The sequence below is a fragment of the Aquabacterium sp. genome, from assembly GCF_049274795.1.
In the GTDB taxonomy this organism is placed as follows: Bacteria; Pseudomonadota; Gammaproteobacteria; order Burkholderiales; family Burkholderiaceae_C; genus Aquabacterium.
The window spans coordinates 113,716-169,940 of the sequence record NZ_JBASTH010000026.1 but is presented as its reverse complement, the minus strand read 5'-3'; the positions used below and the strand labels follow the sequence as shown (position 1 = coordinate 169,940).

At 63.3% G+C, this 56,225-nt stretch carries 55 protein-coding genes and 3 pseudogenes (2 of these 58 only partly in view); 23 read left to right on the top strand and 35 right to left on the bottom strand.

The window, feature by feature from the left end; all coding sequences use genetic code 11:
- Positions 1-363 carry the final stretch of a signal recognition particle-docking protein FtsY gene (gene ftsY, locus WAQ08_RS03905; protein ID WP_422189321.1) on the top strand. 840 nt of this gene lie to the left of the window's left edge, so 363 of the gene's 1,203 nt are visible here — the last part of the coding sequence; the start codon falls outside the window, past its left edge; the stop codon is at positions 361-363.
- 20 nt (positions 364-383) lie between these two features.
- On the opposite strand, the gene WAQ08_RS03900 is transcribed toward ftsY, so the two are convergent.
- On the bottom strand, positions 384-1,133 hold the full coding sequence (locus WAQ08_RS03900) for a DUF2726 domain-containing protein (RefSeq protein WP_422189320.1): 750 nt from the start codon (positions 1,131-1,133) through the stop codon (positions 384-386).
- Between the two features lie 59 nt (positions 1,134-1,192).
- Positions 1,193-2,554 carry a signal recognition particle protein gene (gene ffh, locus WAQ08_RS03895; RefSeq protein WP_422189319.1) on the bottom strand — a complete coding sequence of 454 codons (1,362 nt, stop codon included), beginning with the start codon at positions 2,552-2,554 and terminating at the stop codon, positions 1,193-1,195.
- A gap of 66 nt (positions 2,555-2,620) precedes the next feature.
- On the opposite strand from ffh, the gene WAQ08_RS03890 reads away from it, so the two are divergent.
- The 10 genes and pseudogenes from WAQ08_RS03890 to alkB all read left to right on the top strand — a co-directional run bounded on the left by WAQ08_RS03890 (position 2,621) and on the right by alkB (position 14,226).
- Positions 2,621-3,469, top strand: coding sequence for a cytochrome C assembly family protein (locus WAQ08_RS03890; RefSeq protein ID WP_422189318.1), 849 nt, complete (start codon positions 2,621-2,623; stop codon positions 3,467-3,469).
- 27 nt (positions 3,470-3,496) lie between these two features.
- Entirely contained in the window at positions 3,497-3,793 is a 297-nt protein-coding gene (locus WAQ08_RS03885; protein ID WP_422189317.1) for a PP0621 family protein, read from the top strand.
- Positions 3,794-3,805: 12 nt separating this feature from the next.
- The gene (locus WAQ08_RS03880; RefSeq protein ID WP_422189316.1) at positions 3,806-5,668 is read left to right on the top strand and encodes a sensor histidine kinase; all 1,863 of its coding nucleotides are present in this window, start codon (positions 3,806-3,808) and stop codon (positions 5,666-5,668) included.
- On the top strand, positions 5,665-7,284 hold the full coding sequence (locus WAQ08_RS03875; protein WP_422189315.1) for a sigma-54-dependent transcriptional regulator: 1,620 nt from the start codon (positions 5,665-5,667) through the stop codon (positions 7,282-7,284). The genes WAQ08_RS03880 and WAQ08_RS03875 overlap by 4 nt, the downstream gene beginning before the upstream one ends.
- Complete coding sequence (gene ampD, locus WAQ08_RS03870) at positions 7,281-7,877, top strand: 1,6-anhydro-N-acetylmuramyl-L-alanine amidase AmpD (RefSeq protein WP_422189314.1); 597 nt, start codon at positions 7,281-7,283, stop codon at positions 7,875-7,877. The genes WAQ08_RS03875 and ampD overlap by 4 nt, the downstream gene beginning before the upstream one ends.
- A 220-nt stretch (positions 7,878-8,097) precedes the next feature.
- The gene (locus tag WAQ08_RS03865) at positions 8,098-11,004 is read left to right on the top strand and encodes a ribonucleoside-diphosphate reductase subunit alpha (RefSeq protein ID WP_422189313.1); all 2,907 of its coding nucleotides are present in this window, start codon (positions 8,098-8,100) and stop codon (positions 11,002-11,004) included.
- A gap of 249 nt (positions 11,005-11,253) precedes the next feature.
- A complete protein-coding gene (locus WAQ08_RS03860) occupies positions 11,254-12,492 on the top strand; it encodes a ribonucleotide-diphosphate reductase subunit beta (RefSeq protein ID WP_422189312.1) in 1,239 nt (412 codons plus the stop codon).
- A gap of 158 nt (positions 12,493-12,650) precedes the next feature.
- Positions 12,651-13,166, top strand: coding sequence for a histone (locus tag WAQ08_RS03855; protein WP_422189311.1), 516 nt, complete (start codon positions 12,651-12,653; stop codon positions 13,164-13,166).
- A gap of 71 nt (positions 13,167-13,237) precedes the next feature.
- A pseudogene (locus tag WAQ08_RS03850) lies at positions 13,238-13,519 on the top strand (2OG-Fe(II) oxygenase); the annotation flags it as partial.
- Positions 13,516-14,226, top strand: coding sequence for a DNA oxidative demethylase AlkB (alkB, locus tag WAQ08_RS03845; protein WP_422189310.1), 711 nt, complete (start codon positions 13,516-13,518; stop codon positions 14,224-14,226). The pseudogene WAQ08_RS03850 and the gene alkB, both read left to right, overlap by 4 nt.
- Here the strand turns inward: alkB and WAQ08_RS03840 are convergent.
- The 4 genes from WAQ08_RS03840 to WAQ08_RS03825 form a co-directional block, all read right to left on the bottom strand.
- Positions 14,180-15,040, bottom strand: coding sequence for a class I SAM-dependent methyltransferase (locus WAQ08_RS03840; protein WP_422189309.1), 861 nt, complete (start codon positions 15,038-15,040; stop codon positions 14,180-14,182). The two genes, alkB and WAQ08_RS03840, sit on opposite strands and share 47 nt — an antisense overlap.
- 82 nt (positions 15,041-15,122) lie before the next feature.
- Positions 15,123-17,147: an ATP-binding protein gene (locus tag WAQ08_RS03835; RefSeq protein ID WP_422189308.1), complete on the bottom strand. Its 2,025-nt coding sequence runs from the start codon at positions 17,145-17,147 to the stop codon at positions 15,123-15,125.
- Between the two features lie 206 nt (positions 17,148-17,353).
- Positions 17,354-18,007: a peroxiredoxin gene (locus WAQ08_RS03830; RefSeq protein WP_422189307.1), complete on the bottom strand. Its 654-nt coding sequence runs from the start codon at positions 18,005-18,007 to the stop codon at positions 17,354-17,356.
- 68 nt (positions 18,008-18,075) lie between these two features.
- Complete coding sequence (locus tag WAQ08_RS03825; RefSeq protein WP_422189345.1) at positions 18,076-19,158, bottom strand: MBL fold metallo-hydrolase; 1,083 nt, start codon at positions 19,156-19,158, stop codon at positions 18,076-18,078.
- 155 nt (positions 19,159-19,313) lie between these two features.
- Here WAQ08_RS03825 and azu point away from each other — a divergent pair, with 155 nt between their 5' ends.
- Positions 19,314-19,766, top strand: coding sequence for an azurin (azu, locus tag WAQ08_RS03820; protein WP_422189306.1), 453 nt, complete (start codon positions 19,314-19,316; stop codon positions 19,764-19,766).
- A gap of 59 nt (positions 19,767-19,825) precedes the next feature.
- Here azu and dld read toward each other — a convergent pair whose 3' ends face one another.
- The 4 genes from dld to lldP are packed head-to-tail and all read right to left on the bottom strand — an operon-like array spanning position 19,826 to position 25,222.
- On the bottom strand, positions 19,826-21,595 hold the full coding sequence (dld, locus tag WAQ08_RS03815) for a D-lactate dehydrogenase (RefSeq protein ID WP_422189305.1): 1,770 nt from the start codon (positions 21,593-21,595) through the stop codon (positions 19,826-19,828).
- Positions 21,592-22,731 carry an FMN-dependent L-lactate dehydrogenase LldD gene (lldD, locus tag WAQ08_RS03810; protein ID WP_422189304.1) on the bottom strand — a complete coding sequence of 380 codons (1,140 nt, stop codon included), beginning with the start codon at positions 22,729-22,731 and terminating at the stop codon, positions 21,592-21,594. Before lldD ends, dld begins: the two co-directional genes overlap by 4 nt.
- The gene (gene lldR, locus WAQ08_RS03805) at positions 22,728-23,522 is read right to left on the bottom strand and encodes a transcriptional regulator LldR (protein ID WP_422189303.1); all 795 of its coding nucleotides are present in this window, start codon (positions 23,520-23,522) and stop codon (positions 22,728-22,730) included. The genes lldD and lldR overlap by 4 nt, the downstream gene beginning before the upstream one ends.
- A gap of 23 nt (positions 23,523-23,545) precedes the next feature.
- Positions 23,546-25,222 carry an L-lactate permease gene (lldP, locus tag WAQ08_RS03800; protein ID WP_422189302.1) on the bottom strand — a complete coding sequence of 559 codons (1,677 nt, stop codon included), beginning with the start codon at positions 25,220-25,222 and terminating at the stop codon, positions 23,546-23,548.
- A gap of 314 nt (positions 25,223-25,536) precedes the next feature.
- Between lldP and WAQ08_RS03795 the strand changes: the two genes are divergently transcribed.
- The 4 genes and pseudogenes from WAQ08_RS03795 to WAQ08_RS03780 form a co-directional block, all read left to right on the top strand.
- Positions 25,537-26,436 (top strand): 1-acyl-sn-glycerol-3-phosphate acyltransferase, encoded by a 900-nt coding sequence (locus WAQ08_RS03795; RefSeq protein WP_422189301.1) that lies wholly within the window; start codon positions 25,537-25,539, stop codon positions 26,434-26,436.
- A gap of 47 nt (positions 26,437-26,483) precedes the next feature.
- Positions 26,484-27,249: pseudogene (gene tam, locus WAQ08_RS03790) on the top strand (trans-aconitate 2-methyltransferase).
- Between the two features lie 76 nt (positions 27,250-27,325).
- Complete coding sequence (locus tag WAQ08_RS03785; RefSeq protein WP_422189300.1) at positions 27,326-27,610, top strand: type IV toxin-antitoxin system AbiEi family antitoxin domain-containing protein; 285 nt, start codon at positions 27,326-27,328, stop codon at positions 27,608-27,610.
- A pseudogene (locus WAQ08_RS03780) lies at positions 27,607-27,729 on the top strand (nucleotidyl transferase AbiEii/AbiGii toxin family protein); the annotation flags it as partial. The gene WAQ08_RS03785 and the pseudogene WAQ08_RS03780, both read left to right, overlap by 4 nt.
- 373 nt (positions 27,730-28,102) lie before the next feature.
- Here the strand turns inward: WAQ08_RS03780 and WAQ08_RS03775 are convergent.
- The 8 genes from WAQ08_RS03775 to WAQ08_RS03740 all read right to left on the bottom strand — a co-directional run bounded on the left by WAQ08_RS03775 (position 28,103) and on the right by WAQ08_RS03740 (position 38,928).
- Entirely contained in the window at positions 28,103-29,374 is a 1,272-nt protein-coding gene (locus tag WAQ08_RS03775) for a Wadjet anti-phage system protein JetD domain-containing protein (protein WP_422189299.1), read from the bottom strand.
- Positions 29,371-32,772: an ATP-binding protein gene (locus WAQ08_RS03770; RefSeq protein WP_422189298.1), complete on the bottom strand. Its 3,402-nt coding sequence runs from the start codon at positions 32,770-32,772 to the stop codon at positions 29,371-29,373. Before WAQ08_RS03770 ends, WAQ08_RS03775 begins: the two co-directional genes overlap by 4 nt.
- Positions 32,769-33,440 (bottom strand): DUF4194 domain-containing protein, encoded by a 672-nt coding sequence (locus WAQ08_RS03765; RefSeq protein WP_422189344.1) that lies wholly within the window; start codon positions 33,438-33,440, stop codon positions 32,769-32,771. The genes WAQ08_RS03770 and WAQ08_RS03765 overlap by 4 nt, the downstream gene beginning before the upstream one ends.
- 95 nt (positions 33,441-33,535) lie before the next feature.
- Positions 33,536-34,984, bottom strand: a complete 1,449-nt coding sequence (locus WAQ08_RS03760) for a DUF3375 domain-containing protein (RefSeq protein ID WP_422189343.1) — start codon at positions 34,982-34,984, stop codon at positions 33,536-33,538.
- Positions 34,984-36,849 carry a DEAD/DEAH box helicase gene (locus tag WAQ08_RS03755; RefSeq protein WP_422189342.1) on the bottom strand — a complete coding sequence of 622 codons (1,866 nt, stop codon included), beginning with the start codon at positions 36,847-36,849 and terminating at the stop codon, positions 34,984-34,986. The genes WAQ08_RS03760 and WAQ08_RS03755 overlap by 1 nt, the downstream gene beginning before the upstream one ends.
- Before the next feature lie 1,121 nt (positions 36,850-37,970).
- A complete protein-coding gene (locus WAQ08_RS03750) occupies positions 37,971-38,123 on the bottom strand; it encodes a hypothetical protein (protein WP_422189297.1) in 153 nt (50 codons plus the stop codon).
- Positions 38,124-38,306: 183 nt separating this feature from the next.
- Positions 38,307-38,630 carry a helix-turn-helix domain-containing protein gene (locus WAQ08_RS03745; protein ID WP_422189296.1) on the bottom strand — a complete coding sequence of 108 codons (324 nt, stop codon included), beginning with the start codon at positions 38,628-38,630 and terminating at the stop codon, positions 38,307-38,309.
- Position 38,631: 1 nt separating this feature from the next.
- Positions 38,632-38,928 (bottom strand): DNA-binding protein, encoded by a 297-nt coding sequence (locus tag WAQ08_RS03740; protein WP_422189295.1) that lies wholly within the window; start codon positions 38,926-38,928, stop codon positions 38,632-38,634.
- Between the two features lie 169 nt (positions 38,929-39,097).
- Here WAQ08_RS03740 and WAQ08_RS03735 point away from each other — a divergent pair, with 169 nt between their 5' ends.
- Both WAQ08_RS03735 and WAQ08_RS03730 read left to right on the top strand, forming a co-directional pair.
- The gene (locus tag WAQ08_RS03735; protein WP_422189294.1) at positions 39,098-40,060 is read left to right on the top strand and encodes a FitA-like ribbon-helix-helix domain-containing protein; all 963 of its coding nucleotides are present in this window, start codon (positions 39,098-39,100) and stop codon (positions 40,058-40,060) included.
- A gap of 70 nt (positions 40,061-40,130) precedes the next feature.
- Positions 40,131-40,637 (top strand): hypothetical protein, encoded by a 507-nt coding sequence (locus tag WAQ08_RS03730; protein WP_422189293.1) that lies wholly within the window; start codon positions 40,131-40,133, stop codon positions 40,635-40,637.
- A gap of 30 nt (positions 40,638-40,667) precedes the next feature.
- Here WAQ08_RS03730 and WAQ08_RS03725 read toward each other — a convergent pair whose 3' ends face one another.
- From WAQ08_RS03725 to WAQ08_RS03705, 5 genes are all read right to left on the bottom strand, one after another.
- A complete protein-coding gene (locus WAQ08_RS03725) occupies positions 40,668-40,973 on the bottom strand; it encodes a hypothetical protein (RefSeq protein ID WP_422189292.1) in 306 nt (101 codons plus the stop codon).
- A 61-nt stretch (positions 40,974-41,034) separates the two neighbouring features.
- Positions 41,035-41,364 carry a hypothetical protein gene (locus WAQ08_RS03720; RefSeq protein ID WP_422189291.1) on the bottom strand — a complete coding sequence of 110 codons (330 nt, stop codon included), beginning with the start codon at positions 41,362-41,364 and terminating at the stop codon, positions 41,035-41,037.
- Between the two features lies 1 nt (position 41,365).
- A complete protein-coding gene (locus WAQ08_RS03715; RefSeq protein WP_422189290.1) occupies positions 41,366-41,983 on the bottom strand; it encodes a hypothetical protein in 618 nt (205 codons plus the stop codon).
- A 375-nt stretch (positions 41,984-42,358) separates the two neighbouring features.
- Entirely contained in the window at positions 42,359-42,733 is a 375-nt protein-coding gene (locus tag WAQ08_RS03710; protein ID WP_422189289.1) for a hypothetical protein, read from the bottom strand.
- A gap of 3 nt (positions 42,734-42,736) precedes the next feature.
- Positions 42,737-43,825 carry a hypothetical protein gene (locus WAQ08_RS03705; protein WP_422189288.1) on the bottom strand — a complete coding sequence of 363 codons (1,089 nt, stop codon included), beginning with the start codon at positions 43,823-43,825 and terminating at the stop codon, positions 42,737-42,739.
- Positions 43,826-44,318: 493 nt separating this feature from the next.
- Here WAQ08_RS03705 and WAQ08_RS03700 point away from each other — a divergent pair, with 493 nt between their 5' ends.
- The 4 genes from WAQ08_RS03700 to WAQ08_RS03685 are packed head-to-tail and all read left to right on the top strand — an operon-like array spanning position 44,319 to position 46,006.
- Positions 44,319-44,567 (top strand): DUF4160 domain-containing protein, encoded by a 249-nt coding sequence (locus tag WAQ08_RS03700; protein ID WP_422189287.1) that lies wholly within the window; start codon positions 44,319-44,321, stop codon positions 44,565-44,567.
- Positions 44,554-44,979, top strand: coding sequence for a DUF2442 domain-containing protein (locus tag WAQ08_RS03695; protein WP_422189286.1), 426 nt, complete (start codon positions 44,554-44,556; stop codon positions 44,977-44,979). The genes WAQ08_RS03700 and WAQ08_RS03695 overlap by 14 nt, the downstream gene beginning before the upstream one ends.
- Before the next feature lie 20 nt (positions 44,980-44,999).
- Positions 45,000-45,572 (top strand): hypothetical protein, encoded by a 573-nt coding sequence (locus tag WAQ08_RS03690; protein WP_422189285.1) that lies wholly within the window; start codon positions 45,000-45,002, stop codon positions 45,570-45,572.
- The gene (locus WAQ08_RS03685) at positions 45,569-46,006 is read left to right on the top strand and encodes a hypothetical protein (protein WP_422189284.1); all 438 of its coding nucleotides are present in this window, start codon (positions 45,569-45,571) and stop codon (positions 46,004-46,006) included. Before WAQ08_RS03690 ends, WAQ08_RS03685 begins: the two co-directional genes overlap by 4 nt.
- A gap of 74 nt (positions 46,007-46,080) precedes the next feature.
- On the opposite strand, the gene WAQ08_RS03680 is transcribed toward WAQ08_RS03685, so the two are convergent.
- The 10 genes from WAQ08_RS03680 to WAQ08_RS03635 form a co-directional block, all read right to left on the bottom strand.
- Entirely contained in the window at positions 46,081-46,314 is a 234-nt protein-coding gene (locus tag WAQ08_RS03680) for a hypothetical protein (protein ID WP_422189283.1), read from the bottom strand.
- Positions 46,315-46,326: 12 nt separating this feature from the next.
- On the bottom strand, positions 46,327-46,890 hold the full coding sequence (locus WAQ08_RS03675; RefSeq protein WP_422189282.1) for a KorB domain-containing protein: 564 nt from the start codon (positions 46,888-46,890) through the stop codon (positions 46,327-46,329).
- The gene (gene trbL / locus WAQ08_RS03670; RefSeq protein WP_422189281.1) at positions 46,887-48,515 is read right to left on the bottom strand and encodes a P-type conjugative transfer protein TrbL; all 1,629 of its coding nucleotides are present in this window, start codon (positions 48,513-48,515) and stop codon (positions 46,887-46,889) included. The genes WAQ08_RS03675 and trbL overlap by 4 nt, the downstream gene beginning before the upstream one ends.
- A complete protein-coding gene (locus WAQ08_RS03665; RefSeq protein ID WP_422189280.1) occupies positions 48,512-48,718 on the bottom strand; it encodes a hypothetical protein in 207 nt (68 codons plus the stop codon). Before WAQ08_RS03665 ends, trbL begins: the two co-directional genes overlap by 4 nt.
- Positions 48,719-48,733: 15 nt before the next feature.
- Entirely contained in the window at positions 48,734-49,501 is a 768-nt protein-coding gene (trbJ, locus tag WAQ08_RS03660) for a P-type conjugative transfer protein TrbJ (protein ID WP_422189279.1), read from the bottom strand.
- Positions 49,502-49,984: 483 nt separating this feature from the next.
- The gene (locus WAQ08_RS03655; protein ID WP_422189278.1) at positions 49,985-50,239 is read right to left on the bottom strand and encodes a TraK family protein; all 255 of its coding nucleotides are present in this window, start codon (positions 50,237-50,239) and stop codon (positions 49,985-49,987) included.
- Positions 50,240-50,255: 16 nt separating this feature from the next.
- Complete coding sequence (locus WAQ08_RS03650) at positions 50,256-50,510, bottom strand: helix-turn-helix transcriptional regulator (protein ID WP_422189277.1); 255 nt, start codon at positions 50,508-50,510, stop codon at positions 50,256-50,258.
- Between the two features lie 827 nt (positions 50,511-51,337).
- Positions 51,338-52,225 carry a replication protein C, IncQ-type gene (gene repC, locus WAQ08_RS03645; RefSeq protein WP_422189276.1) on the bottom strand — a complete coding sequence of 296 codons (888 nt, stop codon included), beginning with the start codon at positions 52,223-52,225 and terminating at the stop codon, positions 51,338-51,340.
- Positions 52,197-53,075 carry a helicase RepA family protein gene (locus tag WAQ08_RS03640; RefSeq protein ID WP_422189275.1) on the bottom strand — a complete coding sequence of 293 codons (879 nt, stop codon included), beginning with the start codon at positions 53,073-53,075 and terminating at the stop codon, positions 52,197-52,199. Before WAQ08_RS03640 ends, repC begins: the two co-directional genes overlap by 29 nt.
- On the bottom strand, positions 53,065-53,280 hold the full coding sequence (locus WAQ08_RS03635) for a DNA-binding protein (protein WP_422189274.1): 216 nt from the start codon (positions 53,278-53,280) through the stop codon (positions 53,065-53,067). Before WAQ08_RS03635 ends, WAQ08_RS03640 begins: the two co-directional genes overlap by 11 nt.
- A gap of 111 nt (positions 53,281-53,391) precedes the next feature.
- Between WAQ08_RS03635 and WAQ08_RS03630 the strand changes: the two genes are divergently transcribed.
- Complete coding sequence (locus WAQ08_RS03630; RefSeq protein WP_422189273.1) at positions 53,392-54,387, top strand: LuxR family transcriptional regulator; 996 nt, start codon at positions 53,392-53,394, stop codon at positions 54,385-54,387.
- A gap of 75 nt (positions 54,388-54,462) precedes the next feature.
- Here the strand turns inward: WAQ08_RS03630 and WAQ08_RS03625 are convergent, their stop codons facing one another.
- Both WAQ08_RS03625 and guaA read right to left on the bottom strand, forming a co-directional pair.
- Positions 54,463-55,674 carry a tyrosine-type recombinase/integrase gene (locus tag WAQ08_RS03625; RefSeq protein ID WP_422189272.1) on the bottom strand — a complete coding sequence of 404 codons (1,212 nt, stop codon included), beginning with the start codon at positions 55,672-55,674 and terminating at the stop codon, positions 54,463-54,465.
- Positions 55,675-55,981: 307 nt separating this feature from the next.
- A protein-coding gene (gene guaA, locus WAQ08_RS03620; RefSeq protein WP_422189271.1) for a glutamine-hydrolyzing GMP synthase crosses the window boundary here: on the bottom strand, positions 55,982-56,225 show its 3' end. 1,361 nt of this gene lie beyond the right edge of the window; only the last 244 of its 1,605 coding nucleotides appear in the window; its start codon lies beyond the right edge, outside the window — the gene reads right to left on this strand; it ends in the stop codon at positions 55,982-55,984.

Below are 56,225 nucleotides of genomic sequence, written 5' to 3'. Positions count from 1 at the left end.
ATCGCCGACACCGCAGGTCGCCTGGCCACGCAATTGCACCTGATGGAAGAGCTCAAGAAAATCCATCGCGTCATCAGCAAGGCCATGGACGGCGCGCCGCACGAAGTGCTGCTGGTGGTGGATGGCAACACGGGGCAGAACGCTTTGGCTCAGGTCAAAGCCTTCGATGAGACCCTGGGCCTCACCGGGCTGATCGTGACCAAGCTGGACGGCACGGCCAAGGGCGGCGTGCTGGCCGCCATCGCCTTGTGGTCACGGCAGCGTGGCACACCGGTGCCGGTCTACTTCATCGGGGTGGGCGAAAGCCTGGAAGATCTGCAGACCTTCAGCGCCCGCGAGTTCGCACGCGCGTTGCTGGAGTAACGCAACGATCAGTACAACGCTCAGCGCGGCCCCAAGGGCGCCGCGCCAGAGTGACCTGATTCGAACCAGGTAGACACCGGCCTGGGGCCTTCGCTGTCAGCCCCCAGATCGACATCCACCTCCACCCCTTCATGGACGGCCATGCCTTCCAAAGAGGCACCAGAGCCCGGTGGCGGCACCTTGGCACGTACAGCGGTATCCACCAGGGTGGCGCCGGATTTGGTCATGAAGACCATCGGGCCGCCCAGCACGGTTTCGCGCGCCACGGCCGGCCCAGGCAAGGCGCCTTCCAGCCAGACGTGAACGGGAATGCCCGCGGCCTCGAGCACGCGGTCCATGCGGGCCTGGCGGCGCTGCGCACGCTCCTTGTCACGGGCGATCGGGTTGCGCACCTCGACCACGGCGACCACCTGCGAAGTGGCGTCGCACACCACGATGTCGGCACACAGGCCACCCACACGGCGCATCCACTCCGCGTAGGAGTTGCGCGTAGGCACCTTGATGAAGCGGGCCAGGGGCACCTGGGCCAGCACGATGTGCTCGGGCAAGGCCCGGCGCAGGGTCTGGTAGGCCTCGCGCTCCGGGCCGGTCAGCATCCTGGTGGCCGTAGGCTCCCAGGATGCCACGGTGTCCAGCTCTTCAGCCTGCGCTTGCCGTCCGCCACGCCCTGCCCCACCAGCGCCACCTTGGCGGCGACGCCAGATCAGCAGCCCCCCGGCCACCAGCACGAGGAGCACCACCAACAGAACAAGGGCCAGGGTCGGGTTCACGGTCAACGAGGTTCAGCAAGCGAAAAAAGCAGCCTAACAGCACGTCGCCATGCTGGCAATCAACGCATCCCCGGTAGGCCTTTCATGCCGCCCATGCGCTTCATCATCTTCATCAGGCCGCCACCCTTCATTTTTTTCATCATGGTCTGCATCTGCTCGAACTGGTTGAGCAGACGGTTGACCTCCTGCACCTGCACACCGGCACCAGCGGCGATGCGGCGCTTGCGGCTGGCCTTGATCAGTTCGGGCTTGCGACGCTCCAACTGCGTCATCGAATTGATGATGCCTTCCATGCGGCGCACGTCGCGCTCGGCCTTGTCCATGTCGGCCTGACCAGCCTTGGCCGCCATCTCGGCAGGCAGCTTGTCCATCAGCGACGACAAGCCCCCCATCTTCTTCATCTGGGAGATCTGCGACAGGAAGTCGTTGAGGTCGAAGCTGGCGCCGGACTTTACTTTTTCGGCCAGCTTCTGCGCGGCCTCCATGTCGACGCCCTTCTGCACCTCCTCGACCAGCGCGACGATGTCGCCCATGCCCAGCACGCGGCCGGCATGGCGTTCCGCATCGAAGACCTCCAGACCGTCGATCTTCTCGGAAACACCGGCGAACTTGATCGGGGCGCCCGCCACCTGGCGCACGGACAGGGCCGCACCACCGCGCGAATCACCATCCGTCTTGGTCAGCACGACACCGGTCAGCGGCAGGGCCTCCTTGAAGGCACGCGCCGTGTTCACGGCATCCTGGCCCTGCATGGCATCGACCACGAACAGGGTTTCGACCGGGTTGATCACGGCGTGCAGGTCCTTGATCTCGGCCATCAAGGCTTCGTCGATGGCCAGGCGACCGGCGGTGTCCACCAGCAGCACATCGAAGTAATGGCGGCGGGCGTGATCCAGCGCGGCCAGGGCGATGTCGCGCGGCTTCTGGTCGGGGCTGGAGGGGAACCACTCGGCACCGGCCTGCTTGGTCACTGTCTTGAGCTGCTCGATGGCGGCCGGGCGGTAGACGTCGGCGGAGACCGTGAGCACCTTCTTCTTGCGCTTTTCGATCAGGTGCTTGGCCAGCTTGGCGGTGGTGGTGGTCTTGCCCGAGCCCTGCAGGCCGGACATCAGGATCACCGCAGGGGGCTGAACGGCCAGGTTCAGGTCGGCCACGCCCTCGCCCATGGTGGCGGCCAGCTCCTTGTGAACGATGCTGACCAGCACCTGGCCCGGGGTCAGCGAGGCCACGACCTCCTGGCCCAGGGCCTTGTCTTTCACGCGGGCGATGAAGTCGCGCACCACTGGCAGGGCCACGTCGGCCTCCAGCAGCGCCATGCGCACTTCTCGCAGCATGTCCTGCACATTGGATTCGCTGATGCGGGCCTGCCCGCGCATGGTCTTGACCAGGCGACTGAGACGATCGGTAAGGGTGGATGCCATGGCGTGTTGTCAAACTTGGGGCCCGGCGCCGCGAACTTCGCGCGCCAACGACCGTACACTCTGAGGATGATTTTATCGCCCAGCCTGCTGCCCCTTGCATCCACCGTGCTGGCGGCAGGCGCTTATGGCCTGGCCGCAGCGTGGCCGGCACGCCCGGCACCAGAATCCGAGGCCAGTGACAAGCACCGCCCGGACCAGGCCTGGTGGCTGCTGGCCTTCGGCTGGCTGGCGCATGCCGTGGCCATCATTTCAGAGGCATTTGACTGGAGCGCGCCCGTGCTGGTGGCCCGCTTCGGGTTCGCACCAGCATTGTCGGTGACTCTGTGGCTGGTGCTGGCCATTTACGCCTGGGAACGCCTGCAACTCGATTCACCGACGATCCGCCGCAGCCTGGCCGTGCTGGCGGCCATTGCCGTGACGCTGGCGTTTCTCTACCCGGGGCAGGAGCACCCTTCCATCGAACATGGGCTGGCGCCGCTGCACTGGGTGCTGGGCATCGCCTCGTACGGGCTGTTCGGCGCCGCGCTGCTCCACGCCATGATGTGGCGCCTGGCCGAACGCCGCCTGAGAGACAAGACCCTCGGTACGGTGCGCAAGGCCCCGGGCATCCCCTTGCTCAAGCTCGAATCACTCACGCTGCGCTTCGTGCTGGCCGGTTTCGTGGTGCTCACGTTGACGCTGATCCTGGGTTCGCTCTTCGCCAACCCCTGGCGCTGGGATCACAAGACACTGTTCTCCATCATGTCGTGGTCGGTGTTCGCCGTGCTGCTGGCGGGCAGGCACTGGCTGGGCTGGCGCGGCAAGACCGCCATCGGCTGGCTGTATGCCGGCTCAGCCTTGCTGCTGCTGGCCTATGTGGGCTCCCGTTTCGTGCTGGAAGTGTTGCTGCACCGCCAGCCGCCCACCGGCCTCTGACACCCCGGCCGCTGCTGTATTGCCAAGATGACCAAGTTCCTGCTGCTCGCGCTGTTGATCTTCGCGGTGCTCTGGGGCCCGCTGTCGCGGCTGCGAGGTTCAAAGAACAAGGCGCCCGAGGCGAAGCCGCCCACGCCGTCGCAGACACCCCGCCCTGCGGCCCAACAGGATGACGCGCAGGCTCAGGACATCGTCCCCTGTGCCCACTGCGGCGTGCACCTGCCTCGCAACGACGCCCTGGCCGGGCCGGAACATGGGCGCGGCCAGCTTTTCTGCAGCGCCGAACATCGGCGCCTGGGGCCCCGCTCCGATGCGGCCCGATAGCCACGCCAAGCCATGAGCAGCCGCCCCGCCCCCGCGCCGGACGACGCCGCCACAACACAGGCCGCGGACGGCGCCGCATCGTGGTTCAGCGAACTTGGGGAAACCGCTGCCCCATCCGGCGAGCCCCGAGCCACCTCGGCACGCTGGTGGAAGAGCCCCGCCGAACCCACGCCCGAGCCTGCACGCGGCCTTCGGCTGGAAGGCTCGCCCTATGCCCGCATGTACCGCGCCTTCCTCGCGGCCCGCGCGGCCCTGGGGGTGCTGCTCATCATCGGCGTGATCACCTCAGCCTTGTTCGGCCGTAGCCTCAACCCGCAGATCCTCACCGTGGCCATCGGCTACGCGGCCCTGGCGCTGCTGTGGTGGTGGTGGCCCTCCCAGCGCATCGACAAGCTGGGCGCCGAAATGCGCCTGTCGACCAGGCAAGCCCTGTTCACGATTGGCGTGGATCTGGGCAGCTTTGCCATCCTCAGCTTTCTCGACAGCGGATTCAACATCAACACTGCCGCGCTGATGGCGCTGCCCGTGCTAATGAGCGCCGTGCTCATGCCGCGTTTCATGGCGCTGGCCGCGGCAGCCGCCGCCACCCTGATCCTCCTGACCGGCGCCATCATCGAAGGCGCCCTGCGCGATGACATCACCTCGCTCACGCCCGCCGGCTTGACCGGGTTCGGCCTGTTCGCCGTGGCCTTGCTGGTCAGTGAGCTCTCGTCCCGCCTGGCGCGCGAGCAACGCAGTGCACGGGGCAGCATGGAGCTGGCCCGCCAGCAGGCCCAACTCAACCGCCTGGTCATCGAAGAGATGCCCGAGGGCGTGCTGGCGGTGGACCGCCATGGCCGCGTGCGCACGGCCAACCCCTCCGCACGCAAGCTGCTGTCGGCCCACGGGCTCACCCCACCAGCGCCCTTCCAACTGCGCGGCGTGCCCGCCTGGGAGCCACTGGTCAAGGCCATCGAACAGGCCTTCACCCAGCCCCGCCGCCTGGACGATGCCCGCGAACTGCAGATCACCTTCGATGACCACACCCGGCGCGTGCTGCGCATGCGCCTGAAGTTCACTCGCGGGCGCGACACGCCCAACCAGGATGATGTCTGCGTGGTGTTCCTGGAAGACGTGCGCACCGTGCAGGCCCGCGTGCGCCAGGACAAGCTGGCCGCAATGGGCCGCATGTCCGCCGGCATCGCGCACGAGATCCGCAACCCGCTGGCCGCCATCGCCCAGGCCAACGCCCTGCTCGCCGAAGACGCCATCAACGCCCCGCAGCAACGGCTAACCACCATGGTGGCCGACAACGTCGAGCGCCTCAAGCGCATCGTCGACGACATCCTGGCGGTGGCACCCGGCGCCCGGGCGCAAGCCCCCGCCATCGATCTGGAGCGCCTGCTGCGCGCCGTGGTCGACGAATGGCTCAAGCTGCACCCCGTGCCCGCCAACGCCTCGCTGCTTGCCCTGAACATCAGCGGCCTGCCACCGCGCGAACTCGGCACCCCGGCTCGGGTGTATTTCGAGCCAGAGCACTTTCGCCGCGTGCTGGTCAACCTGATGGACAACGCCCTGCGCCATGGCAGCAGCCAACCTGGTGCCATCCGTGTCGAAGCGCAGTTGATGATCCTGCAGGACCACCCGCCGCAGGCGCTGGTGTCCGTCTTCAGCGATGGCCTGGTCATCGAAGGGCAGATCGAGCGCTCGCTGTTCGAGCCCTTCTTCTCCACGCGCAGCCGTGGCACCGGCCTGGGCCTGTACATTTGCCGTGAGCTGTGCGAGCGCTATGGCGCGTCCATCGACTTCCGCGCCCACCCGCCCACGCAGCGCCACCGCAACGAGTTCTACATCGTCATGCCCCTGGCCGATTTCGCCGGTACCGCCCCACCATGAGCGCATCCACCTCCCCCAGCCGCCTGCTGGTCGTGGACGACGAGCCCGACCTGCGCACCCTGTACGAACTCACACTGCTGCGTGAGGGCTACGACGTCGAGACCGCCGCCAGCGTGGACGACGCCCGCCTCGCCCTGCAGGACCACGCCTTCGACGCCATCATCACGGACATGCGCCTGCCCGATGGCACCGGCATCGACCTGCTGCGCCACCTCGAATCGATCGGTCGGCGCGAAAAGGCCATCGTCATCACCGCCTACGGCTCGGCCGAGAACGCAGTCGAAGCCCTCAAGGCCGGCGCCTTCGACTACCTGACCAAGCCGGTGGACCTCAAGCAGTTCCGCGCTGTCGTGGCCGCTGCGCTGTCGTCCAAGGACACGGTTGCGCCGGCACTTCGGGAGCTCAGCCAGGCCGCCCCCAGCGCGCCAGCGCGCAAGGCTCAACCCGGCGCAACGCCTCCTTTGGGCAACACGGAGCCTGCCGCACCGCCGGCGCTGCCCGTGGCCAACGCCGCGCTTGCACGCCTGACCGGGCGCTCACGCGCCATCGAGCACGTGCGTCAACTGATCGAGAAAGTCTCGCGGTCCATGGCCCCGGTGCTGCTGTGGGGTGAATCCGGCACGGGCAAGGAACTGGTCGCGCGGGCCGTCCACGATGTCGGCACACGACATGGCCAACCCTTCGTCGCCGTCAACTGCGGCGCCATCCCGGAGCAACTGCTGGAGGCCGAGTTCTTCGGCTACCGCAAAGGCGCCTTCACCGGCGCGCAGGAAGACCGCGAAGGCTTCTTCCAGGCCGCCCGCGGAGGCACCCTTTTCCTCGATGAGATCGGCGACCTGCCCCTGCCGATGCAATCCAAGCTGCTGCGCGCCATCCAGGAGCGCGCCGTGCGCCCCGTCGGCGCGATCTCCGAGATCCCGGTGGACGTGCGCATCCTCAGCGCCACCCACAAGGATCTGGCGCGCGAAGTGCAGGCCGGCCGCTTCCGGCAAGATTTGTTCTACCGCCTCAACGTCATCCAGATCCCGCTGCCGGCCTTGCGTGATCGCCTGGAGGACCTGGCCCTGATCTGCGACCAGGTGCTGCGCCGCATCACCGACGAGACCGGCCAGGCCACCGTGCCACAACTGGCGCCCTCGGCCGAAGAGGCGCTGCGGCGCTACAGCTTCCCGGGCAATGTGCGCGAGCTGGAGAACATCCTTCACCGCGCCGTAGCCCTGAGCACCGGCCACCAGATCGGCGCGGACGACCTCGGCCTGCACGGCTACCTGCCCCCCGCGCCCGAGCCTTACATGGCCACACCGTCGTTGGCCCCGGCCACGCCACAGGCACCGTTGCCTGCGGCCCCCATCCTCGCAGCGCGCAACGCAGAAGGCACGGAGCCCGAACTGCCCAGCGACCTGGCCGCCCACCTGGATCAGATCGAGCGCGACATCCTCGTGCGCGCGCTCGAGAAGTGCCGGCTCAACCGCACGGCCGCTGGCGCCAGCCTCGGCCTGTCGCTGCGCCAGATGCGCTACCGCATGGCCCGCCTGGGCGTTCATGTCACGCCTCAAGGGGTCGAGCTGGGCGAACGCTTCGACCCCGGCGACACCGAGCACGATCCGCTGACATGAGCCAGGCCGCCCCCGCACCATGGCACAAGGGCTGGTACGCGGCCGCCCGGCACGTGCCCTCCCCCAACCATGGCCCGCGGCCCACAGGCACACCGATCGACCTGGCCGTGCTGCACTCCATCAGCCTGCCCCCCGGCCAGTACGGCGGCCCCGAGATCGAACAGCTTTTCACCAACCAGCTCGACTGGCAGGCCCATCCCTATTTCCAGCAGATCCAGGGCCTGGAGGTGTCTGCCCATTTCCTGATCCGCCGTGATGGTGAACTGGTTCAGTTCGTGTCCGCGGACGATCGCGCGTGGCATGCTGGCCGCTCATCCTGGCGTGGACGCGACAACTGCAACGACTACGCCGTGGGCATCGAACTCGAAGGCCTTGAACACCACCCGTTCGAGCCCGCGCAGTACGACACCCTCGCATCGCTGCTCCAGGCCATGGCCGATCACTACCCCGACCTGCGGCACGTGGCTGGACATGAACATGTGGCCCCCGGCCGCAAGGAAGATCCCGGCCGCGCCTTCGACTGGATCGGGCTGCGACAACAACTTGCATGGCCCGATGCGGCCTTTCCGGACGGCATCACACACCCCCAGTGACGACCGCGCAACATGGGTGATTTCCCCCTTGTGATCCCGTAAACGCGGGGGCGATCAAAAAAGGCGTTATAGTCCCCTCCGGACACTACAGGTAGTGCTTGAACAGAGCACAGAACACCATATATAGTGTCTGCAGACACCGCGCCATCAGGCGCTCCGTTGTGCCTCACAGCCCCCGTCGTTCATCCACCACCGGGGCTGTTTTCTCGAAGGGATTCCCATGCAAACGTCCACGCCCAGCGCCACGTCCACACCATCTTCCGTTCTGATCGGCGGCACCGCCGAAGCCGGGGACTCCCCCCGACAGTCGGCCTATTCGGCCTACCAGATCATCCGACGCAATGGCGCGGTCGTGTCCTTCGAGCCCAGCAAGATCGCCGTGGCGCTGATGAAAGCCTTCCTGGCCGTTCATGGCACGCAAGGCGCCGCCTCCGCCTCCGTGCGCGAAACCGTGGACCAACTGACCGAAGCCGTGGTGCGTGGCCTGATGCGCTCGCGCCCTGCTGGCGGCACCTTCCACATTGAAGATGTGCAGGACCAGGTCGAACTGGGCCTGATGCGCGGCGGCCACCACGAAATCGCCCGCGCCTACGTGCTGTACCGCGAGCGCCGTTCGCAAGAGCGCGCCAAGCACGTCGAAGCGCAGCAAGAACAAGCCCTGCCCACGCTGACCGTGATCGACCGCGGCCAACGCGTGCCGCTGGACCTGGCCGGCCTGAAGGCCCTGATCGAATCCTCGTGCGAAGGTCTGGGCGAAGACGTCAAGGCCGCGCCCATCCTGGCCGAAACACAGCGCAACTTGTACGACGGCGTCTCGATCGACGAGGTCTACAAGGCTGCCATCCTGGCCTCGCGTACCCGCATCGAGCACGACCCAGCCTACACCCGCGCCACCGCCCGCCTGCTGATGCACACCATCCGCCGCGAGATCCTCGGCGAAGAAGTGACGCACGCCGCCATGGCCACGCGTTACGCGGATTACTTCCCCACCTTCATCAAGCGCGGCATCGAAGCCGAGTTGCTCGATGAAAAGCTCGGCCAGTACGATCTGGCCCGCCTGGGCGCCGCACTCAAGCACGAGCGCGACCTGAACTTCGACTACCTCGGCCTGCAGACCCTGTACGACCGCTACTTCCTGCACGTCGACGGCGAGCGCATCGAGTTGCCCCAAGCCTTCTTCATGCGCGTGGCCATGGGCCTGGCCTTGAACGAAATCGACCGCGAAACCCGCGCCATCGAGTTCTATGAAGTTCTGTCGTCCTTCGACTTCATGTCGTCGACCCCCACGCTGTTCAACTCGGGCACGCGCCGCTCGCAGTTGTCCAGCTGCTACCTGACCACCGTGCCTGATGACCTCGACGGCATCTACGAAGCCATCAAGGAAAACGCGCTGCTGAGCAAGTTCGCCGGCGGCCTGGGCAACGACTGGACGCCCGTGCGCGCCCTCGGCTCCCACATCAAGGGCACCAACGGCAAGTCGCAAGGCGTTGTCCCCTTCCTCAAGGTGGTCAACGACACGGCCGTGGCCGTGAACCAGGGCGGCAAGCGCAAGGGCGCCGTCTGCGCCTACCTGGAATCGTGGCACCTGGACGTCGAAGAGTTCCTGGAGCTGCGCAAGAACACCGGTGATGACCGCCGTCGTACCCACGACATGAACACGGCCAACTGGATCCCCGACCTGTTCATGCGCCGCGTGATGGAAGGTGGCGACTGGACCCTGTTCTCGCCTTCTTCTTGCCCTGACCTGCACGACAAGTTCGGCAAGTCCTTCGAAGAGGCCTACACCGCCTACGAAGCCCGCGCCGACCGCGGCGAGGTCAAGCCCTTCAAGCGCGTCAAGGCCACCGACCTGTGGCGCAAGATGCTCTCGATGCTGTTCGAGACCGGCCACCCCTGGATCACCTTCAAGGACGCCTGCAACGTGCGCTCGCCGCAGCAGCACGTGGGTGTAGTGCACTCGTCCAACCTGTGCACCGAGATCACGCTGAACACCAACGGCGGCGAGATCGCGGTGTGCAACCTGGGCTCGGTCAACCTGGCGCAGCATATTAAAGATGGTGGCATCGACCACGACAAGCTCAAGAAGACCGTGACCACGGCCATGCGGATGCTCGACAACGTGATCGACATCAACTACTACGCTGTGAAAAAAGCGCGTGACTCCAACCTGCGCCACCGCCCCGTGGGCATGGGCATCATGGCCTTCCAGGATGCGCTGTACCAACTGCGCGTGCCCTACGCCAGCCAGGCCGCCGTGGAGTTCGCCGACCAGTCGATGGAAGCCGTCTGCTACCACGCCTACTGGGCCTCGACAGCGTTGGCACAAGAGCGCGGCCGCTACTCCAGCTACCGTGGTTCGCTGTGGGACCGCGGCATCCTGCCGATCGACTCGCTGCAACTGCTGGCTGAGCAACGCGGTGGCTACGTCGAGGTCGACACCTCGGCCACGCTGGACTGGGACGCCCTGCGTGCCCGCATCGCCCAGCACGGCATGCGCAACTCCAACTGCGTGGCCATCGCCCCCACCGCCACGATCTCCAACATCGTTGGCGTGGATGCATCGATCGAGCCCTGCTTCGGCAACCTGTCCGTCAAGTCCAACCTGTCGGGCGAGTTCACCGTCATCAACGAGTACCTGGTGCGCGACCTGAAGAAGCTCGGCCTGTGGGACGACGTGATGGTGATGGACCTCAAGCACTTCGACGGTTCTCTGCGCCGCATCGACCGCGTGCCTGAAGACCTCAAGCAGTTGTACGCCACGGCCTTCGAAGTCGAGCCTGTGTGGCTGGTTGAAGCCGCTTCGCGTCGCCAGAAGTGGATCGATCAGGCCCAGTCGCTGAACATCTACATGGCCGGCGCATCGGGCAAGAAGCTCGATGAAACCTACAAGCTCGCCTGGTTGCGTGGACTCAAGACCACCTACTACCTCCGCACCATCGGCGCCACGCATGCAGAGAAGTCCACGGTGTCGCGTGGCCAGCTCAATGCAGTGTCTTCCGGTGCATCGAGCGGCATCGCTGCAGCGCCCGTGAACACGGCACCTGCGGCCGAGCCATCGTTGGGTGAACCCGCCACCGACATCAAGTTCTGCTCGATCGACAACCCCGACTGCGAGGCTTGTCAGTAAGCATCGAAGCAAGGCCTCAGTGATGAGGCCTTGCTGCTTGTTCTTTGGTTGCTCGCTGCTTCGTTCGTTGCTGCGCTTCATCGTCATGCGCATCAGCACATGCGGACAAAGCATCGAACAACGCACGCAATAGAAGCCTTCTTTGATTTTTCGATGCAAGCCCGCAACAAACAGGGCTTGCAAATGTCAAGAAGTGCTTGGTGTTTTTAACAACACCCTCCCATAATCCGAACCCATAGGATGCTCACCATGTTGGTCTGGGAAGACAACACGCCTACACCTTCTAACGCGCCTTCGAATGCGCCCGCCGGTTCTGTGCCCTCCTTCGATGGACAAGCACGGAACACCCAACCGTCGCCCATGATCGGGCTGCAGTCGGGGCTTCAATCGGTGGCCAGCGCACAAGCCGTTGCTCAGCAGCACGCGCAGCAACTGGTTCGCAACGCGCCGCAAGGTCAAGCCGCCACGCAACGCCGCGTCAACGCAGCGGACAAGCGCATCATCAATGGTCAGACCGACGTCAACCAACTGGTGCCCTTCAAGTACAAGTGGGCCTGGGAAAAGTACCTCGCCACCTGCGCCAACCACTGGATGCCGCAAGAGGTCAACATGTCGCGAGACATCGCGCTGTGGAAAGACCCGAACGGTTTGTCCGAAGATGAGCGCCGCATCATCAAGCGCAACCTCGGCTTCTTCGTGACCGCCGATTCGCTGGCCGCCAACAACATCGTGCTGGGCACCTACCGCCACATCACAGCGCCCGAGTGCCGCCAGTTCCTGCTGCGCCAGGCTTTCGAAGAAGCGATCCACACCCACGCGTATCAATACATCGTTGAATCGCTGGGCCTGGACGAGTCCGAGATCTTCAACGCCTACAACGAAGTCGCCTCCATCCGCGAGAAGGATGAGTTCCTGATCCCCTTCATCGAGGCGATCATGGACCCGAACTTCCACACCGGCACGCCGCAGAACGACCAGACGCTGCTGAAGTCGCTGATCGTGTTCGCGTGCCTGATGGAAGGCCTATTCTTCTACGTGGGCTTCACGCAGATCCTCGCGCTGGGCCGCCAGAACAAGATGACGGGCGCTGCCGAGCAGTACCAGTACATCCTGCGCGACGAGTCGATGCACTGCAACTTCGGCATCGACCTGATCAACCAGCTCAAGCTCGAGAACCCCCACCTGTGGACAGCCGAGTTCAAGGCCGAGATCAAGGTCCTGTTCCTCAAGGCCGTCGAACTTGAATACCGCTACGCCGAGGACACGATGCCCCGCGGCGTGCTAGGTCTGAACGCCTCCATGTTCAAGGGCTACCTGCGCTACATCGCCAACCGGCGTGCCACGCAGATCGGCCTGGAAGAACTCTTCCCGAATGAAGAGAACCCCTTCCCCTGGATGAGCGAAATGATCGACCTGAAGAAGGAACGCAATTTCTTCGAAACCCGAGTCATCGAATACCAGTCGGGCGGCGCCCTGTCCTGGGATTGAGTCATGCAGCGCACTGCACGGCCGGCCAACCAGAACATGAGCACCCGACCTACCCCATTCATCACACCGCGTCCAGATCCTAGGGGGCGACGGGTGGTGGATCTCTGTACCGCATTCTGCGGTGCAGTGCGCTTTGCAACTTGATCAAGGAGATACGTATGGCAACTGCGAAAAAACCGGCCGCCAAGAAGGCCGCCGCTCCCAAGAAGGCTGCACCCGTCAAGAAGGCAGCAGCTCCGGCCAAGAAGGCCGCTGTGAAGAAGGCCGCGCCCGCCAAGAAGGCCGCCGTGAAGAAGGCAGCACCGGCCAAGAAGGCCGCTGTGAAGAAGGCAGCACCGGCCAAGAAGGCTGTGGTCAAGAAGGCCGCACCCGCCAAGAAGGCCGCCGTGAAGAAGGCAGCACCAGCCAAGAAGGCTGCAGCACCCAAGAAGGCCGCTGCTCCCAAGAAGGTCGCAGCACCCAAGAGGGCCGCTGTCAAGAAGGCTGCTGCGCCCAAGAAGGCTGCAGCCAAGCCGGCCGCCAAGCCTGCTGCTAAGAAGGCTGCGGCCAAGAAGCCTGCCTCCAAGCCTGCCCCTGCGAAGAAGGCTGCGGCCGCTCCTGCTTCTGCCCCCGCTGCGAAGACCACGCTCAGCCCCCAGGCCGCGTGGCCCTTCCCGACCGGCAACAAGCCCTGATCCCTCAGGACTTGATTGAAGCTTGAAGGGGCCGGACGAAAGTCCGGCCCCTTTTCCATTCATGCCGCCAGTATGGCGAGCATGTGTTTCCCATCCAGGTGGTCGTGCTGCTGTCGGCGCCGGGCCGGAACTTCACCGGCGGTGAGTACGTGATGACCGAGCAGCGCCCGCACATGCAGTCCCGCGTCGAGGTCGTGCCGCTTCAACAAGGCGATGCGGTGGCTTTTGCGGTGCACCACCGGCCCGTGCAAGGCAGCCGTGGCAGCTACCGTGTGCAGTCGCGCCACGGTGTCAGCCGGGTGCGATCCGGGCATCGGCACACGCTGGGCATCATCTTTCACGACGCCACATGACCTTGCCACTGTTCGATGAGGATGGCGGTCTTGCACCGAGGAGCGAGATCGAATGGCTCAGCTCGCAAGCCTGCGTGCTGCGCGGCCTCGCCTTGGCCCGCGCTGACGCGGTGCTTGCCGCCCTCAGCATCGTGAGCACACAGGCCCCCTTTCGGCACATGCTCACCCCAGGCGGCGCCACCATGTCCGTGGCCATGAGCAACTGCGGCCACCTGGGTTGGGTGTCTGACCGGCGTGGCTACCACTACAGCCCCATGGATCCGATGTCCGGCCAGCCCTGGCCAGCCATGCCTGATGCGCTACGGGCTCTGGCTGACGAGGCTGCGCGTCAGGCCGGGTTCGATGCCTTCGAGCCCGATGCCTGCCTGATCAACCGCTATGAGCCAGGCACCCGCCTGTCCCTGCACCAGGACCGTGATGAGCAAGACTTCAGCCAGCCCATCGTCTCGGTGTCACTGGGCATGCCGGCCACTTTCCTGTTCGGCGGGCTCACACGCTCAGAGCGACCTGCCCGCGTGGCCCTGTGGCATGGCGACGTGGTGGTCTGGGGTGGTGTGGACCGCCTGCGCTTTCATGGTGTCGCGCCGATCAAGGGCGATGCACATCCGTTGCTGGGCCTCGTGCGGATCAATCTGACCTTCCGGCGTGCGGGCCCTGCGCTCACACCACCTGCAGCACATACACCGCGTAGAACGGCACCCCCGTGACAAAGCGGAAGGCACTGCCGGCAAAGGAATGGCCTGTGCTGAAGCCGTCCATCACCTCGTGCGCCGCCGCCAATCGCACACGGGGATGCGCTTCACGCAGTTCCGCCAGGCCGCGTGGCCCCCAGGTGAACTCGGCCGTCGTATGCCGGACCAGGGGGTGCACCTGCGCCTGCCCTACCGTGAGCCAGCACAAGGCATCGAAAGCGAACACGGAACCTGCTGGCGCGCGTTCACCCAGCGTGTGGATCAAAGCTTGCACCTGCACGGGCTTCAGGTACATCAGCACGCCTTCGCTGAGCAGACAGACCGGCGTGCCATCGCGGTCAGGCAGCGCCAGGGAGGCCCACCAGTCGTCACTCCGCAGATCCAGCACCTGTTGCGTGTGGCGTGCTGTGGCGGGCGGCAGCAACAGATCCCGCATGGCCAACACCTCTGGCAGGTCCGCATCGATCATGCGGGCACGGCCGTTGTCCAGCCACTGGAAGTAGTGCGACAAGCCGCAGCCCAGGTTGACCACCTGGCCTGCCGGCTGTGTCTGCAGATAGTCTTGCGCCACGTCGCGAAAGCGGCGGGTGCGTGCCAGCACGCCATAGACGCAGGCTGGATCCTCCAGCCAGGTCTGTCCGTCATCATCCAACTCGGCCATCATGCGGACGGCATGGGCATCGCCCACGGCCACCTCGGGGAACATCGCATCCCCGAACGCCCGTGCGGTCAACGGGATGCGCAAGGTCGATGGCACGGCGGCCAAGGCGTCGTAGTGCAGACGCGGATCAGCCTGGCTCGCCTGGGCCCGGCTTGTGACAGACGACATGCGATGGTCTCCTCGTTGTGAGGCCATCATGGGCGAGGACGCCGCTCAACGCAAGGCAAAGCCCCGCGCTCGGGGCCCCGACTCAGCGGCCCAGCATGTCCTGGATGCGCCGGGTGAGCACCTCCAGCGGGAAGGGTTTGGTCAGCACCCGCATGCCCGTGGGCAGTTCGCCATTGCCGATCACCGCGTTCTCCGCGTAGCCGGTGATGAAGAGGATCTGCAACTGCGGGCGGCTCAGGCGTGCCGCATCGGCCAGTTGGCGGCCGTTCATGCCGCCGGGCAGCCCCACGTCGGTGACGAGCACATCGATGCGCGCGTCGGACTGCAGGATCTTCAGGCCTTCGTGCCCATCGCCGGCCTCAATGACATGGAAGCCGTCTTCACGCAGGGACTCGAACACCAGCATGCGCACGGTGGGCTCGTCGTCGACCACCAGAATGGTTTCACCCAGGCCAGGGCTAGCGGTGAGCGGGATCGCCACGGTCTCTTCGGCCTCCTGGCCATCGCGGTAGTTGCGCGGCAGGTAGATGCACATGGTGGTGCCCTGCCCCACTTCCGAATAGACACGGATCTGCCCGCCGGACTGGCGCACGAAGCCGTACACCATCGACAGGCCCAGGCCTGTGCCCTCGCCAATGGGCTTGGTGGTGAAGAAGGGATCGAACACCCGGTCGATGATCTCTGGCGCGATGCCGCAGCCGGTGTCCGTCACGCACAGCGAGAGGTACTGGCCCGGTGCGATGTCACGCTGGCGGGCGGCCGTCTCGTCCAGCCACTTGTTGGAGGTCTCGACGGTGATCCGGCCGCCGCCCGGCATGGCATCACGCGCGTTGATGCACAGGTTCAGCAAGGCGTTCTCGAGCTGCGGGCCGTCGATCAGCGTGGTCCACAGGCGCGGCGCGGTCACCACCTCGACATGGATGTGCGGCCCCACCGTGCGGCTGATCAACTCCTCCATGTTCATCACGAGGCGGTTGACGTCGGTGGGCTTGGGGTCCAGCGTCTGGCGGCGCGAGAAGGCCAGCAGGCGGTGCGTGAGCGAGGCCGCCCGGCGGGCCGCCCCTTGAGCGGCCGTGACATAACGTTCGCAGTCGCTCAGGCGCCCTTGATGCAGGCGCGTCTGGAGCAACTCCAGCGATCCGGAAATGCCCGTGAGCAGGTTGTTGAAATCATGTGCGATGCCGCCGGTGAGCTGGCCTACGGCCTCCATCTTCTGCGAGTGGCGCAGAGCCTCTTCCGCTTCGCGCAGACGCTCCTGCTCCTGCAGGCGCTCGGCCACGGCCTGCTTGACGCGGGCTTCCAGCGTCTCGTTGAGCGCCTGCACCGCCTCGTCGGCACGCTTGCGCGCGGTGATGTCCTGGAACAGCACCGCCACCTGGCGACGGCTGGCCGGCCCCACGCGAAAGGCCGCCAGTTCCAGGTGGCGCCCCGTGGCCACCAGTTCACGCTCGAAGCGGATGGGCACCCCGGTGCGCAGCACGCCGCCATACAGCTCGACCCAGCCACTGGCCTCGGCCGGCACCATCTCACGCACTTTCTGGCCGACCACGTTGGGGATACCCGCGTGCTGTGCGTAGGCCGGATTGGCCTCGACGTGGATGTAGTCGCTCAAGGGGCCATGCGGGCCATCGAAGAACTCGATGATGCAAAAGCCCTCGTCGATCGAATTGAACAGGGTGCGGTAGCGCTCCTCGCGGGCCAGGACATTGGCCTCGGCCTGACGCTGGGCGGTCATGTCGGTGACCACGCCCACCACGCGCACGGGCTGGCCGGCCGCGTCATGGCGAACACGGCCGCGCGATCGGATCCAGTGCGTGCTGCCATCCGGCGCCTGCACACGAACTTCGAACTCGATGTACCCCTTGGCCAGCACCTGGGCAAAAGCCTGCTGCAGGATGAGCTTGTCTTCATCCAGCACATGGTGGGCCGCCACGCTCGCATCCCAGTGGGACTGTTCATTGGCATAGCCGAACATCTCATCATGGCCAGGCGAGCGCACAAAGGCACCGCTGGCCAGATCCCACTCCCACATGCCCAGATCGGCACTCTCCAGTGCCAGGGCCAGCCATTCTTCATCGCGCGATGCCGGTACCTGTGCCGCCGTCATCGAACGCTCCGAGCGCCATGGCCTGGCCAAACAAATCCGGACATGGTGATCAGACCTGAAAAGGAGTCGATGGGCCGCGGTGATGCGGAAGAAGGCATCCAGCGGCGCCTGCCCGTGGGCGGTCTTGCAGCTATCGGCTCAGACCATTGTAGGGCCCAGAAAAAAGGCCGCTTGCGCGGCCCTTCAGGTGGGTACACCTTGTCAGATCACTTGGGCGACTTGGCCAGCCGCAGGTAGGGCAGCTTGACGTCGATGGCGCCGTACTTCTCGCGGGCCTGGTCGTCATTGAGCGACAGCGCGACGACCACATCCTCGCCCACGGACCAGTTGGCGGGCGTGGCCAGCGGCACGTTGTAGGTCAGTTGCAGGGCGTCCAGGGCGCGCAGCACCTCGGCGAAGTTGCGGCCCACCGACATCGGGTAGGTCATGGACAGCTTGAGCTTCTTGTCCGGGCCGATGATGAACACCGAGCGCACAGTGGCCGTGTCGTTGGGCGTACGGCCATCGGGCAGGTAGGCCTCCGCGGGCAACATATCGAAGGCCTTGGAGACGGCCAGGCCCTCGTCCGCGATGATGGGGAAGCCGGCCTTGCAGGCGGCGACCTTCTCGATGTCGCCCTTCCACTTCTGGTGAGCCTCCACGCCATCGACAGACACGCCGATCACCTTGGTGCCGCGCTTGGCCCACTCGTCGGCCAGTTGCGCCACAGCACCGAACTCGGTGGTGCACACCGGGGTGAAATCCTTGGGGTGGGAAAACAGGATGGCCCAGCCCTGGCCGATCCAGTCGTGGAACTTGATGGGGCCCTGATCGGTCTCGGCCGAGAAGTCAGGGACGATGTCGTTGATGCGCAGTGCCATGCCGGCCTCCAGAAATGTAAGTGCGCCCGCAGTGTGCCAGACGATGCCGGACCGCGTGACCTGCCCTTTCAGACGGTAGGGTGAGCATCACGCTCCACCGGCAGACCCAGTTGGTGCCAGGTGAGCATGCCTCCGCGCATATTGGCCACGCGCTGGAAACCGCCCTGCCGCAGGATGACTGTGGCCTGGCCCGAACGCATGCCGGCATGGCAGACCGTGACCACGGGCTTGTCGTGCGGGATCTCGCCCAGGCGCTGCTTGAGCTCGTTCAAGGGCAGCGGGCGGGCGCCCTGGATGTGGCCCAGACGCTCGTCCAGCTCACCTTCCTGTCGCACATCGAGCAACAGCACATCGGCCAGGTGTTCGGACACCCACTCCGGGTCGATCTCGATCAGCCCGGCATAGGTCTGGCGCACAGGGGCCCAATCCGCCACCTGTGGTGGCTTGCCATCTTGCGGGCGACCTGAGCGCATGTTGGCCGGCACCGCCGCATCGATCTGCTTGGGGTGCGGCAGGTGCAGGTTCTCCATGAAGCCGACAAAGTCGCGCTCATCAGCCTGTCCGCCGATCCGGGGGTTGTGCGCACGCTCTTCGGCGATGCTGGACATGGTGCGCCCGCTGTAGTCATGCGCTGGGAACACCAGACAATCCTCCGGCAGCGTGAAGAGCTGGCCGGTGATGGAGCGGTAGAGCGTGGCGGCATTGCCCTGCTGGAAATCACAGCGCCCGGCACCACGGATCAGCAGGCTATCGCCCGTGAAGACCTTGCTGCGCTCATCCAGCACGTAGGAGATGCAGCCGTCCGTGTGACCGGGCGTGGCCAGCACATCGAGATGACGCTGACCGAAGGCCACCCGGTCGCCATCATCGAGCCGCAAGTCAGCACCCCGCAGCCCATCACCATAACGGGCCGAGATGCCAATGCGGCAGCCGGTGGCCTGCTGCATCAGCCAGGCGCCCGTCACGTGGTCGGCGTGGCAGTGGGTGTCCAGGGCCACGACGAGTTGCAGGCCCAACTCATCGATCAGCGCACGATCACGCAGGTGCTGCTCGAACACCGGGTCGATGATCACGGCCTGCCGCGTGGCGGCACACCCCAGCAGGTAGGTGTAGGTGGACGAAGCGGCATCGAACAGCTGCCGGAAGATCAGCTCACTGGACATCGTGTTCTCCAGACATCAACTGGCGCGGCCTTGATGCATCACAAGCCCCTGTGGCCAACCTGTTCCCATAGTAGCAACTGGCGCAACAGGATCAAGGGCGCCACGGGCGGTGCCGACATCGCCCCCTTTCTGAAGGAACAACGATGACCATGAAAACCACCCTCGCTGCCCTGCTCACCACCGTGCTGAGCGCCCCGCTGATGGCCGCCACCTGCAACATCGACCTCGAAGGCAATGACGCGATGCAGTTCAACAAGACCAGCATCGCCGTGCCGGCCAGTTGCAAGCAGTTCACCGTCAAGCTCAAGCACGTGGGCAAGCTGCCCAAGACCGCGATGGGCCACAACTGGGTGCTCACCAAGGCAGCCGATGCGCAGGCCACCGCCAATGACGGCATCCCGGCCGGCCCGGACAAGGCCTATGTGAAGCCCGGCGATGCCCGTGTGATCGCCCACACCAAGCTGATCGGCGGCGGTGAGAGCGATGCGGTGAGCTTCGATGTGGCCAAGCTCAAGGCTGGCGAAACCTATGCCTGGTTCTGCTCCTTCCCTGGGCACTCCACGGTGATGAAGGGCACGCTGGCCCTGGCCAAGTAAGGTCTGGGCCATTCACGAGGCGGGCGCAGGATGCCAACGCCCCTTTGCCCGCCTTGCACTCAAGCGGCTTCTGACTTCTCGGTATACCCCTGCGGCCACGCCGGGGTGTTGCCGCAGCACTCATCCCAACCCCGCAGCCGCGACGTGTGGCCGATGCCGGGGTTGAAGGTGTTGGTCGGGTCCAGCTCTCGGTAGAAGCCCGCCAGCGTCGGCTTGGCAACGTACAGGTGCCCCACGTTGTGCTCGGCGGGGTACTCGGCGCGGCGCTCGTCGAACAGTTCCCACATGCGGTGCTCCATCGCCAGCGGGTCCACGCCCTTCTTCACGATGTAATCCTGGTGGAACACGTGGCAGAAAAAGTGGCCGTAATAGAGCTTGTGGACCACGTCGGATTCAACCTCGGCGGGCAGTTGCTCCACCCACTCGCGGTCATTGCGGCGCAGGGCCACGTCGAGCGCGACGATGTCTTCCACACTGCCCCGGTTGACTTCGCGGTAGCGGATGGCCGCGCCCGCAATGGCGAAGCGGTGCAGAAAGGCCTTGCGCCCTTCTTCCACATTGCACTCAAACCAGGCGCCAGTAGCGCTCTCGCCAAAGTAGTCAGCCAGGAAGGCCCGCGTGGCCTCGGCCGTGTCGTTGGACACCCGCACCAGCAGGTGATGCTCGTAGCGGTCACGCCATTGGCGCATGCGAGGTGGCAGGTGGCTAGGCAACAGGTTCGTCATCGCCTGGATCACGCGGTCGCTCACGCCGCGCAGGCCAAAGCGTTCGAAGAAGCCATCGACACGGCTCTTGAGCGCGAAGGCAGCCGGCACCTTGGCCGTGCCGAACTTGTCGATCAGCAGGAAGGTGTCCTTGCCGTACTTCTCGCCGATGTCATAGGCCGTGCGGTGAATGTATTCACCCGCGATCGGCAGGCGCGGCAGCGCGGTCAGCAGGTGGCGGCGCACGGCGGTAAGGTCATCTGGCGCATTGCTGCCGATGTAGAACACCGTGCTCGCTTCCTTCGGAAAGGTGTCCAGGCGCACCGCGAACAGGCACAGCTTGCCGGCCGAGCCCGAAGCCTCGAACAGGCGTGAGGGATCGGCATTGAAGCGTGCCGGCGTGTCGGCATCTACTGCCCGCACATCCTCGGCGTAGCGTGGATCGGAGGCCGCGCGCTGCGTGTCGTGCGCCACGTCGGCCTCGGTGTACTCGCCCTTCTCAAGCCGCGTGAGGATCTCTTCAGGCGTGCTGCCCAGCGAGATGCCCAGGTGGTTCACCAGCTCCAGCATGCCGTCATCCCGCACGCGGGCATAAAGCGCCAGCTCGGTGTAGGCCGGACCACGACGCACCAGGGCGCCGCCGGAGTTGTTGCAGATGCCGCCCAGCACCGACGCACCGATGCACGACGAGCCGATCACCGAGTGCGGCTCACGGCCCAACGGCGCCAGGGTCTGCTCCAGGCGATCCAGCGTGGCACCCGGCAGGCAGACAACCTGCTCGCCCTGCTTGATCACTTGCACACCCGTGATGCGCAGCGTGTTGATCAGCACGATCTCGCGGTCGTAGTCATCGCCATGCGGCGTGGAACCGCCCGTGAGGCCCGTGTTGGCCGCCTGCAAGATGACGATGCGGTTGGCAGCCACGGCGGCCTGCAACACCTGCCATTGCTCTAGCAGCGTGCCGGGGCGCACCACGGCCAGCACCGCGCCTTCGCCAGTGCGGTGCCCTTTGCGGAAGCGCCGGGTGGCCTGGTCATCAGTCAGGACGTGTGCGGCACCCACGGCCTGCCGCAATTGCTGCAGCAAGGTGTCGCGCGACACGGCTGGGGTCGATGCGGCGCTCATTCTTCGCGCACCAGCAGATCGCCCGTGATCTGGGACACCTTGGACACGCTGGTCAGGGTCATTGCCACGCGCATTTCCTTTTCCAGCAGTTCCAGCAGGTGCTTCACGCCCGCCTCGCCAGCCGCGGCCAGCGCGTAGATGTAGGCGCGGCCGATCATGGTCGCATCGGCGCCCAAGGCCAGGGCCCGCACCACGTCCAGGCCGTTGCGGATGCCGGAGTCGGCCAGGATCTTGATCTGGCCCTTCACGGCATCGGCGATGGCGGGCAGCGCGCGGGCAGACGACAGCACGCCGTCAAGCTGGCGTCCGCCGTGGTTGGACACGATGATGCCGTCGGCGCCAAAGCGCACCGCGTCCTTCGCATCCTCCGGATCCAGGATGCCCTTGATGACCATCGGGCCCTTCCAGAAATCACGGATCCACTCCAGGTCCGACCAGGAGATCGAAGGATCGAAATTGGCGCCCAGCCAGCCCATGTAGTCGGCCAGGCCGGTGGGCTTGCCCAGGTAGGCGGAGATGTTGCCCAGGTCATGCGGACGGCCCATGAGGCCCACATCCCAGGCCCAACCGGGGCGCATCACGGCCTGCCAGTAGCGCCGCAACTCGGCGTTGGGGCCGCTCATGCCGGAGTGGGCATCGCGGTAGCGCGCGCCGGGCACAGGCATGTCCACGGTGAAGACCAGGGTAGTGCAGCCGGCCGCCTGCGCGCGCTCCAGCGCGTTCTTCATGAAGCCACGGTCTTTCAGCACGTACAGCTGGAACCACATCGGGCGCTTGAGCTTGGGCGCAACCTCTTCGATCGGGCACACCGACACGCTGGACATGGTGAAGGGGATGCCATGGGCATCGGCCGCACGGGCGGCCTGCACCTCGCCGCGGCGGGCGTACATGCCGGTCAGGCCGACGGGCGACAAAGCCACGGGGATGGACAGCTTCTCGCCGAACAGCTCGATGCTGGTGTCGAGCTTGCTCATGTCCTTGAGCACACGCTGGCGCAGGGCCACGCTGGCGAAATCCTCGACGTTGCGGCGCAGCGTCTGCTCGGCGTAGGCGCCGCCGTCGATGTAGTGGAACAGGAAAGGCGGCAGGCGCTTTTGCGCGGCCGCACGGTAATCGGCTGAGGAGGAAATGATCATGGTCGTCTTGGGGGATCTGTCGGCAGCAGCAAGGGCGGCGCGACGTCCAGGGGCAATCGGGTGGACCGCTCGCGCCGGGCGCGGTCCTCGTCCATGCGCTGGATGGTGGTGCGCACGTGCTCCAGGTGTTCGCCGATGCATTCGCGGGCGCGCTGCGGATCGCCATCCACGATGGCCTGCATCAGGCTCTGGTGCTGTTCCGTCAGCACCTTCATGGTCTGCGGCGCGCTCAGGCGGAACATGTCGTGGCGGTTGCGCTCCACGGTGGAGAGCACCACGGTGAACAGGCTCTGCATCACCTGCACCAGCACCAGGTTGTGAGAGGCCTCGGCGATGGCCAGGTGGAACTGCGCATCGGCGCGAGCCGCCAGCTCGGCATGGCCGCTTTGCTGGTGCTGGATCATCACGTCGAAACAGCGCTGGATGCGGTCCTTGTCCTGCACGGTGGCGCGCTGGGCGGCCAGCCAGGCAGTGCTGGTCTCCAGCGCATGGCGGGTTTCCAGAACGTCGTAACGGTAATGGGGATCCGAGTCGATCAGGCGCGCCAGCGGACCGACGGCCTCCTGCAGCCATTCGGCCGGGGCCGTGGTCTGCACGTAGGTGCCGTCGCCGCGCCGGCTGGTCAGCACGCCCTGGCTGCCCAGCTTCTGGATGGCCTCACGCACCGAGGTGCGCGAGACACCCAGCTCTTCGGCCAGTTGGCGCTCGGCCGGCAAGCGCTGGCCGGGCTGTAGCCCACGCACCTGCACCAGGGCAAGCAGTTTCTCGACGACGTGATCGGCCAGGCGCATGTTGATGTCTCGGATGTCGGGTTTCAATGACCCGGAATCATCCACGGTAAAACGTAAGCCTGCAGCGTGGTCAGCGCACCAATGATGGCGGCGAAGATCAGGCTGTGCTTGACCGTGAAGCGGAACAGGTCGGATTCACGCCCCGCCAGCCCCACCGCCGCGCAGGCGATGGCGATGGACTGCGGAGAGATCATCTTGCCCGTGACGCCACCCGTGGTGTTGGCCGCCACCGTGAGCACCGGTGGCAATCCCAGTTGGTGCGCCGTGGTGGCCTGCAGCGCGCCGAACAGGGCGTTGGCCGAGGTGTCCGAGCCAGTCAGGAACACCCCGATCCAGCCCAGGAAGGGCGAGAAGAAGGTGAAGGCCTTGCCCGTGTGCGCCAGCGCCAGGGCCAGTGTGGCCGACAGGCCCGAGTAGTTCGCGATAAAGGCGAAGGCCAGCACCATGCCGATGGAGTAGATCGGCACAGCCAGTTCCTTGAAGGTCTCGCCCAGCGTGGCCACGGCCTTGCCCGGCGAGAAGCGCAGGAAGACGACGGTGATCATCGCGGCAATCAGGATGGCCGTGCCGGTGGCCGACAGCCAGTTGAAGGCGTACACCGCGGCATAAGGCGTGGCCGATGCCACCACGGGCGGCGTCTTCTCGACCAGGTTGTGCAGGAAAGGCACAGGCACGTTGACCACGGCCCAGGCCATGGGGCCGTTGGCAGCGAACAAGGCCTTGAAGGGCTTGACGCTCCAGATCGTGACCATGACCGTCAGGATGATGAAGGGCGACCAGGCCTTGATGATGCTGCCCATCGTCATGGGCACGCCCGACGACACGGCAGGCGCCACAGTGGCTTGTTCCTGGCCGGGCTCAAGCTCGAAGCGGAAGATGCGCTTGGGCTGCCACACCTTGAGGAACAGCGTCAGCGCCACCAGCGACACGATGGCTGAGGTGATGTCCGGCAGTTCGGGGCCGATGTAGTTGGCCGTGAGGAACTGCACCACGGCGAAAGAGCCGCCGCCCACCAGCACGGCGGGCCAGGTTTCCTTCACACCGCGCCAGCCGTCCATGATGGCCATCAGCCAGAACAGCACCAGCACGGTCATGAAGGGCAGTTGCCGGCCGGCCATCTGGCCGATCTGGAAGGCATCGACACCCGACACCTGCCCCGCCACGATGACGGGGATGCCCATGGCACCGAAGGCCACCGGCGCCGTGTTGGCGATCAGGCACAGGCCGGCCGCGTACAGCGGCTTGAAGCCCAGGCCCACCAGCAGTGCGGCCGTGATGGCCACCGGCGCGCCGAAGCCGGCCGCGCCCTCCAGGAAGGCCCCGAAGCAAAAGCCCACCAGGATCAATTGCAGACGCTGGTCAGGCGTAACGGACAGGATCGACGAACGGATCACGTCGAACTGCCCGGTCTTGACCGAGATCTTGTAGAGGAACACCGCCGCCACGATGATCCAGGCGATCGGCCACAGGCCGTAGAAGAAGCCATACACCACCGAGGCCAGCGCGGCGCTCACGGGCATCCGGTAGAACAGCAGCGCCACACCCAGGGCCAGCGCCACGGTGATGGTGCCGGCCATGTAGCCCTTGAGGCGCAGCTTGGTCAGCGCCAGGAAGAAAAAGATGATCGGGATGAGCGCGACAAGTGCGGAGATCCAGATGTTCCCAGCGGGGTCGTAGTTCTGTTGCCAGATGGATTGCATGGCCGTTGTGGTGATCGGGTGAATGGACAGCGGAGGCTTGTGACCTCGGCCCGATGGTTGCTGGCAAGAATTGGTATTACCAATATTGAACGCACTTGCGAAGCGAGGTCGATTCTCAATCGCAAACCCCACCAATTCGACAGGGAAAACCCGATGATACGCCGGCGTTAGTCATATTAATTGACATTGGTCATACCAATAAGCCGAGACCAATTCAAACAATGCCGACATTCAAGCCCCTTCGGGCAAGGCCCAGTCACGGCTTTCATACGTGCTCGCGCCTAGACTGCGCCAAACCATCCATCGTGTCCGTCATGCTCGAAACCCACACCCAGGTAGACGCACTCACGGAGATCAACCTCGACGACTTGATCGACGCGTCGGGCCTGATGTGGATGGGCAAGACACCGCTGCGCCACCTGCTTCGCCCCTGGGCCCGGCGCTTTGCACTGACCGCACAGGCCTTCGATGCCCGCGTTGGCGAACACGGCCTGTCTATGGGCAGTGCTTGGCTTGTGGCCCAGATGACCGCCGGGCTGAGCACCACAGGGCTTGAGCACCTGCCGGCCGAGGGGCCTGCCTTCATCCTATCGAACCACCCCGGGATGACCGACACGGTCGCCTTGTTCGCCAGCCTGGCCTCGCGCCCCGATCTGCGTGTGATCGCGCTGGACCGGCCCTTTCTGCGGGCCTTGCCGCACGTGGCGCAGCAACTGATCTTCCTGCCCGCAGATGAGTCCGGGCGCCGGGCCGTGATCCGCGATGCAGCCAGGCACTTGAAGCACGGTGGTGCCCTGCTCACCTTCCCTGCGGGAGAGATCGAGCCGGATCCGGCCGTGTCAGGGCCTGAAGAGGCCATCACCGCCTTGCAGGCGTGGTCGGGCAGTTATGGTTTGCTGACCAGGCTCGTGCCCGAGACCCGCGTCGTGCCGGCGCTGGTCAGCCATGTCATCTCACCGGCCGCCAGGCGGCATCCGCTCACCCTGTTACGCAACACGGCGCATGACAAGGCCAGGCTGGCGACCGCACTGCAGGTGGCCCTGCCGCGCTACCGCGATCAGACAGCCCAGGTGGCCTTCGGCCCTGCACTGCACGCCGAACGCCTGGATCAGAAGGCTCTGAATGCCCTGTTGACCACCCGGATGAGCCAACTCATCCAGGCACTGAACCCTGATGGGCAGATGCCTGAATGCCTGCCTGAGGCTGTGGGCTAAAGCACCCGGCCTACACTGGGCTTAACGCCACACCCCGAGGAGCCGCGATGTCCTGGTCGGCCCAGCAGTACTCAAAATTCGAACAAGAGCGAACGCGCCCGGTGCGTGATCTTGTGGCGGCCATCCCGACCACCTCGGTCCACCGGGCGATCGTCCTGGGCTGCGGCCCTGGCAACTCAACGGAAGTGCTGGTGCAACGCTTTCCGTCCGCGCACATCAGCCGCACCGGCAACTCGCAGGACATGCTGGACGCGGCACGCCAGCGCCTGCCTTCTGTGGATTTCACGCTGTCGGACATCGCCACCTGGGCACCAGACCAGTCGTACGACGTGATCCTGGCCAACGCATCGCTGCAGTGGCTCCCGGATCACCCATCGCTCTACCCTCGCCTGACCAACTACTTGAGCGAAGGTGGCTCACTCGCCATCCAGGCCCCGGACAACCTGGAAGAGCCCGCACATCGTTTGGCCCGAGAGGTTGCGGCGAGCGGGCCGTGGCGAGCCAAGATCGGCAAGGTGCGCCATCCAGAACGGCACAGTGCTGAGGTCTATTACGCGCTGCTGCGCAACACCTGCCGCGTGGTGGACGTCTGGCGCACCACCTACTTCCACGCCTTGAGCGGTGGACCATCGGCCGTGGTCGAGTGGTTCAAGGGCACAGCGCTCCGGCCTTTCCCGGGGCCGCTCGACGCTGCCGAGCAAGCCGAGTTTCTGCAGGCCTACACCGCTGCCATACGCCCAGACCTACCCGGCGTATGACGATGGTACTGTGCTACTGCCCTTCCCCCGCCTGTTCATCGTGGCCACGCGATAGCGTGACCATCCATCAGCGCCCGAGTGCGCTAATCGAGGTGTGGGTGGCCATCCCTCACCATTCACCCACGCCGCGATTGGATCAACCTGCGCTGCGCGTGATACGCATGTCGGACGCGGCATTGGCCGATGGCGTTGAACTGCTTCAGATCGATGGTGTGAGCGTGCCCGTGTTCAATGCAGCCAAGACCGTGGCCGACTGCTTCAAGTACCGCAACAAGATAGGCCAGGATGTGGCGCTGGAAGCGCTTCGGGATGGTTGGACACAAGGCAAGCTGAACATGGATAAGATCTGGCACCACGCCACGGTGGACCGCGTGGCCAATGTCATGCGCCCTTACCTGGAAAGCATCACGGCATGAGCCGCAACCTGGCTGCGTCCATTCGTGCTCGATTGAAGCAGCATGCCGATGCCACGAAGCAGGATTTCAATCTGACGCTGACCCACTATGGACTGGAACGACTGCTGTACCGGCTGACCGATATTCTGGTCAGTGACGATGGCCGCGATCCATTGAGCGAACTGATCGGCCTGGAAACCGCAGCGGCTTTGGAAGCTGAACTCGACGCGCACGGTTCGTTAGCGGCTGCGTATGTGCGCCTGCTGCACCATTTCGACAACAGCATGCCTGCCATTGCAGGCCATTTGAGGGTTTCCAGATCCCACGCATACCGTCGGTGCGCGCAGGCGATGCGGTACGCCACACTGATGTCACACATACCGATCCCACTGGCACATGACCGGTTCATTCCCGGACCTTGGCGCCGCTTCAATCTTTTCAGGCAACCCGTTCAGCTCACGCTCAATTTTGACGCGCAGTTGAGCTTCGCATCCATGTATTGATCCCCAGTGATCATCGATCCTCTATCGCAGCGCTCACCGCTGCCTCGACGCAGTGGTATGCGATGTGCTCTTGCTCCAGTCGCAGGCGCGGGCGGATGCGGTTGTCGCGCAGCATGTCGTACAGGGCGCACTCCGATGGCCGCAAATGCAGAAGATCGGTCGTGACGGGGCTGTCTTCTTCCCCCCATAGCGCTTGATGAGCCATGAGGGTGTCGTGGTCCATCAAGAGAGAACGCGCATGGGGCAGGCGAGCCCTCAAGCGATCGAGGATGGCGAAGCCATGGGTGTCGATGTCGCCCCAGTAGTGAATATCGCAGCTGTGCAGCCATGCAGCACGGGCCAGGGCCTGCCAACCGTAGCCCGCACCGAAAATCACCATGGCCCTCGGCGCTTCGGGAAAGGCTAGGAAGTTGACTTCGTTCTCTGTGATGAAAACATGCCGCAGGGCAGGACCCAAAGCCAGTGCGACGAAGCTATCGACATCCAGCGCGACGTCCGGGCAAGTGACACCGGGCAATGTGGCGATGCCCGCATCGAGCACCCTCAGACGAATCCGTTCGGGTTTGTCGGTGAAACCATAGCGCGCGGCAAAACGCCCTACACCACTGTGCTCGGTGGCCACGGCATCCATCGGCAAGACCAGATCGAGCATCTCGGCCAACACCCCCCGGTGCGCCTCAATGAACTTGCTGTGGATGCCTGGCAGATCTACCTGGCGAAGGTAACAGCCGGGCTCGGGATGGCGCACGCGCCAGTCGACAACGGACAGCAGGTCCGGCCAGACCGTCGCCAACACCAGTGCCCGCAAGGGCGAACGGTTCAACCAGTCAGTCAGCGCCGGTACCCGGGCTTGCGTCAACGCCAGCAATTGGCCGAGGCGTTCGGCATCCGCGCGCCGGCCCAGCCAGATCAGCGCATCCTCCAGGCTGTGCACCTCGATCGCCTCGGGCAGCTGCTGCGCACCCATTACCGGATGCCGGAACGAACGCAAGGTGAGGCGCACATGCGGCAGCGCGGACAGGCTCGCCACCCAGTCACGCACTTCGGAGAATCGCGCGGTGACCTCACTGGAGCTGGGACCCTTGAATTTCAACGCCAAAGGGAACGTGGGGCTTCGCGCGACGTCGGCTTGTGCCTCTGCATCTACCCCGCCCCTGACTGCTTCGTCGGCACAAAAACCCGGCTCAGCCTGCTTCTGCCGCATCCATGCGCGCAACAAGTCTCCACGCTCCCAACGGCGCGCCAACTGGGCTTTCAATTCCGAAGGCGTGGTCCAGTTCACGTTCGTTCCGCGCCGGAACCGTCGCCAGCATCATCATGCCCGGCCTTCTGCGCCCTGTATTCCTCGATCCCCAGGTTGCGCAGCCTCGATGTGCGCCCGCCTTCGTTGTGCACGAAGCCAACGCTGGACACATAAGGCTCGATGATGTGGATCTTCTGCAAAGGCGTGACGATGAGCAGTTGCAGATTCAATTGCTTGAACAGCCTCAATCCGTACTGGGCCGATTCATCGGAGCCGCGCCCGAAGGCCTCGTCGATCACCACGAAGCGGAATGACCTCGAACGCACCGCGCCCCACTCCAAGCCAAACTGGTAAGCCAGGCTGGCCGCCAGGATGGTGTAGGCGAGCTTTTCCTTCTGCCCGCCGGACTTACCGCCCGAATCGGAATAGTGCTCGTGCTCGCTGCCATCCTCGCGCCAACGCTCGCTGGCCGCGAAGAGGAACCAGTTGCGCACATCGGTCACCTTGAGCGTCCAGCGACGGTCCAGCTCGGACTGGCCGTCGCGCCCCCGGAAACGGTCGATCACCGCTTTGACTTGAAGGAACTTCGCTTCGGAATACTGCGATTCGTCCGAGCCTGTGACGGCGCCTTCGGTGCAGGCACGCAGATCAGACTGGAAATCGCGGATCTCGACATCGGGGCTGAGCTGCGACTCCAGCACGATGAAGCGGTTGGGGTTGTAGTCGATCTGCGCCAGGGACTCGTTGATGCGCTCGATCCGCTCCTTGATGGTCTCGCGCTCACGCGCCAATTGCGCGCTGAAATTGGCGATCTCGTTGATGGTGTTGACGTTGAGCAGTTCCTTGAAACGGGCTTCGAATCGGGGCAGATCGTCTCGCCGCAACTGCCCCTGCAACTGGCGGTATTCAAACAAGGCATCCAGGCTGGCATCGAACTCGGCGGTTTCAAGCTTGAACTCGTCCTTGAAGGCCGACATGGCTTTGATGATGCGCTCGGCCAGCCGGGACAGGGCCTTGCTTTCGGCATCCATCCTGGCTTGCACGCCTTCGCGCATGTCGCGCTCACGGTTGTCGCAACTCTCTACCGAAAGCTGGTGCTCGCCCAAAATCTGGCCGCGCAGGCCCTCCAGTTGCTGGCGCAACAGCTCGTCGATGGGCGCACACAGCGTCTCGGTTTCCACCTGCAACGCTTGTGCCGCCTCCCGGCGGGTTTCCAGGCCGCCCAGCTCCTGGTCCAGACGCGACAGCTCCGTCTCCGTCCCATGCAAGGCGGCCTGGGCGTCGGCCAGTTGGACGCTCAGTTCGCGCAACAGATCGCTGGCCGCTTCCAGCCGGGCTTTCTCGCTTTGCAGGCGGGCGATCTGCACAGCACAACTGCCCCAGTCCACCTCGCGGAAATCGGCGAAGCCCTGCAGTTCAGCCAGGGCCTGCAACTGATCGCGCCACCCGGACTGTTCGGCCTGGGCTTGAGCGATGTCGTGGCCGATCTGGCCCAGGCGCTGCGCCAAGGTTTGCATGCGGGCTTCCAGCGCGGCGATCTTGCCCGCGTTATGCCAACCCAGCACATAGCGGCCACGGTCGTCGAGCCGGTGGCGGTCGTCTTTCTCATGCCGCTCACCCGGCGCCTTGGTCTGGCCGTTGCGTGTGAGAGCACGCATCTCGCGCCGGAACTGCTCCGGCGTGGCGCAGCAGGCGTAATCGAAACGCAGGGCCAGCTCGCGCTCCAGCCATCCGTAGAACGCGGAATCCGGCTTGATCGACAGCTTGCGCACCAGCGAATCGGCATGCAGACCCTGCGCGTCCTGGCGATCGCCTTGCCTGGCCGGGCGCACGCGGAAGTACACCAGCCGGCCCGCCAGGTGGGTACGGTCCACCCAGGCCGACACCTCCGCATAGTGCGATTCGGGCACCAGCAATGCCAAGCCGAAATTGTGCAGCACACGTTCGATGGCGCCTTCCCAGTCGCGCTCAGCCTCGCGCACCTGGATCAGTTCACCCGCGAACGGCATATCGGTCTCGTCGATGTCCAGCGCCTGACACATGGCCGCGCGCATGGCGATCTGCGCCTTGGGGATGTTGCTGGGCCTCTGCCGCAGGCTGGCGACTTCATCGGCAAGCGCATCATGATCGCGCTTGCCTTCGCGCAGGTTCACGCTCCACTCGGTGATGCGGTTGAGGGTGTCGTCGTCACGCTGCTTCAAGGCCTCGCGCCGCTGCGCCAGTTGGGCCAGCAAAGACGCGAAGCCGGCTTCGTCCTCCACCGGATCGTGGCCGATCGCCTGAAGCAACTGGCCATGACGCTCACTGCGCTGGCTCCGCCGCTGTCTTTCGCGTTCTTGCTCGCCGATCTCCGCATCGAGTTGGGCCAGTCGGTCGCCGCCCTGCTCGGCCACGGCGCGGCGCAGGCGTTCCTCATCCAGTCGCTGGCCATTGCGCTCGTCCACGCGGCGGACCTTGTGCGCACTCAGACGAACATGATCTTCTTCCAGCAATTGGAGGCGCCGGGCCAGCAGGCCCAGCTTGAGTTCGGCGAACCAGGGCTTGAGCGCTTCGCGGCAGGCACGCAGGCCTTCGAGCTCAACGGTCACCTGCGCGTGCCGGTCGCCATCCTCGATCAGCGGCGTCAGCAGTTGCACCTGCCTCTGCGCCTTGAGCACGGCTTGGTGGGCGCGATTGAGGTCGTCGAAGTGGGCGATCAGGGCCTGGATGCGCGGCGCCACATCGAAAGGCTCCAGCATGTGGCTGCGCACAAAATCTGTCAGGTTGCCTACCGACTTCATCGACACGGTCTGGTGGAACAGTTCGAGCGCCTGCTCGCCCTCGATGCCGAAGCGGCGCCGGAACCAGGCGCCGTACTTGGGAAAGCTGTCCTCGATCTCCGCGCCCAGGCCGCGCAGGCGCTTGCGCAGCTGCGCGATGTCGGTGCCGAAGTCACTGAAATCGCGCGCGATGCTCAATTCGCCATCGCAGCCCATGAAGAAGCGCGCGGGCTGCCCGTGCAGATCCTTCATCCAGAACACCTGGGCCAGGGTGACGGTCTGGTCATAACCCGCGTTGTGAAACACGCCCAGGATGACCGAGTAGCTGCGGTGGTCACGCAAGGCCACCGGCCGCGCGGCACCTGTGGCTTCGTTGCGCTCGGACTTGTAATGCCCCAGCACGTAAGAGCGCAAGCTGCGTTCCTGCTTGTCGGCGCCCGCAGCCTTGTTATAGGCAATCCGGTGTGCGGGCACGAGCAGCGTCGTCACCGCATCGACCAGGGTCGATTTGCCGGACCCGATGTCACCGGTCAACAGGCCATTGCGCCCGTCGAGCCCCAGGCTCCAAACCTTGCCGTCGAAGGTGCCCCAGTTGAGCACCTCCAGGCGTTGCAGCCGGAAACCCACCAGGGCCTCATCGCCCAGCAAATCCAGGCCCAGGGTATGAGGCTGGTTCATGCGCCCTCCCCACTTGTATGGCCGCCTGCTTCGCCTTGCATGCCCGCCTCACCGGACAGGTGCAGCTTGTAGGCCGCCAAGCGGGCGTCGAAGTCAGCCAGCCACTGCGCGTCGACAAAGGCCTTGAGGATGCGCCTTACTTCGAAGCTCGGCGGGCCGCTAACGGCCTTCAGGCGCTGCAAGTAGCCCAACTCAGCGACTTTGTTGATGTGGGTGTCGATCTGGTCGATGAGGCGGGCTTCGTTGGCGCTGGTCGGCATGAACACGCGCATCAACTCGACGATGTCGTCACGCGTGAGCACCAACCGGGTATCGCTGCCGCCCGCATCGAACTCGGCCATCTTCTTGCGCAGCAACGCCAGCAGCAGGCTCACAGGGAAAGACAAGGGACGGCGCGCCACCAGGCGAGGCATCGCCAACGTCCCTCCCGCTTGCGCTTCAGACTCCTGGCCTTCTGACTGAGTCCGGCTTTTGAGGAAGGCGTATCCCTCGGCCTCGTCCACGATCAGATCCAGGCCCAGCACAGCCACATGGTCGCGCACGCGGGCCTGCAAATCCAGCAACACGCCCCACAGACGCGCATCGGCCTCGCGGTACAGCACGCCCTTGAGCAAGCCGATCACCAGCGCGGGCAGCCAATCGGGTCGCTTGTCATGAAACCTCTGCATGTCAGGTGCCACGCTGCCATGCCCATCCACCCCAGCATCGGCGTCGGGCAGGTCATCAGATCGATCATCCATCGCCGTGTGCATGGCCTACTACCTCATCTCACGAAAATGATGCGAGGCAGGCGCGCGGACCGTTGCACCACGCCACCATCATCGGCCTGCGACTCCCAGCCGACATGCTCTTGGGTCTCGTCATCGACCACGGTCCGGAAGGCCTCGCCGCCCAGGTGCAAATAGGCAACCAACTCCGCCAGTCCCTGGCGAAGAGGCTGCGCCCGCACGAGTTCGCCCAGTGTGATCTGATCGCGCATCTGAAGCGTCTTGCCGATGTGGCTGCTCAATCGTGCCGTGTCCACCACCACCTGGTTGAACAGGGCATCTGCATCCACCAGCTCATCGCCCCGCTCGATCCGGACATTGGCGATCGCAGGCCGGAGTGCAGGTGCGAACAGCGGGCGCTCCATTGGCAACTCGATGTCGGCGCCAAGCTCATCGATGGTCATGAATCCGCCGGCAGGTGCCTGCTCGCGCACCGCCAGGGCCTTGGCTTCGATGCCATGCAGGATGTCCATGATTCGGCGGTTCTCCAGCCAAGCTTGGTCATCCAGGAAGCGGCGCAATTGCTGCGACAACTGAGCCACCGTGCGCTGCGTGTGCTCACCGGCTTCAAGCCAATCGTAGTGCACCCGCTTGAGCCTGGCCTCGGGCTTGAGTTCGGCCACCGGGCCCAGCGACAGCACACGTTCGAGCAGGGCCGTGAGTTCTTCCTGCCGCCGCGAGGACATCAGGAAATCCCAGAACGCGCGGAAGCTGCGTCCCTGGTCCGAGTCGGCGATCAGATCGCGCTCGCCCATGATCTGCTCGATGAGGTCGCCCTTGCTGCCATCCCACAGCGCGATGCGTTCTCGCACGCGGCGGTCGAGCAAGCGGAAGTTGTGCTCGACCTCGCGGAAATCGCCCAGCAGTTCGCGCGCCAGTTGGAGGAACTGCTGGAAGCGGTCGCGCACGGCGGTGGCGTCCAGCAAAGCCATGTCGCCGGTGCGCACGCGCGCCATTTCGGCATCGATCTCATCGCGACGCTGCTGGAGTTCGGCCAGGCGCAAGGCAGGGTCGGCTTCGCTGCCGGCACTCATCTGACGCAACAACTCGAACAGTGTCAGCAGGCGCGATTCCGTGCCAACGAAGCTGCGCTCGCCCAGACCCGCCAGCCACGCGATGGCCTTTTCGGTGGCGGGTGTGATGTCGAACTGCGCTTCATCGGTACCCTGGCGATAGAACTTGCGCAGCCAGCCCTTGTCGGGATGGGCCCAATCGTTGAGGTAATCCAGCGCCGGCTTGGGAAAGCTGTCGGGCCCCAAGGACAGGCGCAGACCATACAGCTCGTCTTCCAGCGATTCAACCAGATCGGCCGCCGCCAACACGCGCACATTAGGCAGTACGAACACGCGATGCAGGAAACAGGCCACCAGCGGCGCATGTGGCGAAGCGAGCAGGCGCCATGCGGGGTGGCGCGCCCGCAAGGTCTCCAGCGAAGCGTAGTCCATCATCGCGCCGCATCCGCCAAACTCTGCGCCTCGTGGTGGACATTTTCTTGGCCGATGACCGGAGCGCCGGTAACAGGCATCAAACCCGTGGAGGCCAGCACACCGGAAAGCGCGTCGGCCAGCATCTGGATCTGGTGCGGATCAGGCAGGGGCAGCCGCAGATAGCGCTCGCCTGATGAGGCATCGGTGTGCACCAGATTCGCCAAATTTGGCATGCCAGGCTGCACAGCGCCATTCAAGGATGAGGGTCCCGCTGCCTGCGCGGATGCGAGCGCTTGCAGGCATTGCAGCCCGATCTGAAGCAGCGGTGCCCAGGGATCCTGTTGCGGTTGCGGTTGCGGTTGATGCGAGACTGGCGAAGGCGATATGGGCTCGCTGACGATGGAGGGCGCCGCGATAGACGTCTCCACAGATGGCCGAAGGGGTTCACCCTGTTGTTCGACGGATGGCGAAGCCGCCGCAAGGCGGGCTGGCGCGGCCTCTTCACCGGCTTCACTCAGCATCGGCACCCCGTCCCGTGCCAGCTTGTCCGCCAGGGCATCCACACTCCGCATAAAGCGGGTCAGGCGGCCACCTTCCATGAGAATGCTGCTGTCGCCACCATCCAGCACGCCAGCGAACAAGGACTTCTTGAACGCCAGCAAGGACAGCATCCCCTGCTCGATGCTCTCCTCAGCCACAAGGTTGATAACCTGCACGCCCCGCCTCTGCCCCATGCGGTGCACGCGGCCGATGCGCTGCTCCAGAATGGCTGGGTTCCAGGGCTGGTCCATGTTGACGATCACCGCGGCGGCATGCTGCAAATTCAGTCCTGTGCTGCCCGCATCCGTCGACAGGAACAAACGGCAATCGGGATCGTCATGGAACTGCCGGACCAGTTCAGCACGCCGATCGGCCGCCACCCCGCCATGAAAGAACACATGGCCCCAGCCCCGCGCAGCCAGGCGCCGCATCAACACCTCGTGCGTGCCCAACCATTGACTGAACACCACCGCCTTGGCATGAGGATCTTCGAAGATCTCTTCGAGCACGGTCATCAACTCACCGGCCTTGGTGCCGTGGTCGGTCTGCTTGTCCAGCAGCCAAGTGCTGTTGCATGCCATGCGCATGTTCTGCAAGGCGCATTGCAGACGCCGCTGATCCGCATCCGACAGATAGCCCGTCTGGCGCCAACGCGTCACGATGCGGCTCACGATCGCGCCGTTCTCGTCATGGTGCGCGCGCTGCTGCGGCGTCAAGGGAACGAGCAGCGTCTTGTCCACACGCTCGGGCAGTTGGGTCAGCACATCGGCCTTGCGCCGCCGCAGCAGGATAGGCGCCAGCGTCTGGCCCAGCAGGTGCAGGTCACGGTATCCCGTGACACGGCCAGCTTCATCGGTGTCCTGGTGCGCATGCAGCAAGCGCCAAGTAGGGCCCAGCCTGTGCTGGTCCACGATCTGCACGATTGACACCAACTCCTCCAGGCGATTTTCCAATGGGGTGCCCGTTAGCACAATCACATGGGGGCACACCGCGGGCGCCGCGATGCGCTTGATCGCGCGGGCTGCCTGCGTGTCCCAGTTCTTCACGCGTTGCGCCTCGTCCACGATCATCAACTCAGGCCCCCAGGCCTCGGCCAGATCCGCGTCGCGCACCAGGGTTTCATAGTTGACGATCTTGCAGAACACATCCTCGCGCCATTGCCCCAGACGGGCCTGGCGCAAGCCGCCCAGCACTTGGGCATCACGGCCCGCGAAGCGCTTGATCTCCATCTGCCACTGGTGCTTGAGCGACGTCGGGCACACCACCAACACGCGCCGCACACCGAAGTGGCGCGCCATCAACTCGGCCGCCGCGATGCCCTGCACTGTCTTGCCAAGGCCCATGTCGTCGCCGATGAGGACTCGCCCCATGCGCGCGGCGAACAGTCGTACAGCCTCCACCACTCGTTGTCGGCCACCGGACTCGCCCCATGCGCGCGGCGAACAGGGCACCTTCGATCTGATAGGGATACAGCCGCGTGGCCAGCAGCTTCGCCAGGCCCTTGTCCTTCACGCCGCGAGGATAGTTCTGGCGCAGCACGTCGAGGCGATGCGCCGCATCCCTGGCCTGGGCGGCGAAAGCCAACACATCGTCATACACCCGCAGTTCATGACCCGCCGCATCGGCGGCACGGCAAGCCTTGTGCACGAAGTCGTGCAGTGTCAGCAAACGCTCGCCTGGCAGCCGCCAGTCTTCGGCATGATCGAACCACTTTCCGGCCAAACGCTGCAAGACCTCCGGGCAAGATCCACCTGCGCGGAAATGCACGCTCCGCTGATCGCCGTAACGCAGCCACACTTCGCTGAAGCCCGGCTGCCATCCCTGCACCAGCGCCTTCTTCGCCCCACGCTGGCCCTTCAGTTTGTGCAGCGCGAACTCGACGTGCTTGCAAGTACCCAGGCCATTGCTGGCGTAGTCGGGGCAGGTGCAGAAGTTGTCCCCAGGCTCTAAGCCACGCACGGCCACGCGGTAGCTGGACTGCCGTTCGGGATTGCCGACGGCATAGTCGCCAAACACGCCGTCGGTGCGGACAGGTATCAGCGTGAAAAGCTGCTCACGACCGAACTGCTGGCGCAGGGCGCGCTGCCAAGCCAAAGGGTCCATCGCCTCCGGGCGCCGCAAGCGGGAAAGTCTAGGATGTTCGCCTTGCCCTGCAACAGTTTTGGCAGCCTTGCGGCCACGGACGATACGTTCGCGGGTTTCAGTTCGTGCGGGCTTCATGACAGGGGGTGGAAGGTTTGCCACTCCCGCGACAACATCGCAGTGTGTTTTGCAATGTTATCAGCGACAACAGGGCCGCTGATTTAGCCGATTCACCAGCGTGAGGCTTGAGGTTCCTGACTACTGCTTTGGTAAGCATCGTGCTTGACTCCGTGATTGAGGAGAGCTCTTGTCAGCCCAATCACAGATGCGCAAGCGCCTTCGAGCCCGTATGAATGCAGGCTTCTCGCCCAAATTTTGACCGTCACGCCTCGATGATGCAGGCGAAGCTGACGGGCAATGATGCAAGCCCAAACATCGCAGCCAATTCACCTTGCAATTTGATCTTCGGATATACCGTCAGAAATTCAAGATGGCCAAAAGCCGAATTCCGATAAATCTCTTGCAAATCAAGCACTTACGAAGGTTCAGTTACTCCATAAATGATTGAAGCAATGATTCATAAGCTGTTGATTTAAAAGGGATTTTTAAACGCCTCACTCCCACTCAGTCATCAACGAGTGGGAAAATTCGTTATTTGACAATGAGTTGCAGACATCTCCGCACTCGATGCCATGAAAAGTACCACGTTCAGCAAATTTCACGCGGCGCTCAACTCATTGGACAACTCGGGGTGCTTGATGATCAGCCGAAGCAGGCACAGCACGCCGCCGGGCGGGGCAAACCGCCCCTGCTCCCAGTCGCGCAACGTCGCCACTGGGGTCTCGATGCGCTCGGCGAATGCGGCTTGTGTCAAGCCAGACTTCTCCCGCGCCTGGCGCACAAGGATTTGATCGGGCGTGGTCACTCGCCCAAGCCCTGCCTTCGCTTCCGCGAGCGCTTGCCGCAGATCAGGAAGAGCTTCACCGGCATCGGCCTCGATAGCCGTTGCCACCTTCTCAACGTCGATTTTCTTGATGCCCATGTCACACCACCTTCTTGATTTCAGCGGGAATCATGTTGGTGCGTTCAGCTTTGGCATACGCCGCTACCAGCAACACCACCTCCCGCTCCGTCAGGTTGAAGTAGATCACCCGCGCACCGCTTGATTTGCCAGACCCTGCACGGCTCCAGCGAACCTTGCGTGCCCCATCAGCACCTGGGATCACATCCCCGGCCAACGGGTTCGCTGCAATCCAGTCGATGAAGGCCAGTCGCTCGTCCTCTGACCACAGCTTCTCGGCCTGCTTCTGGAAAGTTGGGGTCTCGATCACAGTACGCATGTGATTGAATCATACGGGTTTCCCGTAGTTTGTCAAGCAGAGCAGTCCAAGGCGCCCACATCTACCCGCCCAACCGCCTTGACTTCAGCCCCACTAGATCACAAAATGATCACACTGAACCAATTCTTCATTTTGATATCGTTTTGAAACTTTTGATCGAAAGGCCATCATGTTCAGCAAAATAGCGATTAGAAACATACCAAACCAGATCTTTCGAGCACTGGAAACACTGGCGGATCTCCACGACCGCTCAACCGAGGCCGAAGCACGGCAGGCCCTGCGAGCATGGGTTGACCCGTTGTTAGTGCAAGACAGTCGGAACACGCGCCGCAAGGAAGTCGCAGAGCGACTCAATCGGATGCTGACGCAGGTCAACGCCGGCCGACGAGGCACGAAGCTCACTCCGTCACACATCGCCGAGGCAATTAAGGAGGAACGAGCAGAGGATGTCGAGGACTGGTTTCTTGGGGAAAAGGAGCCGAGTTTTTCCCAACTGTCGGCCATCGCGAGCTTCCTGGGTGTCGACTCAGACTGGCTCAAGCATGGTGACAAAGCGCTCTACCCCCCCGAATACGAGCGCTTATCTGAGAATCCCTTCGAAGCCGTGGACTGGCTTTTGAGCTGGGGCCTCGCCAACAGCCAGTCGGACGGAACGGTCAAGACCTTGCACCTGATCCGAGCCGCCAATCCCACCGGCGGGCTGTACATCGTGAAAGAATCTGACAAGGGTCACTTTCGGACGTTCTACACGCCGATTCATGTATCAGAGGAGATTGGTGCTGGTGGTGAAGCATCTCTGGCCGCGCTCTTCGTGACGCTCGAACTTCTGTACAAGCGCTACACCGCGATGGGTAGCGGCATCATGGTTCTGGGTTACCAACTGCGGCCCGATGACATCGAGCAATTGACCAAGGGGAATACCCATCCTGGGTCCCTACTCAAGGAGGAATCGCGGTCTATGTGGTGGGAGGACATATGGGATCGCGAGATGGCACCGAAGCATCACTACTGGCCGGGTTGGAAATCGCTGTACGAGCGCATAGAGCGAGTGATCTCGGCCCGGACACATCTGAACGAACTGCGCACGCAGATTCGTCAAGGCGCAACAACGATGGCTTGCAGCGACAATTAACCCATGCCGGGCACAAGACCATCATGGGCAGCATGTGAGGGGTTCTGAGAATCTAGCAAAGGAGTGAACCATGAGGAAGGAAGCCGAGGAAGCTTGGCTGAATGCAGAAGTAGGCCCGGCCTTTGATGCACTGAAAGCCGACCTTCGCCGCGCCGTTACCGCTGAACAGGTGCGTACCCGTCTGGCTGGCATAACCCAAGTCATTATGAAAGTAACAACACTTGTACTCAATGCGAATGGGGAGCCGCATTTCCAAAGCGAAGACCAATTCGATATTGAAAACCTGTTCGAGGTTTCCAAATCCCGCGAGCAGAATGCTCGCAATATGGGCTCGGAGTGGACTGCAGGAGCCGTGTCATTCTTCGGCGGCGAGGTTGTCAAGGCCGTGAACACGGGCGAGCATGCCGATGTAAGCAAGGCCATTATCCAAATGCTTATGGCGACGTGGTTGTTCGATTCGTTGTACTGCGGCATTACCGCCAGCACGTACCGCGAATCCGACATGAAATTCACGATCACGCCCGATGGTGCGGTCGCGCACACCCGCATCCCAACACAGAAAAAGGCACCTGCCTGAGCGCCATTCCTGCGCCTCCGACCTCACGGCCTATTTGCTTGACCGAATCGGATGGAGAGCCGCGCGCACCGTCTTCCGTTTTCGACGCCGGCGACCGAGGGCGTCCACGTCGATGTTGAGCCAGAGCCACCAACCATCGCGAAAGCGTTCATCAGCCTGCAGGTCCTCAAAGCGCGAGGACTTCGGGATGTGGCTCTCATATCGTTGAGCAATGGCCTCCTGAAGGCGGTCGGGCACCTCTACGACAGCGGCAGCGCTTGCGTGCAGATCGAAGTCGGGAAGGATCACGCGAACGCCGCCCGCGTCCTGGGCCATTACGTAGGTCAGGAAGAACATCGTTATCCCTCCCCCGTCACAGCGTTGATGGTGTATGTTCGTTGGGCCATACGTGCCTCACTCAATGGGTCGTCTTGGCCGGCGGGGCGGACGCTGCAATCGTCTGCCCCGCCACCTTGCCCAGCGCCCGCGCGGCAACCTCGGTGAATGACAGCACCGGCATCGGGTCATCTATTGCTTCCATCAGGTTTTCCAGATTCCAGCGCTCGATAGGTGAAACGATCATCGAACCGCTGTCCATGTCGCCCCACACCAAGAAAAGTCGGCTGTCCAGCTCCAAGGCATAGTGCACCTGGCCGCAGCTCAATTCCTCGGCGTCATCATCGAGTATGTGTTTGATGGATGTGGCGCTGGTCAGCATCGCCATTGCGGAATAGATCGTGGTTTGCATGTCATGACTCCTGGTTGATTGAAAATTCCGATTGACCGCCGCTCGAATCACCATTGGGCAATTGCGGCCGACCATCAACGTCCGGAAAAGTCGCCTCACACTTCGGTGACGCATTCCAGTTGGTGCAGTACCAAAACAGTCCCTGCCGCCCTTCTTTCGGCATGAGAATTCCGGTTCCACATTTAGGGCACGGCTCGGCTTCGGCTGTCTTGGTTTCCATGTATGTCGTCACCTTAGCCTTACTGCCCGTAGTGAACTGCAGCGGCAGTCGAGTGAGGAAATTCTTGTTTCGCTCCTTCATCAGTGCGTTTGCCGCGTCCTTGTCCGCCGGCGGCGGCAATGTGAAGGACAGCCATTCCCGCACGTAGTCAAGAACGCCAAGGACCATTTGCTGTTCTGCACGGTCCTTCTCCACCTGGCGAGCCAGCCGGTTGATCGCAGTGGCAATGCGTGCCTCCACGTCGGCCAGGTAGTCCTTCTCTTCCTGCTGCCGCAGGAAATCGGCAATCGCCGACCGAATGAGGTGCCCGGTTGGCAAGCCGATGGCTTCGGCTCGGGCCTCCAGCTGTTGGCGTTGCTCATCTTCGAGCCGGACCGAATAAGTTCGTTTTGCGGCCATGTGGCCCCCTTTCATCTGTGTTGCGGGCGCGTCCTGCGAACGCAACACGTTTCTATAAAGTGCAGGACGCTTCTAAGCCTTGTCCTGCAACGAAAAACGCCCAAAAACAACCCTGCAACGCAATACCCCTTTATGTTCCACTCAGCATTGATTGGGTGGTGGGTGTAATGCGTTTCCGGGCATGCAAGACCTGGGGCACGTAGCAGCAAGAGCACAAGGGGCCTGATGGCGAACTGCCAACAGCCACGCCATGCAAAATGCTGCTTCGACACTGCGGACTAACTGCATGCACGCTGCAAGTTCATGGCATCACACTGCGGCTGCACTGCGAAAACACTGCGCGAACACGGCCTCATGACTGCACTTCCAAGGCATTCAGAAAACACTGCTGCCGCGCCTGGCACCGAGCTTGCGAAGCGTGTCCAGAATCTGCCGATTACCCCGGCGACGAATTGGACGTGGCACCGGTTCACCGGCGGAGCGGTAGGCGACGACTAACTGTTTCCAACGATCTTCAAGCGCCCTCTTCGCGTCGGCCAGGTCAGGCGCGGATGCACGGACATAGGGCAGATCGGCCAGCCATACAGACCATTCAATTTGATGGCCGGAACCGACCGGCATGGCTTCAACCGCGAAGCCGCCGATCTTTTGACTTTTCCTCATTTCATCTCCTTCAAATATGCTGACTGAATCAGCGGAATCCGCTTCCAATACGCTGACATAGTCAGCAGAAATCCACCCGGCGACCACGTTTCAAATGTTCGTCGCCCGAATGACCGGCAAACCGAATAGCCTTCCCCAAACATCGAGCACCTGGCCTTGAATGGTTGGAATGCTGGTTTCTCTTGCCCACCAATCGTTTGCTGCACCGACGATCACATCGGGGCGATTTGCCATGCTGACCAACATGGGGAACGTCAGCAGTTGCTCATAGCAAATTGCGTAGGCGACACGGCGGCCCGCTACTAGGCCGATGCCACTGCCAAAGGGGTCGGCGGCGATGGAATCAGCAGCCCACGGCCGCCACATGCCAATGGGCACGGGCACACGCTGGGCCAGCGGGCCGGCATCGCTCCCCAGGGCGACCAAAGCATTGCGTATCGGACGACCGGGAATAGACATTTCGGCACCCACCAGCATCGTGCTGCCCTTCGTCCTGAGCTGTGCCGAAACGTCGGCCAGCATCGAGGCGTTGAAGTCATTTCCTTGGCGTACACGCGGCAGCATGGTTTCCGGCAGGACCAGAACGCGGCCAGGTTCGAGCTGGGCGGCCAGCATGAGGACCTGCGCCATGCGCTGGCCTTCAGCCAGGAAATTCGGCGCGGCGGCCGTCTGCAGCCGCGCGAAAGCGGTGTCGTGCCCCGACCAGGCGTCCGCCCAGGCCGGTCGCGCCTGCAGCATGACGAGGTTCGCAACCACTGCCATGCTGGCCAGAACCGCGACCGCCGACCAACAGCGCAGCACGATCAGGACAAAGCCGGCCACCAGGCAAAGTAAGCCGACGAAACCAAGGCCGGGGAATAGGACGCCGGCGGCCGTCATCGGATTCACCCAGCCGATGAAGCCAATCGGCGGCACGGCCGTCAACGCGAGCGCGACCGGTAGTGTCCACGCCTGTCGGCGTGGGGTTTCACTCCAAAGGAGAAGCCAGGGCAACGCATTGACCATGCCGGCAACCAGCCACAGCGCCCAGCTGAACCACAAGGGGGCCGACTCTGCGAAGAAGATGCCTGCTCCGAATGGCAGGCCGCGACTGGCGGCCAGGTAGTAGGCCAGCGTTGCCGCGCTGGCCCACCACCGCGAACCTGCCAGGCTCCAGAGAACCGGGACAAGGGCCGCCAAGCCTGTCAACCAGGCAGGCCCTCATGCCCCCACGCGAAGCCACACAGTGCGCCAGCAACGGCCAGGAAAAGGCCGCGCATCATGCTGCACGTCCCTGCCGTCGCCACCCTGAACCGGCGCGAGCACATGCCAATGCCTCTTCCAAGGTTGCGAACATGCCCCAGCTGGTCGAGCGGTCCCACGCTCCACCGTCAAGGCATCGCGTCTCGTAGCGCGTGCCACTCGGCCAGGCTTCCACTCGATCATTGTCAAGTGAAATTTATCCATACAAATCAATGACTTAATCAAGATCACGCCTTTGATGCCATGAAAAATACCATGCCGCGCCACGCTTCCCTCAATTGTGGCAGAGGATTGGCTGCCGACCACCCGAACCCAGCATCATCGCCTATCCATGGGGAACATTGACTTCGCAGTAGCCACCCTAGCCTCAATCTTCGAGGTTCCGTCGGCCTGATGAATAAAACCCAAGCGCTCAGGTTATCATGATAAGATGCCAACAGTAGATCGAGTGGACGGACTGCGCGTGGTGATCTATCCCAACGATCATCGCCCCGCGCACGTCCACGTCATAGGCAACGGCTGTGAGGCCGTGTTCAACCTGAACTGTCCGAAGGGGCCGCCAGAGCTGCGAGAGAACTACGGTTTTTCGCAGGCCGAAGTAAGCCGGATTCAGACAGCTCTCGGGAAACGACTGGCGCACCTGTGCGCCGAGTGGAGCAAGATTCATGGCAGTCCGTAAAGACCAGTTTGAAGCGGCAAACGCTCGGGGTGCCGCACGCTTGGCCAAGACTCCGACGGCCGTTTCGGCACGCTATGACCGCCGTATCGGTCGCGTGGTGATCGAGCTGAGCACCGGCCTCGGCATCGCCTTCAAGCCGCACAGCGCACAAGGCTTGGAGAAGGCCACTCCGGCCGACCTGGCAGAGATCGAAATTTCTCCATCGGGCTTGGGGCTGCACATTCCCGCGCTTGATGCCGACTTGTATCTGCCTGCGCTGCTGGACGGCTTCCTGGGCTCTCGCAAGTGGATGGCTGCAACGATGGGTAAGGTCGGCGGTCAGGCTTCGACTGAGGCCAAAGCCGCTGCAGCAAGGGCCAATGGCAAGCTGGGCGGCCGACCCAAGAAAGCACGCGAGACAGCCCAGGCGTAACCGATCGTAGGCAGGTGCACATGGGTTCCGAAAAGTTCCTCTACCAAGAGCCAAAACGCTCCCGAGAACATCTAGAGGCTATCTCGTTCCAGCTTCGCGGAACCGCCAAGGGCGGCACGGCGAAAACGCGGCACGCCACCATTCAGGATCACCTGGCTGATCTTGTCTCACTTGCCCGAGAAGCAGCATGGCAGAAAAAACGTGAGCCATTGACGATCCAAATTGCGGAGACAAGTGCGCTCTATGCGCTGGCCGTCATCTGCGGACTCCTCACCTGGTATGGCTCCGGGCACGCCGCATCGGGATGGGACTGGCTTGACGAACACCGATTCGCGTTGAAGACCTGGGGGGTGGCTCTCAGTGCCGTTTTTGTCGGCATCCACGTTGAGCGAACAGGCTTGGCCAATGTCGTATGGCGCTACAGCGTCACAAAGTTCCTGGCGTCCATTGGCCTGTCGGCGCTGGTCATCTACTCCGCCGGCAGACGGCATCAGTCGTCAACGGAGTCTTTGGCATTGATGCCGGAGCACTGCCTTACACGCGTGCGTTGCTCACCGGGTGGATTGCATTCACGCACCTGGCCTGGCCCTTGATGTTGGTCGTAGGGCTGATCTGGGCATGGCATCTGTTCATTGTGCTGGCCTACTTCTGGTACCGCGCAAGGCCAAGCGATGATGCATCGTCTCCAACCTTCTCTTGGCACTCACTCGGCGTCGTCATCATGACGGCCGTTGTCTTCGGGAACATCAGCGTTTGGCTCTTCCGCACGCTGGACGATGCGCAGCTTCCAACGAAGGTGTACCAGTTGGCCAGAGTCCTGGATTTCAACGGCAAGCACACATGCGCGAACCTGCCCCAAGGGGCCAGCGTAGTGTTCATAGGGCCAGACCAGAACAAGGTCCTGATCGACTCGAACTCGCAGGCGACACCTGGGCTGGAAGAGTTCTTTGGCCGAGAGGCCAGCGGGTGGGAGACGCCACCCGAAAGGTTCGCAGTCACGGACTGTCGTGTAGCGCCTGCTCCCTGACGTGCACCACCCGGCCGCGTACCTCAGAAGTCGTGATGGCGGGCGCTGTACCTCAGAAGTCGCAATCCTCGGCTCTATGACTGGCGGGCGGCGACCTCGCTCCGATACTGCTCATCAGCGGCCATCCTGTTCAGGTTGGCCGTCATGTCGCGCTGCCAGTCTTCAAAGGTTCGCCGTTGGCGGCCAGCCTGGTCGTCGGCTGGCCGCTCTTCCTGGTCGGGCGTCTCCACGGTCACGAATGCAGGCAAGGACAAGACGGATGTGTCCTGGTCACGGTAGGAGGGCACCTTCGGTTCTGCATCGCTCATGGGGTCATCCAATCAAGTGCTGAGGCCAATAAGTTTCACTTCGGACACTGGTACCTCGACCTCGCGGCCGTCCTGGTCGTAGCGAACCCACACCCAGCCAGTTTCTCCTGGAAGCCGGTTGAGGATGATGCACCCCTTCTTGCGGCCATGGGTAACGTACAGCATGGGGCGGCGCTTGAAGGGGCGACCGCCCACCCCCTCCTTCTTCGTTGGCGTGCCTGGTTCGGCCTGCTCGCGCAGCAGTCGCACCGCTTCACGGGTGATGCTGTGGTCGGCGTACTTCAGCCAGGCCGTCACCCGCAGGGGATCGGCCCGGTAAGCCTTCGCCAGCTCGTTGATGAGGGTCACGTCTGCCGTGCGGCCCTGCTGGACGGCCTTGGCGATCGGCGCAGGCAGTGACAACAAAGCCGCGTGCTGCGCCACCCAGGGCGTGGACTTGCCCAGCGACCGGGCAATGTCGGTCTTGGTACGGCCCTTGGCCAGCTCGCGGCCGATGAAGCAGGCCAGCACCTGCGGGCGCGGGGCATCCAGCGCAGCGGCAATGTCCCCGAGGTAGTTGGCGGCAAGTGCGCTCATGCTCGTGTCTCCGGTCGGTTCACAAAGGCGGCGATCTCTTCAGCATCCCCGGCCGGGGCCGAAATCGAGTCCCCGCCGAAGCTAGGTGCGTCGGCCACCTGGCGGATGGCCGTCGCGACCTTCCCGCCCACGGTCTGCTCTACACCGGCTTGGAAGCTGGCAGCCATCTGATCGGCCTTAGCCGCCATCACGCTGCCAATGCCTGCGGCAAGGTTTGCACCAGTCCCAGCAGCCACCTTGCCCGCCTTGGCTGCGGCCGTCGCCATGCGCCCGGCCATCGAGCTGCCAGAGGTCTGGCCACCAGCCTGGGTTGCTCCCGCTCCACCAGCCTGGCCACGGGCCTGGGCCTTCCGGCCAGCATCGCCGCCGCCCTTCGCATCGGCCTCGCCACTTGAAGCCTGCTGGGTGTCAGAGCCTCCAGCCATCGAGCTGCCACCACCGCCCAGCGACTCGGAGAACCCGGCCGCTTGTGCAAACGGCGTGCTGCCGGCCGTGTCGCCGCTAGAGCCGCCACCGGCACCACCAGCGGCCATACCGCCCGACGATGCTCCACCAGCCGCAGGAGCAGCCATAGCCCCCGCGCTTTCACCACCACCAGCGTTCGCAGCCGCAAAGGCTGCCTTGATCGCTGAGGCACCACCGGCCATGTTCTGAGCCGCGCCCATCATTGCGCCGCCTGCCATGCTGGCTGCTGCCGAGGCGACGCTTGCACCGGCCATTGCAGCGCCAACGACCGTCCCGGCACCAACACTGCTACCGATGGACGATGCTGCGCCGACACCCCCGCCAGACACGATGCTGGCCACGAGGGGGGGCACGCGGGTAATCAGCATCAACAAGGTAACGCAGAAAACCATCATCACGCCCAGCTCATCGAAGTTGAGCGTGCCCTTGTTCATCTTGGCGTAGAACGTATTGAGCAGGTCAACGCCGATACCGACGAGGATCACCATCGTCAGAAGCTGCATGCCCACGCCCAGCACCGTTTTGTAGTAGCTGATGGACATGTCGGAAGTCCAGCGCGAGCCGCCGAAACCCAGGAAGAAGATCCCCGCGTACATCAAGATCCAAGCGGACACGAGCACCAGCATCATGTTCACGGCCACCGCCGCCAGGAGCACCATGATGGCCGCGCTCAGGGTCAGGCCGACGATGCTATCGACGGGGCTCCAAATCGACAGGTTCGTGATGGCCTGCCGCCAGATCATGAAGCCGATATCCACGATGCCCGAGGGCGTCACGGATGACACGCCAGAGGCACGTTCCCCCAGGAGTTGGAGCGACTGGATGATGGATGAGGCGAAGGCCGGACCGTTGTCGAGCAACCACCAGAAAAAGCCCGTGAACATGATGAAGCGGACGAGCTCACTGAAGAATTCCTGAATGCCGCCCCCACGCAGCAGCAGCGTTCCACCCGTCCAGACCAGAGAGATCGTCACCAGCGTCCAGTACAGCCAAGTGGCTGCCCCTTTGATGACCGTCTGCCAGCTCGCGGCGCGGGTGGCGAACGCTGTCACCACCTGGTCAAGCATCCCTTGGTTGGTGAGCTGCGCGGCGGCTCCCGTCGAGTACAGCAGCAAGACCAGGCCGATGACGGCCGCGGCACTCAGTCGTTGCGTCTTCATGGCTTGACCTCCAGCCAGTTCTTGGGCTTCTCGGTCGGGGCAATCCGGGGCTCGGTCGATTCCTTGTGGGCGCACTTCTGCTTTTCCTCCTGAGTGCTGGGGTTCTTGCAATCGGGCTCTTGCTGGCCAGGCTCCTTCTGGCCACACCCGGCCAGCAGGGCAACGAAGACGATGGCCAGGGCGACCGGGTGTAGGCGGTTCATGGTCGTGTTCCTCCTTCAGCGGGTCAGGCCCAGCCAGTTGGTCGGGCGGCTGGTGCGATCAATGCGGGCCTCGGTGGACGTGGCGCGAGCTGCGGCCTGTTGCGCTTCCTTGTCCGCGTCCGCGTTGGCCCGCGTGGCCATCGCGTTCTGCTGGGCGATCAGCAAGGCGCGGATTTGCAGGAGCTGGTTGGCTTGGTTGCTGGCCAGTTGGTTGGCAAAGCCGATGGCCGCCATCTGCCCGGTTGCGCCCTGGGCCTGCGCTTGCAGGCGCTGGAGCTGGGCGGAATCGCTGCTCAGGTTCGATTGCTGCTGGTCGATGCCTTGGAACATCGCATCGTGGGCCTTCTTCAGCGCCTGGGAGGCCGTGGCCGCGTTGGCGTCCAGCGCGGCCCGCTGGGTGGCCGTGCAGCCGTCCCGAGAGAAGCACGCGGCGCTGCGGTAGTAACTCACGTCCTGGAACTTGGCCAGGTAGTTGTCCAAGCTCCCGAGCTGGGTCTTGTAGTAGTTCAGCGTGTCGGTGGCGCGTTGCAGGTTGTTGATCGTGGTCTGCGCCTGATCCCAGATGTACGCGGCCGGGGCCACGGTGTTCTGGAGCATGTTTTCGTACTGCTGGAGCTGGGTGCTGTATTGCTCAATCTGCTTGAGCGTCTGAGCCACTGCTTCTATGGCCGCCATGATGTTCTGCGGCAGGTTGATCCCGTCTACAACCGGAACCCCCGCGTATGTCGGCGAAGAAACCGCCAGTGCAACCGCGACAGCGGAAATCACCTTCTTGAATCGCATATAGACCTCTTTTAAAAATTTAGCTGCGAAAGTCGTTGAATGCCTCAACGGTTGGCACCCGGGTGAATGACCAAGCGCGTTGCCGCTGTCATGCCATCCTGAGTTCTTGCATCCCGGCCAAGAGCGCCCGGATATTTCGTTGTGGAGTCGCCCCCCTCCCTTGGCGTATCACCTCAGCGGCGGCAGCCGCTTGGCCCTGCAGGGCAGGATGACCGTTGAGCACCACCAGGTGCGAATAAGGGTCAGTGAAGAGGGACAACCGCGCAGCGGGTGGGCCTACTTCACCCATCCTGCCCGCTGTTCGGATGTGTTTTTCGTTGTGCGGAAGAGTGGAGGCACGTCGCAAAGCATTGGAAAGAAGTGGTTTGCGCGAGTACCACCGCTTTCCAATCGAAATACACTGCTTTCCATGCGAAAAGCACTGCATACAGTGGATCGACTCATAGGAAGCACAGCTAACGCTGTGCTGATGGGCGTTCCCTGTCATTGCCGTCCCTCGCTGTCGGTGATGTGCTCCTTAACGTACCTGATGAAGGTTCCATAGGTGAATGGAACCTTCTGCGTGTCGGTCAGGAATTCCCAAATCGTTCGCCGCGAATAGCCGGCATCCATGGCGGTTTTCACGTCCTCGCGCAACGCCATGAAAACTGCCAGGGATGAACTTCGACGGTCTTTCTCCGTGTTCTTGCAGGCCCATCCGGCCATGGCATCCAGAAGCGCCCTTTCCGAGTCATTCATCGTGGCCACCTACTCCCTAGACGATGCCGGGGCGGCGGGCCTGCTCACCCGATGACTTGCGCGCCTCAATCCATTCCTCGATCTCGGCCAAATCCCAGACCACATTGCGGCTGGTCAGCGCAAAGCGACGCGGAAACTCACCCCGCTGCTCCAAGTTGAAAATCGTGCGGTCGGATAGCGGGATCATCGCCAGCAGCTTCCTGCGATTAATAAGGGTCTTGCCCTTCGCCGCCTCCGCAATCGGCTGGCGTGGTTTATCTGTTGCTTGCATCTTCTGGCGTCTTCATTCACTTGCGAACATGTGCCTGATAGTGCCTGGAAAAGCCGAACATCTCGACCCAATAATTGGCAACTTAGGTTGTCATAGAACCTCGCTGCCTAGCAGTCGCTTTGCAGTCTCCGACTGAGTGAGGCCCGGAAATCTGGAGCACCAGCAGGGGCAGATTGACCCGACGAAGTGGTCAATATCGTCACAACGAACCACTCATGGCCAACAAGGAACGGCGGTGACGCACCAAGACCGCAATGGTTTACGCCAAGGAGGGGGTCGCCTGGTTTCCTGCTGGCGCAAGCGGCCCTTCGGAGACCCTGGGAGGCCCGGGAACGCGTTCGGGCCGACTGCCAGGCACGGTACGACACCAACCTGGTGGCTTTTCGTCGCTCCTGCGGCCTCGCGCGAACGTCCACCTTGGCCAACGTGCAATCACTCAGATTTCGAGGCGCTGACCTGGTACGGTGGACGGCGGCCGACGCCTGCACCGAGCTGGAGGCCCGGTATCCCTCATAGATCGTGATCGACCTTGTATGGTGTAGCGCGTTGTATGTTGTAGCGCGCTACAACATACAACAGCACCTGTTGACACATTTGAGGACTACGGCGCTATCGCCGCTAAAGAAACAGACCGGGGCTGACCACCCTTCTGGCGTACAACTTGACGGCCGAAGGCCGTCCATCGGCTAGGGCTTGCCGTCGCCAGAAAGGTCGGCGGCAAATGCCCGCGCCTAGTGGATGATCTTGGAAGATCATGGATGGAATTTGTGAACCAGCCGCAAACCCGCGCCATTGCTGTGCTTTCCGGCTTGGATCGGGGAACGTTCCTACGGGTGAAGGGGAACATTGCTACGGAGCTTGGGGAACGTTTCTACGGGCTTTGGCCTGCCAATTTCCCACTTGCCTGGCGCATACTCGCTCACCTTCCAGCCCACGGAGTCAAGCTCGGCCAGAGCCCTGCGGGCCTTCTGGCGGCGCTTCTTCATGGCCTCGGCGTTCGCACCTTCTGGCCAGACGTAGCCAGCAAGGGTGTCGAGTTCCACGCGCCCGGTTTTACCGGGATCGATCCAGCCGCATAGCCGTTGGTGAATCAGGCGGGCTGGGTCGGTCTGGAGTGCCCGCACCTCAGCCATCTCGATGCGGGTATACGGTCGCCGCCCAAGAATCGCCTCTGCAATCTGTGGATTCAGCGCGACGAATAACCGCCCGTCTTCCTCGTCGAAGGCATAGCTCATCAGGTGAAAAGACCTTTGTCTACTCCCCTTGCTGACTACCACCGTCACGTTTGCCATGCGCAGCAAGCACGCCTTGATCGCCTTGATGTTGTCGCCACCATCGGTCAAGCCGATTTCGGATAGCAGACCTGTCACACTCTCTCGCACGACAAGGGCATCCTGCCCAGCCGCGTCAAACTTCGGCTCAAGGAATAAGCGCAGTTGCTTCGGCAAGTCTGCTGTTGGCTCTGGCGTCAGGATGATGCCCTTCGGCCCCCCAAGAGCCACGAGTCCTTGCAGCAGCCGCATGTCATCTGCGCCAAGAGGCTCGAAGCCGACGAACCGCGCTTGTTCACTCTCGGCGTAGTGATACGTCACATCAAGCTTGAGCTTCTTTCGTTCACCGCGCTTGAGGCTACGGAACAAGCCAGGAACCAGGCAGTGCATTGGATCGTGTCTGGCATGGGTGAGGTCAAAAGCCATCGCCTTGCCTCCGACCATCACGTCCCTTTTCCTCGTTCCTGCTGGTCTCATGCAGTGCTACTGGCACCAGAACACCGCCTGCGTGCCGCATGTACCAGCGATCAAGCGGCGTAGCGTCGTAGTTCTGCTTGCTAACGCCGAAACGCACGAAGTGGCCGCGCCGCTCGCCGCCGACAGGTTGCCAGCCGTGGGAACGGTCGCTCAGCCGCTTCGCCTCTTCATCGGTCATACGGGCGACGTATCCGCACCATCTGGCGTTGTCGATCAACGCCGAGGCGCCACGCGCTGCCTGTTGCTGATCTGCCAGGCCGTCACGCGCACTACCCTTGCTGACGTGATGCAGAAACAGCACGGCCGCACCGGTGCTGGCTGCCAGGCGCTCCAGGCGGGCGATCAGCTTGGACATGTCCCCATTGCTGTTCTCGTCGAGCTGGTGAATGCGGCTCAACGTGTCGAGCACGATCAAACGCTGCCCTTGCCCGCGCTCTGCCAGTCGCTCGAACTGCCTGACGTTCATCACGTCAAACCCAAGGCCCATGATCGGTTCGAGCGTCAGCCCTTCGGCAATGGCTGCGCGTGCATCGGCGGCCAAGTGTTTGCCGATGGCGTGAACCCGGCGGATCAGCGCGGGCTCGGGGTCTTCACCGGCGAGGTACAAGACCGACCCGGTGTGCTTGGGAGCTATGCCCAGCAAATCACCACCGGAAACACTGCATGCGATGCTCATGGCCGCTTCCAGGGCCCAGAAGCTCTTTCCCGTCGCACCTGGTGCGACAAGCGCGCCAACGGTGCCAGCGAGGAAGCCGGGCCACACAAAGTCAAGGACGGGCGGCTCGTTCTCGAACGCTGCCAGTACGTCAATTGCCACGCGCCAGCTCCGATCCATCGCCCAATACCTTGGCGACTTCCGAAGTCCGGAAGTAGACGCGCCGGCCAACTTTGACGCGGGCCTCTTTGAGGCTCTGCATTGCCTCATCGGCTGGCAAACGCAAGCTGTTTCGTAAGCCGTCAGGAGACCGATCCAGCAATGCGGCAAGCTGCCCTATCCTCAGCAGCGGGCCGAATCGGTCCAACAGGGTCTCCTCCATGGTCATCGCGCATTCCTCCGAACTCAAACGAACGTGAGCGAAGGCTATGCATTGCCTCAGTTGTAGGCAGCCTATTAATTGGCAATAATGGTTGACATGAAAAACAACAAAACCATTTCTATCTGGGAGAGCTGCGATCCTGCCGTGGGAGTAGCCATCGCACAGTTTCAGGAGCGCTGGCGGCCCTACTCCGCATCCTCGCGTCGCTACCCTATCGTTCGTCTGATCGAAGAAATCATCGACCCCGCTGTGGCGGCGTACACGGAAACGCTGCCATACCGCTATTTGGGCCACCTCCCTGGAGCCGGAACAGGAGTTAGCCTTAGCGGGATCATTCGGCTGGTCGGGCTTGACGCAATGGTTCGCGTACAGCGTCAGTTGCTGCACCAGTTCATCAAGACTGTGGACAGGCAGACCACGAGGGATCAGCGGTTTGTCGCGACCCTGGAAACCTTGATTGAATTGGTTCAGGACTGCGCCTGCAGGCGGCCCGCGAAGTCTCAGGTGCGCACCACTCGCCTGAATGGTGAGCGCCGTCAGGGCTATTGCCGGTTCTGCGGATCGCTCACCGAACTTGCCTTGTACGCTGAGGGAAACGACACCCCGAAGGCCAACGATCCAGAGGACGAACTTCGGTTGAGCAGCCAATACTGTCTGGATCATCGGCCCAGACTGCCAAGCGGCGCATGGAACCCGGCCTATCGGCAAGCGAGGCGATCAGTCGATCAGTTCGATCTCGAACTCGCTCGGCTCAACCGACAATGCGCGAAGCGATCATCAGCGCAAGCGGCAGCATCCGGCGATGAGCTGGTGGATGGCTACTTCTACGAATACTTCCTGGGCCAGACTATCCAGCCAGCGGACAAAGCGGAGTTGCGCGACCTGGCGCGGCTGATGGTGGATGCGAATCTGTCGGACGCCAAGAAGAAGATGCTGATGCTTCAGCTTTCCGGGCTCAATCAGTCGGAGATTGCAAAGAGGCTGCTGGGCAGCGAACAGCAGCCGCTGACACGTCAAGCCGTATCCAAAGCACTGGCCTCGATCCCCGCGATCTTCCACCTTAAAAGGCGGAAGAAGCGCATCGCTCGCTGACCGCCAGGGCTCCATTTTTTAGCGGCGAAAATTCAGCGCCCCTCAAGGATCAACATCGTGCTGGGCCTATCGACCTCAACCGACCAAGTCCTTCGGCCGCTTCAGCGTCCATTCATCGATCATGTCGGCCCAGTCTTGCAGCATGGCGGTGCGCTGCTCGCGGTACTCAGCCTTGTTGTAGACCGCCCGCACGCCCTTCTGCTCATGCGCAAGGCACTTCTCGATCCAATCGGTGTTGTAGCCAGCTTCGTGCAGCAACGTGCTGGCCGTGCGCCGCAAGTCATGTGGCCCGAACTTGGCGAGCGACTTCCCTTCCTTCTGCGCCAGCCGATACGTCAGCGTCAGCACCTGGTTGAGCGTGGCGCTGCTCATGGGCAAGTCCGAGTCGTAACGCGACGGCAACACATAGTCTGATCCACCCGCGAACGTTTTCAGGGCAATGAAGATGTCTAGCGCCTGCCGAGACAGGAACACCAGGTGCGGATTGCGCCGCTTCATCCGCTCCTTCGGGATCGTCCAAAGCGCGTCACTGAAACTGACCTCGCTCCAGGTCGCATTGGTCAGCTCGCTCTTGCGCACCATCGTCAGCAACAACAGCTTGGCTGCCGCCCGGATAGATGGCGTCGTGCCGATGCGCTCCATGTACTGGTACATCAAGCCGATTTCATCGGGCATCAGCGCACGGTCGCGTGGCTCGAACTTGGCGATGCTCGTCGGGCGCACCAGCTCTGCCGGGTTCTCGATCTTCTGGCCGCGCTCGATGGCCCATCGATAGACCTGCATCACCACCTCGCGAACATGCACTGCCGTTGCCGGCGCACCGCGCTCCACGATGGCATCGGTCAGTGCCCGCAAGTCCTCGTGGGTGATCTCCACCAGTTTCTGATTGCCGAATTTCGGCTTCAAGTCTCGCTCGTAGACTGAGCGGCGCATATCGCGGGTGGAATCGGCCATCTGGTAGCCGCGCAGCCACTTTTCTGCCCAGGCTCCGAACGTCTCCGCATCCTTGACGCGGGCCTTGTCTCGCGCCTTTTCCTTGGCAGGCGACTTCCCGGCCGCGATCATCTTCTTGGCCTCGCTCAGCCGCTCGCGGGCCTCGGCCAGCGTGAGGCCGCCTATGCCATAGCGGCCGAAGGTGATGGTCTCCTGCCGGCCGTGGATCGAGTAGTTGTAGCGGAAAGAGATCGCCCCAGCCGGCGTGACGGCCACATAGAGGCCATCACGGTCGTTCTCCTTGTAGAGCTTGTCCCTCGGCTTGAGGTTGCGCAGCTTGGTATCGGTCAGCATGGTTCTCGCCCTAGTGCGACTCAAATACCATGATCTAAAATCAGTCCAATCCTGGCGTAAAAACGCAATGAAATCATTGCACTACGTCAGATTAATACCATGACCGCTAGAAGGGTAGCTACATGGTATAGATGGAACCTCATGGCATCGTTATCTTCAATGCCATTCATCATGCCATGAAAAAACGATGCTTGGCGATGCCAAAGATTGCCAGCCGGTGCCGAACGAAATCACAAAAAAGCCCGCAATGACACGGGCTTAGGTGTATTCTCCTGCTACTAGGTGCCAGCCAGTGCCAGACGCCAAATCACTCCCACTCAATGGTGGCAGGCGGCTTGCTGGACACGTCGTAGGTGACGCGGTTGATGCCACGCACTTCATTGATGATCCGCCCCGACACGCGCTTGAGCATGCTGTAGGGCAGCTCGGCCCAGTCGGCGGTCATGAAGTCGCTGGTCTGCACGGCACGCAGGGCCACCACGTAGTCGTACGTGCGGCCATCGCCCATCACGCCCACGCTCTTGACGGGCAGGAACACCGTGAAAGCCTGG

Coding starts and splice junctions, on each gene's coding strand:
- WAQ08_RS03875 (WP_422189315.1), top strand. CDS start 5,665: ATGAGCGCATCCACCTCCCCCAGCCGCCTGCTGGTCGTGGACGACGAG.
- WAQ08_RS03795 (WP_422189301.1), top strand. CDS start 25,537: ATGCTCGAAACCCACACCCAGGTAGACGCACTCACGGAGATCAACCTC.
- WAQ08_RS03630 (WP_422189273.1), top strand. CDS start 53,392: ATGAAAAACAACAAAACCATTTCTATCTGGGAGAGCTGCGATCCTGCC.
- WAQ08_RS03760 (WP_422189343.1), bottom strand. CDS start 34,984: ATGGACTACGCTTCGCTGGAGACCTTGCGGGCGCGCCACCCCGCATGG.
- WAQ08_RS03890 (WP_422189318.1), top strand. CDS start 2,621: ATGATTTTATCGCCCAGCCTGCTGCCCCTTGCATCCACCGTGCTGGCG.
- WAQ08_RS03835 (WP_422189308.1), bottom strand. CDS start 17,147: ATGACGGCGGCACAGGTACCGGCATCGCGCGATGAAGAATGGCTGGCC.
- WAQ08_RS03715 (WP_422189290.1), bottom strand. CDS start 41,983: ATGGCCGCAAAACGAACTTATTCGGTCCGGCTCGAAGATGAGCAACGC.
- WAQ08_RS03675 (WP_422189282.1), bottom strand. CDS start 46,890: ATGAGCGCACTTGCCGCCAACTACCTCGGGGACATTGCCGCTGCGCTG.
- WAQ08_RS03730 (WP_422189293.1), top strand. CDS start 40,131: ATGAGGAAGGAAGCCGAGGAAGCTTGGCTGAATGCAGAAGTAGGCCCG.
- repC (WP_422189276.1), bottom strand. CDS start 52,225: ATGGTCGGAGGCAAGGCGATGGCTTTTGACCTCACCCATGCCAGACAC.
- dld (WP_422189305.1), bottom strand. CDS start 21,595: ATGAGCGCCGCATCGACCCCAGCCGTGTCGCGCGACACCTTGCTGCAG.
- WAQ08_RS03735 (WP_422189294.1), top strand. CDS start 39,098: ATGTTCAGCAAAATAGCGATTAGAAACATACCAAACCAGATCTTTCGA.
- WAQ08_RS03865 (WP_422189313.1), top strand. CDS start 8,098: ATGCAAACGTCCACGCCCAGCGCCACGTCCACACCATCTTCCGTTCTG.
- ampD (WP_422189314.1), top strand. CDS start 7,281: ATGAGCCAGGCCGCCCCCGCACCATGGCACAAGGGCTGGTACGCGGCC.
- lldP (WP_422189302.1), bottom strand. CDS start 25,222: ATGCAATCCATCTGGCAACAGAACTACGACCCCGCTGGGAACATCTGG.
- WAQ08_RS03665 (WP_422189280.1), bottom strand. CDS start 48,718: ATGAACCGCCTACACCCGGTCGCCCTGGCCATCGTCTTCGTTGCCCTG.
- ffh (WP_422189319.1), bottom strand. CDS start 2,554: ATGGCATCCACCCTTACCGATCGTCTCAGTCGCCTGGTCAAGACCATG.
- WAQ08_RS03885 (WP_422189317.1), top strand. CDS start 3,497: ATGACCAAGTTCCTGCTGCTCGCGCTGTTGATCTTCGCGGTGCTCTGG.
- WAQ08_RS03695 (WP_422189286.1), top strand. CDS start 44,554: ATGGCAGTCCGTAAAGACCAGTTTGAAGCGGCAAACGCTCGGGGTGCC.
- WAQ08_RS03770 (WP_422189298.1), bottom strand. CDS start 32,772: ATGAACCAGCCTCATACCCTGGGCCTGGATTTGCTGGGCGATGAGGCC.
- WAQ08_RS03650 (WP_422189277.1), bottom strand. CDS start 50,510: ATGCAAGCAACAGATAAACCACGCCAGCCGATTGCGGAGGCGGCGAAG.
- WAQ08_RS03690 (WP_422189285.1), top strand. CDS start 45,000: ATGGGTTCCGAAAAGTTCCTCTACCAAGAGCCAAAACGCTCCCGAGAA.
- WAQ08_RS03830 (WP_422189307.1), bottom strand. CDS start 18,007: ATGGCACTGCGCATCAACGACATCGTCCCTGACTTCTCGGCCGAGACC.
- WAQ08_RS03680 (WP_422189283.1), bottom strand. CDS start 46,314: ATGAGCGATGCAGAACCGAAGGTGCCCTCCTACCGTGACCAGGACACA.
- WAQ08_RS03840 (WP_422189309.1), bottom strand. CDS start 15,040: ATGTCGTCTGTCACAAGCCGGGCCCAGGCGAGCCAGGCTGATCCGCGT.
- trbL (WP_422189281.1), bottom strand. CDS start 48,515: ATGAAGACGCAACGACTGAGTGCCGCGGCCGTCATCGGCCTGGTCTTG.
- WAQ08_RS03855 (WP_422189311.1), top strand. CDS start 12,651: ATGGCAACTGCGAAAAAACCGGCCGCCAAGAAGGCCGCCGCTCCCAAG.
- WAQ08_RS03700 (WP_422189287.1), top strand. CDS start 44,319: ATGCCAACAGTAGATCGAGTGGACGGACTGCGCGTGGTGATCTATCCC.
- lldR (WP_422189303.1), bottom strand. CDS start 23,522: ATGCGCCTGGCCGATCACGTCGTCGAGAAACTGCTTGCCCTGGTGCAG.
- WAQ08_RS03740 (WP_422189295.1), bottom strand. CDS start 38,928: ATGCGTACTGTGATCGAGACCCCAACTTTCCAGAAGCAGGCCGAGAAG.
- WAQ08_RS03745 (WP_422189296.1), bottom strand. CDS start 38,630: ATGGGCATCAAGAAAATCGACGTTGAGAAGGTGGCAACGGCTATCGAG.
- azu (WP_422189306.1), top strand. CDS start 19,314: ATGACCATGAAAACCACCCTCGCTGCCCTGCTCACCACCGTGCTGAGC.
- trbJ (WP_422189279.1), bottom strand. CDS start 49,501: ATGCGATTCAAGAAGGTGATTTCCGCTGTCGCGGTTGCACTGGCGGTT.
- lldD (WP_422189304.1), bottom strand. CDS start 22,731: ATGATCATTTCCTCCTCAGCCGATTACCGTGCGGCCGCGCAAAAGCGC.
- WAQ08_RS03860 (WP_422189312.1), top strand. CDS start 11,254: ATGTTGGTCTGGGAAGACAACACGCCTACACCTTCTAACGCGCCTTCG.
- WAQ08_RS03625 (WP_422189272.1), bottom strand. CDS start 55,674: ATGCTGACCGATACCAAGCTGCGCAACCTCAAGCCGAGGGACAAGCTC.
- alkB (WP_422189310.1), top strand. CDS start 13,516: ATGACCTTGCCACTGTTCGATGAGGATGGCGGTCTTGCACCGAGGAGC.
- WAQ08_RS03755 (WP_422189342.1), bottom strand. CDS start 36,849: ATGGGCCTTGGCAAGACAGTGCAGGGCATCGCGGCGGCCGAGTTGATG.
- WAQ08_RS03725 (WP_422189292.1), bottom strand. CDS start 40,973: ATGTTCTTCCTGACCTACGTAATGGCCCAGGACGCGGGCGGCGTTCGC.
- WAQ08_RS03720 (WP_422189291.1), bottom strand. CDS start 41,364: ATGCAAACCACGATCTATTCCGCAATGGCGATGCTGACCAGCGCCACA.
- WAQ08_RS03655 (WP_422189278.1), bottom strand. CDS start 50,239: ATGAATGACTCGGAAAGGGCGCTTCTGGATGCCATGGCCGGATGGGCC.
- WAQ08_RS03880 (WP_422189316.1), top strand. CDS start 3,806: ATGAGCAGCCGCCCCGCCCCCGCGCCGGACGACGCCGCCACAACACAG.
- WAQ08_RS03765 (WP_422189344.1), bottom strand. CDS start 33,440: ATGCAGAGGTTTCATGACAAGCGACCCGATTGGCTGCCCGCGCTGGTG.